Origin of the sequence: Sphingomonas flavescens (genome assembly GCF_030866745.1) — a bacterium.
Taxonomy (GTDB): domain Bacteria; phylum Pseudomonadota; class Alphaproteobacteria; order Sphingomonadales; family Sphingomonadaceae; genus Sphingomicrobium; species Sphingomicrobium flavescens.
Window position 1 is genome coordinate 2,551,785 of record NZ_CP133016.1, and the last position, 54,876, is coordinate 2,606,660.

At 64.0% G+C, this 54,876-nt stretch carries 58 protein-coding genes and 1 other RNA gene (2 of these 59 running past the window's edge); 31 read left to right on the top strand and 28 right to left on the bottom strand.

What is annotated here, in order from left to right; genetic code table 11:
• Both QU596_RS13110 and QU596_RS13115 read right to left on the bottom strand, forming a co-directional pair.
• Positions 1 to 556: the 5' portion of an NUDIX hydrolase gene (locus QU596_RS13110; protein ID WP_308516053.1), read on the bottom strand. It extends 185 nt beyond the left edge of the window; the window shows 556 of its 741 coding nt (coding positions 1–556); the start codon lies at positions 554 to 556; its stop codon lies beyond the left edge, outside the window.
• Positions 557 to 568: 12 nt separating this feature from the next.
• Complete coding sequence (locus QU596_RS13115) at positions 569 to 931, bottom strand: hypothetical protein (RefSeq protein ID WP_308516055.1); 363 nt, start codon at positions 929 to 931, stop codon at positions 569 to 571.
• Between QU596_RS13115 and ssrA the strand changes: the two genes are divergently transcribed.
• Positions 892 to 1,239: a transfer-messenger RNA gene (ssrA, locus tag QU596_RS13120) on the top strand. The two genes, QU596_RS13115 and ssrA, sit on opposite strands and share 40 nt — an antisense overlap.
• A gap of 119 nt (positions 1,240 to 1,358) precedes the next feature.
• Positions 1,359 to 3,398, top strand: a complete 2,040-nt coding sequence (locus QU596_RS13125; protein WP_308516056.1) for an amidohydrolase family protein — start codon at positions 1,359 to 1,361, stop codon at positions 3,396 to 3,398.
• 3 nt (positions 3,399 to 3,401) lie between these two features.
• Here QU596_RS13125 and mscL read toward each other — a convergent pair whose 3' ends face one another.
• Positions 3,402 to 3,824, bottom strand: a complete 423-nt coding sequence (gene mscL / locus QU596_RS13130) for a large conductance mechanosensitive channel protein MscL (protein ID WP_308516057.1) — start codon at positions 3,822 to 3,824, stop codon at positions 3,402 to 3,404.
• A 156-nt stretch (positions 3,825 to 3,980) separates the two neighbouring features.
• Between mscL and QU596_RS13135 the strand changes: the two genes are divergently transcribed.
• The 11 genes from QU596_RS13135 to QU596_RS13185 all read left to right on the top strand — a co-directional run bounded on the left by QU596_RS13135 (position 3,981) and on the right by QU596_RS13185 (position 12,089).
• A complete protein-coding gene (locus QU596_RS13135; RefSeq protein WP_308516058.1) occupies positions 3,981 to 4,568 on the top strand; it encodes a LemA family protein in 588 nt (195 codons plus the stop codon).
• Position 4,569: 1 nt separating this feature from the next.
• On the top strand, positions 4,570 to 5,406 hold the full coding sequence (locus QU596_RS13140; protein ID WP_308516059.1) for a TPM domain-containing protein: 837 nt from the start codon (positions 4,570 to 4,572) through the stop codon (positions 5,404 to 5,406).
• Complete coding sequence (locus QU596_RS13145) at positions 5,400 to 6,077, top strand: TPM domain-containing protein (RefSeq protein ID WP_308516061.1); 678 nt, start codon at positions 5,400 to 5,402, stop codon at positions 6,075 to 6,077. The genes QU596_RS13140 and QU596_RS13145 overlap by 7 nt, the downstream gene beginning before the upstream one ends.
• A gap of 29 nt (positions 6,078 to 6,106) precedes the next feature.
• On the top strand, positions 6,107 to 6,589 hold the full coding sequence (locus QU596_RS13150; protein WP_308518002.1) for an NUDIX hydrolase: 483 nt from the start codon (positions 6,107 to 6,109) through the stop codon (positions 6,587 to 6,589).
• Between the two features lie 31 nt (positions 6,590 to 6,620).
• Positions 6,621 to 7,454: a metallophosphoesterase family protein gene (locus QU596_RS13155; protein WP_308516063.1), complete on the top strand. Its 834-nt coding sequence runs from the start codon at positions 6,621 to 6,623 to the stop codon at positions 7,452 to 7,454.
• A gap of 37 nt (positions 7,455 to 7,491) precedes the next feature.
• Entirely contained in the window at positions 7,492 to 8,346 is an 855-nt protein-coding gene (gene nadC, locus QU596_RS13160) for a carboxylating nicotinate-nucleotide diphosphorylase (protein WP_308516064.1), read from the top strand.
• A 119-nt stretch (positions 8,347 to 8,465) separates the two neighbouring features.
• Positions 8,466 to 8,825: a hypothetical protein gene (locus QU596_RS13165; protein WP_308516065.1), complete on the top strand. Its 360-nt coding sequence runs from the start codon at positions 8,466 to 8,468 to the stop codon at positions 8,823 to 8,825.
• 103 nt (positions 8,826 to 8,928) lie between these two features.
• Complete coding sequence (locus QU596_RS13170) at positions 8,929 to 10,335, top strand: NAD(P)H-dependent flavin oxidoreductase (protein WP_308516066.1); 1,407 nt, start codon at positions 8,929 to 8,931, stop codon at positions 10,333 to 10,335.
• Entirely contained in the window at positions 10,335 to 10,814 is a 480-nt protein-coding gene (locus tag QU596_RS13175; protein ID WP_308516067.1) for an SH3 domain-containing protein, read from the top strand. Before QU596_RS13170 ends, QU596_RS13175 begins: the two co-directional genes overlap by 1 nt.
• Before the next feature lie 19 nt (positions 10,815 to 10,833).
• Positions 10,834 to 11,289: a RidA family protein gene (locus QU596_RS13180; protein ID WP_308516068.1), complete on the top strand. Its 456-nt coding sequence runs from the start codon at positions 10,834 to 10,836 to the stop codon at positions 11,287 to 11,289.
• A 563-nt stretch (positions 11,290 to 11,852) separates the two neighbouring features.
• Positions 11,853 to 12,089 (top strand): hypothetical protein, encoded by a 237-nt coding sequence (locus QU596_RS13185; protein ID WP_308516069.1) that lies wholly within the window; start codon positions 11,853 to 11,855, stop codon positions 12,087 to 12,089.
• A 198-nt stretch (positions 12,090 to 12,287) separates the two neighbouring features.
• On the opposite strand, the gene QU596_RS13190 is transcribed toward QU596_RS13185, so the two are convergent.
• Positions 12,288 to 12,914 (bottom strand): hypothetical protein, encoded by a 627-nt coding sequence (locus QU596_RS13190; protein ID WP_308516070.1) that lies wholly within the window; start codon positions 12,912 to 12,914, stop codon positions 12,288 to 12,290.
• Between the two features lie 257 nt (positions 12,915 to 13,171).
• Between QU596_RS13190 and QU596_RS13195 the strand changes: the two genes are divergently transcribed.
• Positions 13,172 to 13,345, top strand: coding sequence for a DUF3606 domain-containing protein (locus tag QU596_RS13195; protein ID WP_308516071.1), 174 nt, complete (start codon positions 13,172 to 13,174; stop codon positions 13,343 to 13,345).
• Positions 13,346 to 13,489: 144 nt separating this feature from the next.
• On the opposite strand, the gene QU596_RS13200 is transcribed toward QU596_RS13195, so the two are convergent.
• The 8 genes from QU596_RS13200 to QU596_RS13235 form a co-directional block, all read right to left on the bottom strand.
• Complete coding sequence (locus QU596_RS13200) at positions 13,490 to 13,693, bottom strand: hypothetical protein (RefSeq protein ID WP_308516072.1); 204 nt, start codon at positions 13,691 to 13,693, stop codon at positions 13,490 to 13,492.
• Between the two features lie 103 nt (positions 13,694 to 13,796).
• Complete coding sequence (locus QU596_RS13205; protein WP_308516074.1) at positions 13,797 to 14,555, bottom strand: hypothetical protein; 759 nt, start codon at positions 14,553 to 14,555, stop codon at positions 13,797 to 13,799.
• Positions 14,552 to 15,106 carry a hypothetical protein gene (locus tag QU596_RS13210; protein WP_308516075.1) on the bottom strand — a complete coding sequence of 185 codons (555 nt, stop codon included), beginning with the start codon at positions 15,104 to 15,106 and terminating at the stop codon, positions 14,552 to 14,554. The genes QU596_RS13205 and QU596_RS13210 overlap by 4 nt, the downstream gene beginning before the upstream one ends.
• 20 nt (positions 15,107 to 15,126) lie before the next feature.
• A complete protein-coding gene (locus QU596_RS13215) occupies positions 15,127 to 15,585 on the bottom strand; it encodes a hypothetical protein (RefSeq protein WP_308516076.1) in 459 nt (152 codons plus the stop codon).
• A gap of 605 nt (positions 15,586 to 16,190) precedes the next feature.
• The gene (locus QU596_RS13220; RefSeq protein ID WP_308516077.1) at positions 16,191 to 16,343 is read right to left on the bottom strand and encodes a hypothetical protein; all 153 of its coding nucleotides are present in this window, start codon (positions 16,341 to 16,343) and stop codon (positions 16,191 to 16,193) included.
• 18 nt (positions 16,344 to 16,361) lie between these two features.
• Positions 16,362 to 16,670: a hypothetical protein gene (locus tag QU596_RS13225; RefSeq protein ID WP_308516078.1), complete on the bottom strand. Its 309-nt coding sequence runs from the start codon at positions 16,668 to 16,670 to the stop codon at positions 16,362 to 16,364.
• A 46-nt stretch (positions 16,671 to 16,716) separates the two neighbouring features.
• Entirely contained in the window at positions 16,717 to 19,698 is a 2,982-nt protein-coding gene (uvrA, locus tag QU596_RS13230; protein WP_308516079.1) for an excinuclease ABC subunit UvrA, read from the bottom strand.
• A 144-nt stretch (positions 19,699 to 19,842) separates the two neighbouring features.
• Entirely contained in the window at positions 19,843 to 20,901 is a 1,059-nt protein-coding gene (locus QU596_RS13235) for a TIGR03032 family protein (RefSeq protein WP_308516080.1), read from the bottom strand.
• Between the two features lie 274 nt (positions 20,902 to 21,175).
• Here QU596_RS13235 and QU596_RS13240 point away from each other — a divergent pair, with 274 nt between their 5' ends.
• Positions 21,176 to 23,512 (top strand): FG-GAP-like repeat-containing protein, encoded by a 2,337-nt coding sequence (locus QU596_RS13240; protein WP_308516082.1) that lies wholly within the window; start codon positions 21,176 to 21,178, stop codon positions 23,510 to 23,512.
• Positions 23,513 to 23,586: 74 nt separating this feature from the next.
• On the opposite strand, the gene QU596_RS13245 is transcribed toward QU596_RS13240, so the two are convergent.
• Complete coding sequence (locus QU596_RS13245; protein WP_420030927.1) at positions 23,587 to 25,752, bottom strand: RNA degradosome polyphosphate kinase; 2,166 nt, start codon at positions 25,750 to 25,752, stop codon at positions 23,587 to 23,589.
• Positions 25,753 to 25,824: 72 nt separating this feature from the next.
• Here QU596_RS13245 and QU596_RS13250 point away from each other — a divergent pair, with 72 nt between their 5' ends.
• The 4 genes from QU596_RS13250 to QU596_RS13265 all read left to right on the top strand — a co-directional run bounded on the left by QU596_RS13250 (position 25,825) and on the right by QU596_RS13265 (position 29,377).
• On the top strand, positions 25,825 to 26,214 hold the full coding sequence (locus tag QU596_RS13250; protein ID WP_308516085.1) for a hypothetical protein: 390 nt from the start codon (positions 25,825 to 25,827) through the stop codon (positions 26,212 to 26,214).
• Between the two features lie 39 nt (positions 26,215 to 26,253).
• Positions 26,254 to 26,805, top strand: coding sequence for an inorganic diphosphatase (locus QU596_RS13255; RefSeq protein WP_308516086.1), 552 nt, complete (start codon positions 26,254 to 26,256; stop codon positions 26,803 to 26,805).
• Positions 26,806 to 26,991: 186 nt separating this feature from the next.
• Positions 26,992 to 27,471, top strand: coding sequence for a hypothetical protein (locus QU596_RS13260; RefSeq protein ID WP_308516088.1), 480 nt, complete (start codon positions 26,992 to 26,994; stop codon positions 27,469 to 27,471).
• Positions 27,472 to 27,550: 79 nt separating this feature from the next.
• Positions 27,551 to 29,377, top strand: coding sequence for a DUF885 domain-containing protein (locus QU596_RS13265; RefSeq protein ID WP_308516089.1), 1,827 nt, complete (start codon positions 27,551 to 27,553; stop codon positions 29,375 to 29,377).
• 51 nt (positions 29,378 to 29,428) lie between these two features.
• Here QU596_RS13265 and QU596_RS13270 read toward each other — a convergent pair whose 3' ends face one another.
• The 3 genes from QU596_RS13270 to QU596_RS13280 form a co-directional block, all read right to left on the bottom strand.
• Entirely contained in the window at positions 29,429 to 30,058 is a 630-nt protein-coding gene (locus QU596_RS13270) for a PEPxxWA-CTERM sorting domain-containing protein (RefSeq protein ID WP_308516091.1), read from the bottom strand.
• A gap of 173 nt (positions 30,059 to 30,231) precedes the next feature.
• The gene (locus QU596_RS13275; RefSeq protein WP_308518003.1) at positions 30,232 to 31,203 is read right to left on the bottom strand and encodes a L,D-transpeptidase family protein; all 972 of its coding nucleotides are present in this window, start codon (positions 31,201 to 31,203) and stop codon (positions 30,232 to 30,234) included.
• Between the two features lie 18 nt (positions 31,204 to 31,221).
• Positions 31,222 to 32,100, bottom strand: a complete 879-nt coding sequence (locus tag QU596_RS13280) for a universal stress protein (RefSeq protein WP_308516092.1) — start codon at positions 32,098 to 32,100, stop codon at positions 31,222 to 31,224.
• A 124-nt stretch (positions 32,101 to 32,224) separates the two neighbouring features.
• On the opposite strand from QU596_RS13280, the gene QU596_RS13285 reads away from it, so the two are divergent.
• Positions 32,225 to 32,737, top strand: a complete 513-nt coding sequence (locus QU596_RS13285) for a pyridoxamine 5'-phosphate oxidase family protein (protein ID WP_308516093.1) — start codon at positions 32,225 to 32,227, stop codon at positions 32,735 to 32,737.
• 179 nt (positions 32,738 to 32,916) lie between these two features.
• On the top strand, positions 32,917 to 34,464 hold the full coding sequence (locus tag QU596_RS13290; protein WP_308518004.1) for an FMN-binding glutamate synthase family protein: 1,548 nt from the start codon (positions 32,917 to 32,919) through the stop codon (positions 34,462 to 34,464).
• A gap of 47 nt (positions 34,465 to 34,511) precedes the next feature.
• Here the strand turns inward: QU596_RS13290 and QU596_RS13295 are convergent, their stop codons facing one another.
• From QU596_RS13295 to QU596_RS13305, 3 genes are all read right to left on the bottom strand, one after another.
• Positions 34,512 to 34,829, bottom strand: a complete 318-nt coding sequence (locus QU596_RS13295; protein ID WP_308516095.1) for a hypothetical protein — start codon at positions 34,827 to 34,829, stop codon at positions 34,512 to 34,514.
• Positions 34,830 to 34,842: 13 nt separating this feature from the next.
• Positions 34,843 to 35,019, bottom strand: a complete 177-nt coding sequence (locus tag QU596_RS13300; RefSeq protein WP_308516096.1) for a hypothetical protein — start codon at positions 35,017 to 35,019, stop codon at positions 34,843 to 34,845.
• A gap of 66 nt (positions 35,020 to 35,085) precedes the next feature.
• On the bottom strand, positions 35,086 to 35,436 hold the full coding sequence (locus QU596_RS13305) for a hypothetical protein (protein ID WP_308516097.1): 351 nt from the start codon (positions 35,434 to 35,436) through the stop codon (positions 35,086 to 35,088).
• Positions 35,437 to 35,601: 165 nt separating this feature from the next.
• Here QU596_RS13305 and QU596_RS13310 point away from each other — a divergent pair, with 165 nt between their 5' ends.
• Together QU596_RS13310 and QU596_RS13315 are read left to right on the top strand one after the other, a co-directional pair.
• On the top strand, positions 35,602 to 37,635 hold the full coding sequence (locus tag QU596_RS13310; RefSeq protein ID WP_308516098.1) for a M13 family metallopeptidase: 2,034 nt from the start codon (positions 35,602 to 35,604) through the stop codon (positions 37,633 to 37,635).
• 108 nt (positions 37,636 to 37,743) lie between these two features.
• Complete coding sequence (locus tag QU596_RS13315; RefSeq protein WP_308516099.1) at positions 37,744 to 38,385, top strand: energy transducer TonB; 642 nt, start codon at positions 37,744 to 37,746, stop codon at positions 38,383 to 38,385.
• A gap of 49 nt (positions 38,386 to 38,434) precedes the next feature.
• Here the strand turns inward: QU596_RS13315 and QU596_RS13320 are convergent, their stop codons facing one another.
• From QU596_RS13320 to QU596_RS13330, 3 genes are read right to left on the bottom strand one after another with little or no spacing between them, the layout of a single operon-like run.
• A complete protein-coding gene (locus tag QU596_RS13320) occupies positions 38,435 to 39,208 on the bottom strand; it encodes a hypothetical protein (RefSeq protein ID WP_308516100.1) in 774 nt (257 codons plus the stop codon).
• Positions 39,209 to 39,239: 31 nt separating this feature from the next.
• A complete protein-coding gene (thpR, locus tag QU596_RS13325; RefSeq protein WP_308516101.1) occupies positions 39,240 to 39,791 on the bottom strand; it encodes an RNA 2',3'-cyclic phosphodiesterase in 552 nt (183 codons plus the stop codon).
• 2 nt (positions 39,792 to 39,793) lie between these two features.
• Positions 39,794 to 40,255, bottom strand: coding sequence for an NUDIX domain-containing protein (locus QU596_RS13330; RefSeq protein ID WP_308516102.1), 462 nt, complete (start codon positions 40,253 to 40,255; stop codon positions 39,794 to 39,796).
• A gap of 86 nt (positions 40,256 to 40,341) precedes the next feature.
• Between QU596_RS13330 and ppk2 the strand changes: the two genes are divergently transcribed.
• Together ppk2 and QU596_RS13340 are read left to right on the top strand one after the other, a co-directional pair.
• A complete protein-coding gene (gene ppk2 / locus QU596_RS13335) occupies positions 40,342 to 41,196 on the top strand; it encodes a polyphosphate kinase 2 (protein ID WP_308516103.1) in 855 nt (284 codons plus the stop codon).
• A 49-nt stretch (positions 41,197 to 41,245) separates the two neighbouring features.
• Positions 41,246 to 41,926, top strand: a complete 681-nt coding sequence (locus QU596_RS13340; protein ID WP_308516105.1) for a hypothetical protein — start codon at positions 41,246 to 41,248, stop codon at positions 41,924 to 41,926.
• On the opposite strand, the gene QU596_RS13345 is transcribed toward QU596_RS13340, so the two are convergent.
• The gene (locus QU596_RS13345) at positions 41,923 to 42,921 is read right to left on the bottom strand and encodes a hypothetical protein (RefSeq protein ID WP_308516107.1); all 999 of its coding nucleotides are present in this window, start codon (positions 42,919 to 42,921) and stop codon (positions 41,923 to 41,925) included. The two genes, QU596_RS13340 and QU596_RS13345, sit on opposite strands and share 4 nt — an antisense overlap.
• A 15-nt stretch (positions 42,922 to 42,936) precedes the next feature.
• Positions 42,937 to 43,989, bottom strand: a complete 1,053-nt coding sequence (locus QU596_RS13350; RefSeq protein ID WP_308516109.1) for a metallophosphoesterase — start codon at positions 43,987 to 43,989, stop codon at positions 42,937 to 42,939.
• A 169-nt stretch (positions 43,990 to 44,158) separates the two neighbouring features.
• Here QU596_RS13350 and QU596_RS13355 point away from each other — a divergent pair, with 169 nt between their 5' ends.
• On the top strand, positions 44,159 to 44,896 hold the full coding sequence (locus QU596_RS13355) for a Bax inhibitor-1/YccA family protein (RefSeq protein ID WP_308516111.1): 738 nt from the start codon (positions 44,159 to 44,161) through the stop codon (positions 44,894 to 44,896).
• A 219-nt stretch (positions 44,897 to 45,115) separates the two neighbouring features.
• Here QU596_RS13355 and QU596_RS13360 read toward each other — a convergent pair whose 3' ends face one another.
• The 3 genes from QU596_RS13360 to QU596_RS13370 all read right to left on the bottom strand — a co-directional run bounded on the left by QU596_RS13360 (position 45,116) and on the right by QU596_RS13370 (position 49,625).
• A complete protein-coding gene (locus QU596_RS13360; RefSeq protein WP_308516113.1) occupies positions 45,116 to 45,745 on the bottom strand; it encodes a glutathione S-transferase family protein in 630 nt (209 codons plus the stop codon).
• 11 nt (positions 45,746 to 45,756) lie between these two features.
• The gene (locus QU596_RS13365; protein ID WP_308516114.1) at positions 45,757 to 47,472 is read right to left on the bottom strand and encodes a M28 family metallopeptidase; all 1,716 of its coding nucleotides are present in this window, start codon (positions 47,470 to 47,472) and stop codon (positions 45,757 to 45,759) included.
• Positions 47,473 to 47,534: 62 nt separating this feature from the next.
• Entirely contained in the window at positions 47,535 to 49,625 is a 2,091-nt protein-coding gene (locus tag QU596_RS13370) for a S9 family peptidase (protein WP_308516115.1), read from the bottom strand.
• A gap of 121 nt (positions 49,626 to 49,746) precedes the next feature.
• Here QU596_RS13370 and QU596_RS13375 point away from each other — a divergent pair, with 121 nt between their 5' ends.
• From QU596_RS13375 to QU596_RS13395, 5 genes are all read left to right on the top strand, one after another.
• Complete coding sequence (locus QU596_RS13375) at positions 49,747 to 50,076, top strand: ArsR/SmtB family transcription factor (protein ID WP_308516116.1); 330 nt, start codon at positions 49,747 to 49,749, stop codon at positions 50,074 to 50,076.
• Positions 50,077 to 50,109: 33 nt separating this feature from the next.
• On the top strand, positions 50,110 to 50,646 hold the full coding sequence (locus QU596_RS13380; protein ID WP_308516117.1) for an SRPBCC family protein: 537 nt from the start codon (positions 50,110 to 50,112) through the stop codon (positions 50,644 to 50,646).
• 131 nt (positions 50,647 to 50,777) lie between these two features.
• Positions 50,778 to 51,560 carry a DUF899 domain-containing protein gene (locus QU596_RS13385; protein ID WP_308516118.1) on the top strand — a complete coding sequence of 261 codons (783 nt, stop codon included), beginning with the start codon at positions 50,778 to 50,780 and terminating at the stop codon, positions 51,558 to 51,560.
• A gap of 86 nt (positions 51,561 to 51,646) precedes the next feature.
• Complete coding sequence (locus QU596_RS13390) at positions 51,647 to 51,937, top strand: hypothetical protein (RefSeq protein WP_308516119.1); 291 nt, start codon at positions 51,647 to 51,649, stop codon at positions 51,935 to 51,937.
• Between the two features lie 99 nt (positions 51,938 to 52,036).
• The gene (locus QU596_RS13395; protein WP_308516121.1) at positions 52,037 to 52,915 is read left to right on the top strand and encodes an aldo/keto reductase family oxidoreductase; all 879 of its coding nucleotides are present in this window, start codon (positions 52,037 to 52,039) and stop codon (positions 52,913 to 52,915) included.
• A gap of 45 nt (positions 52,916 to 52,960) precedes the next feature.
• On the opposite strand, the gene clpA is transcribed toward QU596_RS13395, so the two are convergent.
• Positions 52,961 to 54,876, bottom strand: partial view of an ATP-dependent Clp protease ATP-binding subunit ClpA gene (gene clpA, locus QU596_RS13400; protein WP_308516122.1) — the 3' portion only. Its footprint extends 430 nt past the window's final position; only the last 1,916 of its 2,346 coding nucleotides appear in the window; its start codon lies beyond the right edge, outside the window — the gene reads right to left on this strand; its stop codon occupies positions 52,961 to 52,963.

Consider the following 54,876-nt stretch of genomic DNA (forward strand, 5'->3'; position numbering starts at 1 on the left):
GCCGGGTCGGGAAGATCAGGCGCGCTTCCTCGCGCCGGTCGCGCTCCAAGACCTCATCGGCGGTCAGCCAGGCGGCACTGCGGCTTTCATGCTCTATCACGCGCGGCTCCCAGTCGCCTGCTGGCGCCCGCGCAACGAAGAAGCTGGTGTCGAATCGGCGGACGGCGTGAAACTTCGGCACCCAGCGCGCGAATAGCGTCAGCGCATCCGCGTCCAGCGCAAGACCGGCGTCGCGCAGGAGGTCCGCGAATGGCTGCTCGGCAACGAGCGCCTCCTGCAGCGCAAGAGTCGTGGCCGCGTCAGGAACCGGCGATAGGCCGACGGGGACAGCGGCTTCTTCAATGGTTTCGCGAATTGCGGCGACGGCGTCGGGCAGGAGGTCGTGAGCGATGGCGAGGGCCCGGTCGGCGTCATCGATACGCCCGCCCGGAAAGACTAGCGCACCGGCCGCGAACGCCATTCCGCCGGCGCGCTCGACCATCAGCAATTCGGGCGGCCCTGAAGGTCGCTCGCGCACTAGAATCAGGGTCGCGGCCGGAATGGCGTCGTCGCTCACCGGCCGCAATCCTTACATACCGGCGACGTTTTGCTGCTCTTCGTCGGTCGGATTGGTGACGTTCTCTACCGTCACATTCTTTTCCTTGACGTCGTTGGCCGTGGCGTTCAGCGCGGCGGCCTGTTCGTTGGCGGCGTCCATCGCCGCCTGGTTGGCAAGGTCGTTGAGTTGGTCCGGCGCCGGCTGGTTAAGCTCCGCATTCTGGACGGTATCCTCGCTGCCCTTGTTGCACGCGCCAAGCGCCACAACAGCGGCAGAAATCATTACAAAAGCCAGTCTTTTCATTGCCTTGCGTTCCCCACTGAGGCTGTGAATGCGTGCCCCATAACAAGGCTCCGCTTGAGATTCACGCGCAAAATCCTTATCTCCGTCCATGCCGGGCAACCGGCTATGTCGGTAGACTGTCAGGTGGAATAGGCATTTCGGACCCGGGGGGCAGTACCCCGGCGCCTCCACCATCAACCGCGCTGACCCGTGCGCGGATGTTGATGGGGGCGAAATAGGATCGACGAATGCAATAAAGGCCCGATTGCCGATCGGTTTGAGCCACCGCGACGGTTCATTCACACAAGTGCCAACGATAACGAGGCTCTTGCTATTGCTGCGTAACTGACGGCCTAACGGTCTAAGTTACAAAGACAAAAGCGCGGTCGGACCCCACCGGGCAACAGAAGGGGAATCCAGCGGCACGGGAGGCGCCGGGCAACAGAAGCCTCCCACTTTCCCTCTTCCCTCGATGCAGCGTTGCGCGATGCCGCGCGGCTTGCCACCATCTCCTCGATATTCGCTCGAGGGGGTTCTCATGCGCCGACTGATTCTTGCTGCCCTGCTGTCTGCCAGCGTGCCCGCGCTTGCTGCGCCGACTCCCAAGGAGCAACTGATGCAGCCGCCGGCCGGCGCGCGGCATTATGTGCTGGCGTCCGATGCGGCGAAGCACGGCGACATCTGGTCGTGGAAGGTGCCCGACGGCTCGATCGCCTACCGCATGTCGATGTCGCTGCGCGGCTGGATCACCGAGGAAGATGCGACGGTGAAGCTGGGCGCCGACGGGCGGCCGGTCGCGATCAAGATCCGCGGCTACAATGACGAGGGCGATGCCACCGAGGATTTCGCGGTCGACGCGAGCGGCAAGGCGACATGGAAGACGACCAGCGGGGAGGCGTCCGCGCCGTTCGGCAACAAGATCTACGACACCAAGGGCGGACCGCGGCTGATCAACGAGAATCTGATCAACGTGCTGGTCGCGGCGGGTGAGAAGGGCGTCGACATCCTGCCGAGCGGACGAGGGTCGGTAACGCGCGGCGAGAAAACGACCATCACGGGTCCTGGCGGTCCGAAGACGATCCAGCTGGCGTTCGTCAAAGGACTGGATTTCAACCCATTCCCCGTCTGGCTCGATGAGCGCGGCAAGTTCTTCGGCACGGCCGGAATCATTTCGATGGTGCCCGAGGGGTACGAGAAGAACGCGCCCAAGCTCCGGGACCTGCAGGATGCGGCGACCGCGAAGATGGTCCGCGACCTGGCGCACCAGGTGCTGACGCCCGCCGCGCGGGCGCCGACGCTGATCGATCATGTGCTGCTATTCGACGCCGATGCCGGGCAGTTCCTGCCCGACCGCGCGGTGCTGGTGCAGAACGGCAAGATCGCGGCCGTCGGCGCGGGCGGATCGCTGAAGGCGCCGGCGGGCGCGACGCGGATCGACGGGACCGGCAAGTCGCTCGTTCCCGGCCTGTGGGATTCGCACCAGCACATCGGCGACGACTGGAACATGGTGCAGAACGTCGCGACCGGCATCGTCAATGTCCGCAGCCCGGGCACGGTGCTCGAAAAGGCGCTGGACATCATCAAGCGCCGCAAGGCGGGCGACCTGATCGCACCCGACGGCAAGATTTCGGTCATCGTCGACCGCAAGGACCCGCTGGCCGCGCAGGGCGCGCTGACGGTGAGCAGCGAGGCGGAGACGGTCGCGGCCGTCGACAAGATAGCCAAGGCGGGCCTGTGGGGCGTGAAGTTCTACACGTCGATGACGCCGTCGTGGATCGCGCCGGGCGCGGCAGAGGCCCACAAGCTTGGTCTTCACGTCCATGGCCACGTGCCGGCGGGGATGCGGCCGCTGGATGCCGTGCGCGCGGGCTATGACGAGGTCACACACATCAACTTCATCATGATGCAGGCGATGCCGCAGTCGGTGGTCGACAAGGCCAACACCTCGGCGCGGCTCGACGGGCCGGCCAGGTACGGCAAGGACGTCGATCTCGACTCCCCGGCGATGAAGGCGTTCTATGCCGAGCTTGCGCAGCGCAAGACGATCGTCGACCCGACGCTGACGGTGTGGGAACCGCTGATGACGTCGGACGGCACCAAGGCGCCGCCGGAATATGCGCCCTATATGGACGTCGTGCCTGCGTCGGTCGCGCGCGGCTTCATGATCGCCGGCTACCCCTTGGGCGAGGGCCTGACCCGGGACGACTATCGCAAGAGCTTCGACAAGATGGTCGGTCTGGTCGAGCGGCTGCATAAGGCCGGTGTGCGGGTGGTTGCGGGCACCGACGGCTACGGGTTGGAACTGGTCCGCGAGCTGGAGCTGTACAATCAGCAGGCCGGGTTCACGCCCGCCGAGGCGATCCAGAGCGCGACGATCGTGCCGGCGCGGATGGTGGGCATGGACAAGACCACCGGCTCGATCGCGCCGGGCAAGGACGCGGACATGATCCTGGTCGAGGGCGACGTGTCGAAGAACCTCGGCGCGCTGCGGCACATCACCACGGTGTTCAACGACGGCTACCGGATCGATGCCGACGCCTTGCGCAAGGCGACCGGCATCACCGGCATGCCGAAGTAGCGCCTAGCGCCGCTTCAGTTCGTCGCGGATCTCGGTGAGCAGCTCGACCTCGGTCGGGCCCGCGGGCGCGTCCGGGCCTTTGCGCATCGCCTTGTTCGCGGCCTTGATCATCAGGAAGATGATGAAGGCGAGGATCAGGAAGCTGACGCACTGGGTCACGAACTCGCCCCAGCCGAGCACCGGCGCGCCCGCCTGCTTGAGCGCCGCATAGTCGGTCAGCGAGCCCTGGTAACCGGCAGGCACCGGACCCATGAGCAAGAAGTGGCTGGAGAAATCGATCCCGCCGAAAATCTTGCCGATGATCGGCATGATGATGTCGTCGGTCAGACTGGTCACGATCTTCGCGAAGGCGGCGCCGATGATCACGGCGACGGCGAGGTCGAGGACGTTACCCTTGGCGATGAATTCCCGGAATTCCTTCAGCATCGAAGCGCTCCTGCTGCTGGGTCGGCGGAACGACAGTAGCGCGACTGGCCGCGAAGGGAACCCCGCCAAGCCTCGTGTATTAATTCGTTAAGACAGCATCTTGAACGGCTGATAGCCCGCATCTACTTATGCGCGACTGATTAGAGGGGACCACCAATGACTGCACTTCGTCGTTTCGGTTTGCTCACGCCGCTGGCCGCCATCACCCTGGCCGGCTGCGGGTTGAACAGCGTCCCCACGGCCGAGGAAAACGTCAACGCCAAGTGGGGCGACCTCCAGGCCGACTACCAGCGCCGTTCCGACCTGATCCCGAACCTGGTGGCGACGGTGAAGGGCTATGCGCAGCAGGAAAAGTCGGTGCTCACCGAAGTCACGCAGGCCCGCGCCAGCGCCACCCAAATCAAGCTGTCGCCGGGCGACCTGAGCGATCCGCAGAAGGTCAGCGCGTTCAACGATGCCCAGAACCGCGTGACGCTCAGCCTGCAGCGACTCCAGGAGGCCTATCCGGACCTCAAGTCCAACGCGAATTTCCTCGCGCTGCAGGACCAGCTGGAAGGCACCGAAAATCGCATCAACGCGTCGCGGCGCGATTATAACGAGGCGGTGCAGGCCTATAACACGCGCATCCGGACCTTCCCGGACGCGGTCGGCGCGAAGATCTTCTACGGCGCCAAGCCGAAGGTGCCGTTCGAAGCGGCGTCCGGCGCCCAGAATGCGCCGAGCGTGAACTTCAACGCGAGCTGACATGAAACAGGCAATCGTCGCTTTGCTGCTGGCGCTGTTCGCGCTGGCAGCACCCGCGACGGCGCAGACGTTTCCGGCGAACAACGGGTCGCCGGTCGTCGACCAGGCGGGCATTCTGACGCCGGCACAGGTCGCGGACCTGCAGGCGAAGGCGCAGACCCTCTACACGCAAACCGGGCGCGCCTTCGCCGTGGCGACGGTGAAGAGCCTCGAGAATTACGACGTCAACGATTACGCGTACCGGCTCGGCAGGGCGTGGAAGCTGGGCAGCGCCAAGGAAGACGACGGCGTTCTGCTGCTGGTTGCGCCGAACGACCGCAAGGTGGCGATCGCGACGGGTTATGGCGCGGGATCGTACATGACCGATGCCCTGTCCGGCATCATCATCCGCGAAAACATCTTGCCCTACTTCAAGCAGAACCCGCCGGATTACGGCGCCGGCATCGAAGCGGGCAGCGACGCCATCATCAAGCAGATGACCGCGACCGCCGACGTCCAGCAGGCCAATGTCGCAAAGGCCGAGCAGGCGAAGAAGCAGCGCCAGCAGTCGGGCGGCAGTTTCCTGCCGGTGATCTTCTGGTTCTTCGTCATCGGATTCATCATCCTGTCGCACTTCCGGCGCGCGTCAGGCCGCCGTTATCGTGGACGCGGCGGGAGCGGGATCAATCCGTGGGTCGTCCTCTGGGGCCTGAATGAACTGAGCCGCGGGTCGCGCAGCAGTGGCTGGAGCGGCGGTGATTGGGGTGGCGGTTCCGGCTGGGGCGGCGGCGGTGGCGGCGGCTTCGGCGGGTTCGGCGGCGGGTCGTTCGGCGGCGGCGGGGCGTCCGGCTCATGGTGACGCGGCTGACCGATGAGGACCACGACAAGGTCAGCGCTGCGATTGCCGCCGCGGAAGCCCGGACAAATGGCGAGATTGTCGCTGTCGCGACGCCGATCAGCGACCCTTATCACGACGTGGCGCTGCACTGGGCAATGGTGCCGCTGTTTGCAGTCCTCGCCTGGGCGGCATGGCGTCCAACCGCGCTGGCCTGGTGGTACGATTTTCTTTTCGGGGGCTGGCAGGCCGATCCGACGCTAAGCCAGTTGCTGACGCTGCTGATGGTGTTCGCGGCGCTCAAGTTCACGGTGGCACTGCTGATCCTGAAGTGGATGCCACTGCGGCTCGCGCTCACACCCGGGGCAACCAAACATCGCCGCGTACGGCGCCGCGCGGTCGCCATGTTCAAGGCCGCTGCGGAGCGCCGCACGGTGGGCCGGACCGGTGTCATGATCTATCTGTCAATGGCGGAGCATCGCGCAGAGATCATCGGTGACGAGGCAATTACGAAAGTCACGACGCCGGAGACGTGGGGCGAGGCGATGAGCGCGTTGCTGGTCCACGTCAAAGAAGGCCGCGTTGGCGACGGAATTGTCGCGGCGATCGAGCAAGTTGGCGTGGTGCTGGCCGAGCACTTCCCGCGCACCGAGGGCGACGTGAACGAAATCCCCGACAAGCTGATCGAGCTGTGAACCTCGACGACCTGCCGCCGGCCGAAGTGATGTGGGAAGGTAAGTTCGTCCGCGCGATGAAGCGCGAGCGGTGGGAATATGCCAGCCGGACACGTGGCATCCGCGCCGTCGTCATCCTTGCCGAGCATGAGGGCAAGGTGATTCTCGTCGAGCAGCCGCGCGTACCGACCGACTGCCGTTGCATTGAGCTCCCCGCCGGATTGGTCGGCGACCATGATCCTGACGCCACGGTCGAGGAAACCGCCGTCAAGGAGCTGGAAGAGGAAACCGGCTTCACGGCCGAGCGGATCGAGCGGCTGGGCGACTTCTTTGCCTCGCCCGGCATGCTGGCGGAGGGCTTCACCCTCGTCCGCGCGCATGGCGTGTGCAAGATCGGCGAGGGTGGCGGTGACGAGCATGAAGATATCATCGTTCATCTCGTGCCGCGCGCGGAGGTTCCGAACTTCCTCGAACAGAGGCGGGCCGAGGGGCTGGGGATGGACGCGAAGCTGTTGCTGCTGCTGAATTACTGAACCCCCGCGATGGCGGCGCGTTGGTGCGCGCATGACGCGTATCGTTCATTTGTCCGATCTTCATTTCGGTGCCCATGACGAGCGGCTGGTGGAGGCCGTCGACTGGGAAATCGATCAGCTCAAGCCTGACCTTGTCGTGGTCAGCGGCGACTTCACGCAGCGCGCGCGGACCGAGCAATTTCGCCAGGCGTGCGAATTTCTCGATGGCCTTCGCGAACGCGGACATGAAGTGCTGGGGGTGCCCGGCAATCACGACGTTCCGCTGTACGACGTCCTGCGGCGCTTCCTCTCGCCGCTGGCGCGTTACCGGCGCTTCATCGACGAGACGCTTTGTCCGTTCGTCGAGCTCAAGAATGTCGCCGTGCTCGGCGTAAACACCGCCCGGTCGCTGACGTTCAAGGATGGCCGCATCAACAATGAGCAGGTTGCCTTCATTCGCGAGACCTTCGCGCGCACCCCGAGCGAGTCGTTCCGCATCCTTGTCACGCATCACCCGCTGTTCGCGATGCGCGTGGGCGAGGAAGTCGAGCGGGCGATCGGGCGGCAGGAACTGGCGCTCGATGCCGTCGAGGAATCCGGCGTCGACATGGTGCTCGCGGGGCATGCGCATCACGCGTCCAGCGGCGACGCCGGCGACATGGCGACACGCGCCGGCGGGGTGCTGGTGGTGCAGGCCGGCACGGCGACATCGACGCGCGTGCGCGAGCAGGAACAGAGCTTCAATACCATCGACATCGCGGACGATTTCGTAACGCTGACCATCAACGGCTGGACGGGCGACGACTTCAAGCCGAAGGATGCGCAGCGATACGAATGGGTCGAAGGCCGCTGGAAGCTGAAAGCAGCGGCCGAAGCGGCGCACTGACTTGTCTGGCGGCGCGCGCAGCGCCAAGACCGCAAGCATGAGCATTCCCGATAATTTCGAATTGGCCGAATTCGTTCAGCGCGTACTGGGCGAGGATCTCGGGACCGGCGGCGATGTCACGTCGAACGCGACGATCGAGCCGGACGCTAGCTTTACCGCCGAAATGAATGCGCGGCAGGCGATGGTCGTCGCTGGCCTCGACGTCGCGGCGGCGGTCTTTCGGGCCCTGGATGTGCAAGTGGCAATCGAGACGCCAGTTGTGGATGGTGAGCGCGTCGAAGCCGGAACGACGCTGATGCGCTTGGCCGGTAATGCACGCGCAATGCTCGCGGCGGAGCGTTCCGCGCTGAATACGCTGCAGCACCTATCGGGTATCGCCACCCTCACACGCCGGTACGTCGACGCGATCGAGGGAACTGGTGCAATCCTGATCGACACGCGCAAAACGCTTCCGGGCCTGCGCGCGCTGGACAAATATGCGACACGGATGGGCGGCGCGCAAAATCATCGCATGCGGCTGGATGACGGCGTGCTGATCAAGGACAATCACGTTGCCGTATGCGGCGGCGTCGAGGAGGCGGTGCGCAAGGCCAAGGCGGCGAAGACCGGCCTTCAGGTGCAGGTGGAGGTCGATCGGATCGATCAGATCGAGCCTGCGCTGGAAGCTGGCGCGGACCGGCTGCTCCTCGATAACATGGACCCGGCGATGCTTCGGGAAGCGGTGAAGCTGGTACACGGGCGTGTGCCGCTGGAAGCGTCGGGCGGCGTGACGCTGGAAACCATCCGTTTTCTTGCCGAGACCGGGGTAAACTTCATTTCGGTGGGCCGGATCACGCAGTCCGCGCCGGCGGTCGACATTGGTTTGGACTATTCGCTCGCTTCGACGAATTAGTAGGCAAGCTTATCGATTCCTGACTGTAATGTTCAGAACCGCGACAGCCACCCAGGCGTATCTCCTCCAACATATGGTCGCGCGTCCCCCAGCGGCCGTCACATTCGAGGAGTGTTTCGATGCTGAAGAAAATCGCACTTGTCGCATCGGCAGCCGCACTGGTTGCCGTCCCGGCGACTGCCCAGGCCCAGCGCTATTATGGCGGTTATGCGCCGTCCTACAGCTACGGCTACAGCTATCCATCCTACGGTTATGGCTACAACAGCTATCCCAGCTACGGCTATTCGTATCCGGCCTATGGCTACAACGGATATAACCGCGGCTACGGCTATAACGGCTACGGTTACAGCAACTATGGCTACAGCAACGGCAGCAATGTCGGCGCGGCTTTGGTTGGCGGCGTGATCGGTCTGGCGATCGGTTCGGCAATTGCCGGCGATAATCATCACCATAAGCGCTACTATCGCCGCTATCGCTAAGCGTTAGGCAAGCGACAAAGTTGGCGGGCCGGGGAGCAATCCCTGGCCCGCTTTCGTTTGCCCAGCGTGCGCACTATAGCGGCGCAAAACCGGGAGACGGAATTTGTTCAAGGGCCTTCAGCCCATCATGTACGGCGGGCGCGAAGTGTGGCCGCTTGTCGAAGGCGGCAAGGGCGTCAGCGCGACCAACCACGCCAGCAGCGGCGCCTGGGCGGCCGCCGGCGGAATCGGCACTGTTTCGGCCGTGAATGCTGACAGTTACGATCCTGAAGGACGGATCATCCCGCAAATCTACGCCGGCATGACGCGCCGCGACCGGCATGAAGAACTGATCAAATACGCCATCGATGGCGCGGTCGCGCAGGTTCAGAAGGCCTATGACATGGCGTCCGGCAAGGGTGCCATCAACATCAACGTGCTATGGGAAATGGGCGGCGCGCAGCGCGTGCTGCAGGGCGTTCTCGAACGCACCAAGGGGCTCGTCAGCGGCGTCACCTGCGGCGCGGGCATGCCCTATAAGCTGAGCGAAATCGCGGCGTCGCACGGCGTCAGCTATCTGCCCATCATCAGCTCGGCCCGCGCGTTCAGCGCGTTGTGGAAGCGGGCTTACCACAAGGCCGCGGAATGGCTGTCCGCGGTGGTCTACGAGGATCCGTGGCTGGCCGGCGGTCACAACGGCCTCAGCAATGCGGAAGACCCGCGTCAACCGCAGGATCCCTATCCGCGCGTTGCGGCGCTGCGCCAGACGATGCGCGACAATGGCATTGCCGACAGCGTTCCGATCGTCATGGCCGGTGGTGTATGGCGGCTCGACGAGTGGGAGGACTGGATCGGCAATCCCGAGCTTGGGCAGATCGTCTTCCAGTTCGGCACCCGACCGCTGTTGACGCAGGAAAGCCCGATCCCTGCCGAGTGGAAGGCGCGGTTGATGACGCTGGAGGAGGGCGACGTGCTGCTGCACCGCTTCTCGCCGACCGGCTTCTATTCCTCCGCGGTGCGCAACCCCTTCCTGCGCAACCTCGAAGCGCGCAGCGAGCGCCAGATCGCCTTCACCAAGGAATCGATCGGCGATCACCATTTCCAGCTCGACGTTGGCATCGGCACCAAGAAGAATTTCTGGGTGACCAAGGGCGACCTGATCCACGCGCGCGAATGGTATGCCCGCGGCTATACCAACGCGATGAAGACGCCGGACGACACGCTGATCTTCGTCACGCCCGAGGAAGAAAAGCAGATCCGCGTCGACCAGGCCGAGTGCATGGGCTGCCTCAGCCAGTGCTCGTTCTCAAGCTGGGCCGATAATGAGAAGAACTCGACCGGACGCCTGGCCGACCCGCGCAGCTTCTGCATCCAGAAGACGCTGCAGGACATTGCCCACGGGGGACCGGTGGAGAACAACCTTATGTTCGCCGGCCATGCGGCGTTCCGCTTCAAGAGCGATCCCTTCTACTCGAACGGCTTCATCCCGACAGTGAAGCAGCTCGTAGACCGGATCCGAACCGGCGCCTGATGCGGGGCAGGGGGGCGCTCACTGCACTGCTGATCGTCGCCGCCGCGGCTCCCGCCGCGGCGCAGGATAAGCAGCCGCCTTATTGGGCGTCGATCGCCAGCGGACAGGCACAGACGCGCACCGGGCCGGGCAAGAATTACCCCGCCGTCTGGCTATACCAGCGCCGCGACCTGCCGGTTCGGGTGGTCAAAAAATATGAGAACTGGCGGCTGATCCAGGACCCCGACGGGGCGCAAGGCTGGATGCTCGTGACCCTGCTCAGCGACCGGCGGACGGCGATCGTCAAGCCGGGCCAGCCGCGCGACATCCGCGTCGGCGCCTATGACACCGCCAAGGTTCAGTACCGCGCGCAGCCCGGCGTCGTTGGCCGCATCAGCAAGTGCAGCGACGGCTGGTGCCGGATCGAGGTCGGCAAGCGGGAGGGCTACATCCGCGTGTCCGACGTCTGGGGCGTCGGCGAAAATGAGGCGGTCGACTAACCAGCAAGCAGGGGGACGCATGAAGATCATTGCCGCAATCGCCACCGGAGCCCTGACCATGGCCAGTCCCGCCAACGCCGCCCCCCGACCCGCCGTCCAGCATTACGGCAACCCGACGCTCAACGGGCAGGCGCTGCCCTTTTCCGAAGCGGTTCGCGTCGGCGACGTCCTCTATCTGTCGGGTCAGCTCGGCCGCGGCCCGGACGGCAAGCTGCCCGAAGGGATCGAGGCGCAGACGCGGCAGACGCTCGACAATATCGGCGCGACGCTGAAGCTCGCCGGCCTGACGCACGCGGATATCTTCCACTGCACCGCGATGCTCGCCGACATGAAGCTGTGGCCGGACTTCAACAAGGCGTACGTGACCTACTTCCCCGAGGGGAAGCGGCCGGCGCGGAGCGCGTTCGGCACCAGCGGCCTTGCCCTTGGCGCGCTGATCGAGCTCGAGTGCCAGGCCTACGCCGGCAAGAAGTAATCCCGGATCGGGACAGTCCCGCCTAAGCAGTTGGAACGACCGCGGCGCCGACCCATTGAGTCGGTGGCGATTGCCGGGGTTCGCCCGGTTGCCGCTCAAAACCGGAAAGAGGCAGCGTCGGAGCGCGTAGTGGTCGCGGGGCTGCCTCTTTTCGCGACAAACCGCGCTTAGTGTCGCTTATTTGCGGCTCAACCCCGCGTTTTCCCGGTCCAAAACGCCTTTAATCGCGCTAATCTTCCGTGAAACATCGCCGGAAGTCCCCTCTGAACGGCGGCGTGGAACGGGCTTAAGGTCACTAAGTTCACGCCGTGCGGCGCTTTTCCCGTGAACTTACGTCCGCAGCTGCGCGATGCCGCGACCGCTCCGGAGATCAAGCATGGCCCGCTCCGTGTAGGACAGCGGTTTTTCGCCGACCCGGATCGCCTGAGCCTGGCCTTGCCGGGAACATCGGAGGGGCGCTTCGGCGTCCCCCTTTTTTGTCTGTGACAGCGGCGGTTGAGCCCCGAGCGGATTGATGCAGGTTGATTTCGGGAACGCTCGCCGCGCGCGGGCGCTGCGGGGGCGTGGAGAGCTTTCGCGTCACCGTGGTGGACGAGCATTTCGTTGCCGAGGACGACTTCGAGGCCGCGGACGAGCAGGCCGCGCTGGCGAAGGCTCTCCGCAGCGCGCTCGACATCGCGGCCGAGCAGGTGTCGGCGGGCAAGCCCTTCTTCGGCGCCGAGGTCACGCTCAGCCGCGGCGAGGCGGTGCTGTCGCGGATGGTGGTGTCGGTCGGCGTCTCGCCGCTCAAGAACGGCTGAGCGCGCCTAGCGCCGGTTGACGCCGAGGCGGCGGCCCGCGTCCGGTACCGGCTCGAACGGTCTCCGCATCTCCACCGGCGCGCTACCGCCGGTCGCGGCGCGGGGTTTGAGGAGGAGAAACAAGACCCGGCGGGAAGGGGTGCCAACCCGCCGGGCCGAGGCGCGCCGCGAACGGGCGCCTAACCGATCGACGCCCTGTTAGCGGTTCCAGCCGTTGTTGCGGCCGATGCGGACGTTGGTCACCGCGCCGCGATAATCGACGTTGCAGCGGAAGCTGACGTCGCCCTGGGCATAGGCCTGGTTCCGGTACTGATTGCCGTACTGCCCGCCATAGCCGCCGCCCGAGCTCATCATGCCCGATACGCGCAGGCCATTGCCGCGGCGCTCGACATTGGTGATCGAGGTGACGCGCATCGCGCCCATCCGATTGTAGCCCTGCTGGCGACCGTAGCGCGGGTCGTACTGCTGCTGACCGTAGCCCCCGCCATATTGGGTCATCGCCTGGCTCATCGCCGCGGTGGAGCACTGGCGCACGGCCTGGCGGTCGGTGACGCTGTAGCGGCTGCCGAGCAGCTGATCGATGACGTCGGTGATCGGGTTGCCGGTGCTGTAGCCCGGCTGGCCATAGGTCTGTTGCCCGTAGCCCTGTTGATAGCCCGGCTGGCCATAGCCCGCTTGCGGATTGTAGCCCGGCTGGCCCGGATAGGGCTGCGGCACCGATTGCGGGTAGGCGGGCTGGGCATAGCCGTAGCCCTGCGCCGCGAGCGGAGCGGACAAGCCGCCGATCGCCGCCGCGGCGGCGAGGTAGGGGGTGAAACGGGTCATGGGGAAATTCCTCGGTCCCACGCGGAAAGTGCCGCTGAGTTCAGGGGTAGAACGCGCCCTCAGCCAATAAGACCCATGAATATGAGATAACGAGCCACAGGATCGCCGGGCGCAGGGGATCGATTGCAAGGCAGTCGATGGCGGCGCGTTTGGTGCTGCGGCCGTAGGGCAGGGCGAAGACAGCAGCGCTCCAGGATTGGAGAGCACGAGCGGCGGGTGTATGATCCGTGCCCGTGCCGCATCGAAGGAGTGACACCATGGGAAACACCGCCAGTGACCGCCGCACCGTCGCCGCCAGCGACCCCAGCGAAGTGCGCTATTTCGGCAAGAAGCACGGCCTCACCGACGACGAGGTCAAGGCGCTGATCAAGCAGCACGGCAACGACCGCAAGACGCTCGAGGCCGCCGTCGCGGCGAGCAGGCCCGCCTAGCGACGGACACGCCGGCCGGCTTTTAGCCGGTCGCTACCGCATTACCTGCGGTTGACGCCGAGGCGGCCTTCGCCGTCGGTGATGGCGGCGCGCCGCGTGCGGCGGTCGTAGGCGCAGAGCTTCACGTCGATGACGTTGCCGCGGTCAGACGATGCGCAGCTCGACCGGGACGGTGTCCGGGAAGCTCGCCGTGTCGCCGACGATCTTCTTCTGCTTGAGGTCGACCATCGACAGGCAGGCGCGGTTCACGGCGCGGTTCATCGACGCCCAGGCCTGCGGCGTGCTGGCGCCGGCGGCTGAGCCGGCGAGCATTGCGGCGGCGGCGAGAAGCAGGCGGGTGGAGGGCATGCGGCATCTCCCGCCAAAAGGGCAACGCTCTGAGAGATGCAGGGAGTACGTCTGTAGGGGTCCACAGAGTTCGGTGGGTCCGACGTTTGGAAACCTGGAGGGCTTATAGATTGATCTTGGGCAGTACATCTTCTTCGACCCGCGTCGACCCAAGGGGCGAAAGCGAGACTAGTTTGTTCGAGGGGTCGTATTCAAGCAGCCTAACCCGGTGAGCTTTTCGCAGAATATCGCGTCGATAAACCGTCGCATTGGAGTGCTCTAGATCTGCGACGAGATCGGCTTCCGCAACGGGATCTGCAGACGAATAAAGAAGAACGAGCGTCTTCTCCAGCATGGTCAGGCTTGTTGCCAAGACTCGGCGCCGGACGCCTGTCTCCCAAACCAACGGCATCTGTCTTTCGGATATCGCCTCGACCAGATTCTGCGCCTCGTCGATCGACACTCCGTAGAACAGCCTAATCAGTTCCGACACAACCCACTTGCTCATGTGCAGGACGCACACTGAGTCCATGTGATTTGGGTCGACATCACCCCCGATGTGGCCGACGCTTCTGCTGTTCCGAATGTCATAAAGCGGAATCAAAATGCTTGGGATCAGCAGACGGACCGATCGGCCGAAGGATGAATTTGCCTTTTCGAGGTCAAGGCATGCTTGCCTGAAATTGGACGGCTTACCTGGCTTTGGCGAAAAGCAGCCGTCTACATGGCCCTTCAAAATTGAGTAAGCGACCTCGCATAGCTTTCCGCCATTAAGTTCGGCTGGTTCCCACCTTCGTTCCCTGAAGTTTCGCTCAATCTCGCGGTACTTCGCAAACAGCTCGTCTTCGAAGTTATTAGGAATTCCATTCAGATAATACGTCATCTTGCTGCCTTCGCCGGCAGTCCGTGTTCAATTAGATTCTCCCCCATCGAAGTAACCTTGATTTCTTCGGCATCGGCAGTGTCCAGCCAACCCTTTGAACCAGCCTGTTGCAGAGTGTTTTTAAGGTCTGATGGAATGGGCCATCCTAAAGTCTTGAAGAATGTATACACCGCCGAGACTGTTATTTTATCAAGCTCCAACACATCACGCAGGTAGTAAACAGCGACGACACACTTCTGCATTACGTTTGAAGGAGTTTTCTCTGATGCAAACTGCGCTGCTGACTTCTTGCCCGATGGAGAAAGGTTGAGACTTTTATCCATCGAGATGATCGACTTAATCTTCGGCCTTTTCCCTGACTTTTGAATAGATTTAGACTTTGGAGCCGATGTTGGACTGCTCGTTGGGTTGCTAGACATGCTTGGGTGCACGGCAGTGCCCGCGCCAGATCCAAACTTAGCATTCAGCCAAGCAAGAACCCGGTCTCTTTCGTCAGTCGAGAGTTTCTCTAACTTCTCAGAAATCGCTTTGAGTGCGTCTAACTCGTCCACGCGCCCACCCCTCCAGACGTCTATTCTGAATGTCCGAGTGCCTTCAGCCCTTCGGGTGTGATGAAGAAACCATCCGCGGCTTTCTCACAAAAGCCCTTCGACACATTTAGATTCAGCGAGTCGGCCGGATTGCTCAGCTTCTTCTGATGGTTTTCCTGCAAGGCCTTACTCACAAGAGCAGTTTTGAGGTTCTTTTCACCTTTGAGACGCAGCCAATCTGCAGTTGCTAAGAAGCGCTGAACTTGATTGGTTTCCCCGCCTTTCTCTTTTATGTAGGAAGCAAGAGATCCGACGATCTTCGCAGAGTTCTTACTTGGTTGTCCCGCTTCGTCGATTGCTGCTGCAGGTACGGAAGCGACCTTACCCAGTTCGGGAAGCTTCGACACTACGAACTCAAGTTGCTTCGCAATCCAGACTTCGCTTCCTTGTGCTGAGAACTTGAGACTGCCAAGCTCGAACTGCACGCTAGAGTCGGTCATTTATCCCCCTTTATTCGGCGGGGATAATGTGCCGCGTAACCTTTAGCTAATCAACAATACCTACTTCGCCCCAATCTAATCCGGCTCTTCGACCACCACCTTGCGCGCCCGCGCCGGACGCTTGGGCTTCGTCTCTACGATCTCCGGCTTGAGGCTCGCGCATTTTAGCAGCGGCTTCAGGTATATCCCCGTCGCGCTCGGGGTCCCTTAAGGGCCTAATCGAGGTCGTCGTTGAGTTCCCTTCCTGACCGTTCGGCTCGGTCAGGTCAGGAGATACGGAAACGTCAGTAACAACTTCCTTTGGGATGGGCAGGATCGCTGCAGTCGCCCGAGCAATTCTTTCCATCAGAGCAGGTCCAACTATAGCTGACTGGCTGACCACTTCCATAACAAGTCACAGTGCAGGTTTTCGTCAATGCGCGTTCGCCGTTCGTGATGAGTTGATGCCCAACGGTGACGCAGCCCGAATCTTTCCGGTCCACCGTAATTTCAACTTCGGTGCCGTCATCGAGACTTAGCATGGTGGTTCTCATAGCCGTGCTCCTAAATGACCGAGCACCGCCTTCTTAACACAAATTAAATTTCACTTAAATTCTCGACCCTTGCTACTTCGCCCCAATCAAATCCGGTTCTTCCACCGACACCCGACGCGCCCGCGCCGGACGCTTCGGCTTCACGTCAACAATCTCCGGCTTAACGCTCGCCCGCTCCAGCAGCGGCTTCAGATACATGCTCGTCGCGCTTTCCGGGGCCTCCACGATGCGCTCCGGCGGCCCTCAGCTTTGGATGCGCTCGTCGAAGCATTGGCCGATTATCGGCCGCAGCGCGTCCTCGTCATAAGCGCCATGTGGTTGCGCAATTCCGGCGCTGGCTGCCCTGCGAACGACGCATCCGCATATGGCCTCGGCATCACTGCGTGACTTCGTGATCGGCTCCGCCTTCGCGACGCATTGCGCAGTGCGCGCTTCGGTGGTGTCCATGGCCGCCAGTTCGCGGTTGGTGCCTGTCGCCCTCCATATGATCAGCGGAATGCCGATCACCACGAAAGCGAGTCCGAAGCCCTTGGGTGCCTGTGTTCCTGCCATGGCTGCGGGTCGTAGCGCGCAGCCGTAAGCAAGGGATTAAGTCGGGCTACTTCGCCCCAATCAAATCCGGCTCTTCGACCGCAACCTTGCGCGCCCGCGCCGGACGCTTCGGCTTCGTCTCCACGATTTCCGGCTTGACGCTGGCTCGCTCCAGCAGCGGCTTCAAATACATCCCCGTCGCACTCTCCGGGGCCTCCACGATGCGCTCCGGCGGGCCTTCGGCGATGATGCGGCCGCCGTTGACGCCGCCGCCGGGGCCGAGGTCGATGACCCAGTCGGCGGTCTTGATGACGTCCAAATTGTGCTCGATCACCACCACGGTGTTGCCCTGGTCGGCGAGGCGGTGGAGGACTTCGAGGAGCTTGCGAACGTCCTCGAAATGGAGGCCGGTGGTGGGCTCGTCGAGGATGTAGAGCGTGTTGCCGGTGGCGCGGCGCGACAGCTCCTTCGACAGCTTGACGCGCTGCGCCTCACCGCCGCTGAGCGTGGTCGCGGGCTGGCCGACCTTGACGTAGCCGAGGCCGACTTCCTTCAGCATCTCCATCTTGTCGCGGATGCCGGGGACCGCCTTGAAGAAGTCGGCCGCGTCCTCGACCGTCATGTCGAGCACGTCGGCGATCGACTTGCCCTTGAACTTCACCTCCAGCGTCTCGCGGTTGTAGCGGGCGCCGTGGCAGACGTCGCAGGTGACGTAGACGTCGGGCAGGAAGTGCATCTCGATCTTCAGGAGGCCGTCGCCCTGGCACGCCTCGCAGCGGCCGCCCTTGACGTTGAAGGAGAAGCGGCCGGGCTTGTAGCCGCGCGCCTTGGCCTCCGGCAGGCCGGCGAACCAGTCGCGGATCTGGGTGAAGGCGCCGGTGTAGGTGGCGGGGTTGGAGCGCGGGGTGCGGCCGATCGGCGACTGGTCGATGTCGATGACCTTGTCGAGCTGCTCGAGCCCGGTGATCTTGCTGTGCGGGCCGCAGGGGATGCGGGCGCCGTTGAGGGTGCGCGCGGCGGCGGCGTAGAGCGTGTCGATGGTCAGCGAGGACTTGCCGCTGCCGCTGACGCCGGTGACGCAGGTGAAGGTGCCGAGCGGGAACTTGACCGTGACGTCGGCGAGGTTGTTGGCGGTGGCGTTGTGGACGGTGACATACTTGCCGCTGCCCTTGCGCCGGGTCTTGCCGAGCGGGATCTCGCGGCGGCCGCTGAGGTAGTCGGCAGTGATGCTCGACTTGCACTTGAGCAGGCCCTTGAGGTCGCCCGAATAGATGACCTCGCCGCCGTGGACGCCGGCGCCGGGGCCCATGTCGATGACCTGGTCGGCGGCGCGGATCGCGTCCTCGTCATGCTCGACCACCAGCACGGTATTGCCGAGGCCGCGCAGGCGCTTCAGCGTTTCGAGCAGGCGGTCGTTGTCCTTCTGGTGGAGCCCGATCGAGGGCTCGTCGAGGACGTAGAGGACGCCGGAGAGGCCGGAGCCGATCTGGCTGGCGAGGCGGATGCGCTGGCTCTCGCCGCCTGACAGCGTGCCGCTGGTGCGGTCGAGGTGGAGGTAGTCGAGCCCGACGTTGTGGAGGAAGCCGAGCCGCTCGTTGATTTCCTTGAGGATGGCGCGGGCGATCTCGCGCTGCTGCGGGCCGAGCTTTTCCTCGAGCGCGCCGAACCAGGCGTGGGCATCGGCGACGCTGCGGCGGGAGGACATGGAGATGTCCTCGCCGGCGATCTTGACGCTGAGCGCCTCGGGCTTGAGGCGGGCGCCGTGGCACACCTCGCACGGGCGTGACGACTGGTAGCGGGAAAGCTCCTCGCGCATCCAGGCGGACTCGGTCTGGAGCATGCGGCGGTTGAGGTTGCCGATGACGCCCTCGAAGGGCTTCTTCACTTCATAGCTGCGCTTGCCGTCGATGAAGCGGAGGGTGACGGGCTTGCCGCCGGTGCCGTGGAGGATGACGCGCTGCGCCTCTTCCGGCAGGCGCTCCCAGGCGGTGTCGAGGTCGAAGCCGTAGGCGCGGGCGAGGCTGGACAGCACCTGCATGTAATAGGGGCTGGGCGGGTTGGACTTGGCCCAGGGGACGACCGCGCCCTTCTTGAGCGAGAGCGCGTGGTTGGGGACGACGAGGTCTTCGTCGAACACGAGCTTCTCGCCGAGCCCGTCGCAGGCGGGGCAGGCGCCCTGCGGCGCGTTGAAGGAGAACAGACGCGGCTCGATCTCGGCGATGGTGAAGCCGCTGACTGGGCAGGCGAACTTTTCGGAGAAGACGATCCGGCCGGGGGGCGCGTAGTCGAGCTTCATGCCTTTCGGCGCGGCGGCCTCGTCCTCGGGCGACGGGTCGGCGGGGTCGAGGAAGGCGAGGCCCTCGGCGAGCTTGAGCGCGGTCTCGAAGCTGTCGGCGAGGCGGCTCTCGATGCCCTCGCGGACGACGATGCGGTCGACGACGACCTCGATGTCGTGCTTGTACTTCTTGTCGAGGGCCGGCGCGTCCTCGATGGCGTGGAACTCGCCGTCGATGCGGACGCGCTGGAAGCCCGCCTTCTGCCATTCGGCGAGCTCCTTGCGGTACTCGCCCTTGCGGCCGCGGACGACGGGCGCGAGCAGGTAATGGCGGCTGCCCTCGGGCAGGGCCATGACACGGTCGACCATCTGGCTGACCTGCTGCGCCTCGATCGGGAGGCCGGTCGCAGGGGAGTAGGGGACGCCGACGCGCGCCCACAGCAGGCGCATGTAGTCGTAGATTTCGGTGACCGTCGCGACCGTCGAGCGCGGGTTGCGCGAGGTCGTCTTCTGCTCGATCGAGATGGCCGGCGAGAGGCCGTCGATATGCTCGACGTCGGGCTTCTGCATCATCTCGAGGAACTGGCGCGCGTAGGCGGACAGGGACTCCACGTAGCGGCGCTGACCCTCCGCATAGATGGTGTCGAAGGCGAGGCTCGACTTCCCCGATCCGGACAGGCCGGTGATGACCGTCAGGCTCTCCCGCGCGATGTCGACGTCCACGGCCTTGAGATTGTGTTCGCGCGCGCCGCGGACGGAAATGTGAGTCAGCATAGGATCGGCTTCGTTCCGTTTATGTTCTGATCTAGCGTGAGGTGCCGCACCCGGTCAACGCGGCTGTTGGAATATGGGTGCGGGCGCGCGAATTGCGAGTCAGATCATCGGGCAGCCGGCGATGTCTGCTAGAAACGAGCGCGCTTACTCCGCGATCGATATCACGCGGTGTACATCCTCGCCCTTGAAGCCGATCAACATCGGCCGGATCACGCCGGGGAGAATGGCGACATCGTACAGTTCACGGACGACGCCGCTGATGCGCAGCCACGCGGCCATGGTGCCGGTGTTCAAGTCAAAGACGGCAAGGCCGCAGCGAGCCTCGGTGTCCCGTGCGCCGAGCGCGGCGTCGAGCGGGAGCCCCGCGAAGGTGCGGTCGTCGCGCGCCAGTGACAGGCCGACAACGGCATAGTCACCGATAAAGGCGAGCCCGCGCGCATAGCCCGGGCAGAACCCGATCGGCTCGAACTTTCCCGACGCGACGTCGACGGTTCCAAATTCACCTGCGCCCGAATTGAGTACCCATAACCTGTTCCGATAAAGCCGCGGCGAGTGGGGCATCGACAGGCCGTCCGCGACGATGTTGCCGCTCGCGATGTCGATGATCACGCCGCCGTCGGCACGACGATCACGCCAGCCATCCGCGACATCGGATCGCGAAACCGCGGTCGCGTAGCGCGGAACCCCGCCTTCCACCGCGAAGCCATTGAGATGACAACGGTCCTCCGGCGCCAGCGCCGATATGAAGTCCGGTTTCCAGATCGGCCTGAAGCTGTGGCCATCGGCGACCGCAGCAATGCAGGAGAACAAGGTATTCACGAAGATGGGCCGATGATCGGCGTCCAGCGCAACGTCGTGGGCGTCGACATCCGCGGTCACCCATGCCGCATGCGGGGCGTAGACCGCATCATAGGTGTCCGGCGCAGCCCCACCTGGCGGCACCACGTTGTCGAAGCGATGGACCTGATATTCGGTGGCGAGCGCGAATGTCCTGCCGTCCGCACTCACGCCAAGCCCCATGCTGCGCGGGAATGTCCGTTCAAAGATCGACAGGCGGCCATCGCGCTGGAGCCCAAGCAGGAACAACTTTCCCGCCTGATAGGTCGTGAAGGCAATCGAGCAGCGCGCAGAGTGCAGCAGTTCGGGGAACCGTCCGGAAGTCTCCAGGACAAAGGTTTCATCCGGTTGAGCGTCGCCGGGCATCCGCATCCCCCTCGAGCAAAGCGCGACGATGATGCGCGCGTTTCAAGATGATTGCCAACAACCAGGGGCAACACCTGCAGCAGCTTTCAGTGGAAGGGGGGTGTGTCAATGGATTGGAAGAGAGGTCAGGCAATGATCGTTTTTCGATCACATGTTCATCATGGCCATTGGTGCGCACGAGGAGCAATGCCGACTCGCCGTCGTTCAGGTGGCGCCGCGACCGACCGCCGTGTGCCGCCGATGACGTGCAAGGACTCCAGCGGGGAGCAAGGGCATGGGCACCATCGTCGATCTTGGAAATTTGGGTTCGCGAGGCGTCACCGTTCCGGGTGAAGGCGTTTATGACCAGGCGGGGGCCAGCGTGTCGGGTGCCGGCGATTTCAATGGCGACGGCTTCGACGACTATATCATCGCCGCCACCACTGCCGATGGCTATTCGGGCGTTTCCTACGTCGTCTATGGCGGTGCCCAGCGGACCGCGTCCGTCGATCTGTCCAAGCTGACGAGCAATGTCGGCTTCGCGATCAAGGGGACGGGGTACGCCATACTTCACGTTGCCAGTGCCGGCGATGTGAATGGCGACGGCTTCGACGACCTGCTGATTGGCGCTGCGGGCGGCGGGTTCTACTACGGCGGATCGACTAAAGCTTATCTTGTGTTCGGTCGGCCGGGGGGTGTCGGCACCATCAACGTGGGCCAGCTGGCAGCTTCCGACGGGTTCGCCGTATCCGGGCTATACGGCTACGGAGGCAACCGGCTGAGCGTTTCCTCGGCGGGCGACATCAATGGTGACGGGTTCGATGACATCGTCGTCGGCATGACGAACATGTCGCCCGGTGGGTCGGCGTTCGTCATTTACGGCAAGGCGGGCGGCTTCGCGAATATCGACCTCACCGATGCTGCCGCAACCAGCGCCGTCGTCAGGGGCGCGGCCAACGGCGACGCGCTCGGCGCGAGCGTGTCGTCTGCCGGTGACATCAACGGCGATGGCTTTGATGACCTGATTATCGGTGCGCCCTACGCCAATACCGGCGGCGCCGGTGCGGGGCAGGCCTATGTCATCTTCGGCAAGGCGGCAGCGCTGGGCACCGTCGACGTCGCCAATATGGCAGCCGGCGCCGGCTTCACGATTCAGGGCGATTCAGCGGGCGACGCGGCCGGCTGGGTGGTGCATTCGGCCGGCGACATCAACGGCGATGGATACGACGACCTCATCATCGGCGCACCGTTCGGAGACGACGGCGGCGACGGGGCAGGCGAAGCTTATGTTTTGTTCGGCCACGCGGGCACGTACGCAAACATCGACCTGACCAATATTCCTGCCGGCGCCGGATTTACGATTATTGGCGACCGGGCCGGCGACGATACGGGATTCAGCGTCGCGGGTGCGGGGGACGTCAACGGCGACGGATATGACGACATCGTCATCGGCGCGCCGTTTGCGGACGATGGCGGCAATTCTTCGGGCAACGCGTATCTGATTTATGGCCATGGTGGCGCCTTCGCGAACCTCGACCTGTCCAACCTCCCAGCAAGCGCCGGAACTGCGTTTCGCGGCCACACCCTAAATGACAACGCCGGTATGAGCGTGTCGGGCGCGGGAGATGTCGATCGCGACGGCTTCGACGACCTCATCATCGGATCCCCCTATTCCGACCAGCGCGCGGACGCATCCGGCGCGGCCTACGTCGTTTACGGGCGGAACAGCTTCGCCCCCGATACCGCCAATGATTTCAACGGCGACGGACGCAGCGACCTGCTGCTGCGCAGCGACAGCGGCGCGATCGCGACCTGGCTGTCATCTACGAGCGCGTTCGCGCCGGGTTGGGGCACCATGCTGTCGACCGACTGGAAGGTCGTGGAAACGGGAGACTTCAATGGCGATGGCCGCGACGACATCCTGTGGCGCAACGACAGTGGCGCAGTGTCGACATGGCTGGGCGGGACGAGCGGCGGTTTCAGTGTCGGCTGGGGAACCGGCCTTGCGCTTGAGCAGAAGGTCGCCGGCGCGGGCGATTTCAACGGCGACGGGTTCGACGATATTCTGCTCCGTACGGACGCCGGCGGCATCTCCATGTGGCTCGGCGGTTCCAGCGGCGGGTTCGTGGGGGGGCCGTCGACGACGATCGCGGCGAGTTGGAAAATCGACGGGACAGGCGACGTTAACGGCGATGGCCGCGACGACATCATCTGGCGCAACGACAGTGGCGCCGTGGCGACATGGCTTGGCGCCGCGAACGGAACCTTCGCCCCCGGTTGGGGCACGTCCGTCGGCACCGATTGGAAGATTGCCGCGACCGGCGATTTCAACGGCGATGGCCGGACCGACATCCTGTGGCGCAGCGATGCTGGCCAGGTGTCCGACTGGGCGGGGCAGAGCAATGGCGGCTTCACGCCGACATGGGGAACCGCGGCGCCCACGGGATGGAGCGTTGCGAGTGTCGGCGACCTCAACGGCGACGGGTTCGACGACATCGTCTGGCAGCAGGATTCGACCGGGCAGTTGAGTGCGTGGCTCGGCAGTTTCTCGGGTGGTTTCTCAACGGTGAATGCTGCGGGCTATTCGAATCCCTTGGCGTCCAACTGGCACGTGCAGGATCCGTTCTTCTAAGCACCACCGCCGAACGCCCGCCAGTGGTCAATCGCGGGTAATCGTGGGCGCCGCGGACAAGTCCGGGCGCGCGGTCAGCTTCCCTTGTCGAAGCGCAGCTTGGGGACACGCCGCCCGCGCTTGAGGGCCTGCCCACGTCCCGAAAGCGACGGATTGGCCATGAAATAATCGTGCAGGTTGAACCGCCGGTCACCCTTGGGCTGCAGGCGGGCATAGCTGCCGTCGGAGCGCAGCTGCCAGCTCTGTTCGTTGTCGATGAGGTTGGCGAGCATCACCTGATCGAGCAGCTGGGCATGGACAGTCGGGTTGGTGATCGGGAGCATGTATTCGATGCGGCGATCGAAGTTGCGCTGCATCCAGTCCGCCGAACTCATGTAGACCTTGGCGTGCCCGCTCGGCAGGTCGTGGCCGTTGGCAAAACACCACAGCCGCGCATGTTCGAGAAAACGGCCGACGATGGACTTCACCTGGATGTTTTCGGACAGGCCCTTCACGCCGGGGCGCAGACAGCAGATGCCGCGGACGACGAGGTTGATGGGGACGCCGGCGGCGCTTGCTTCATAGAGCTTGTCGATCATGACCTTGTCGACGAGCGCATTCATCTTGGCCCACAGGCCGGCGGGTTTGCCGGCCTTGGCCGCGTCGATCTCAACATCGAGGAGACGGATCAGCTCATCCCGCATGTTCTGCGGAGAGATGACGAGCTGGCGAAGATTGCGCGGTTCGAGATAGCCGGTGATGTAGTTGAACAGCTTGGCCGCTTCGCGCCCCAGCCTCGGATCGGCCGTGAAATAGCTAAGGTCGGTGTAAATGCGCGCGGTCACGGGGTGATAATTGCCCGTGCCGAAATGGCAGTAGATGCGGTTGCGCTTCTCCTCGCGGCGGACCACCATCGCCACCTTGGCGTGCGTCTTCCAGTCAATGAACCCATAGACCACCTGCACACCCGCGCGTTCGAGGGCGTCGGCCCACATCAGATTCTGTTCTTCATCGAACCGCGCCTTGAGCTCGATGACCGCAGTGACGGACTTGCCCGCTTCCGCGGCGTCGATGAGCGCCTTGATGACGGCCGACTGCTTGCCGGCACGGTAGAGCGCCTGTTTGATGGCGATGACGTCGGGATCGGCAGCGGCCTGCTTGATGAACTCCACCACGACCTCGAAGCTTTCGTAGGGATGGTGGACGAGGATGTCCTTTTCCTTGATCGCCGCGAAGCAATCGCCGCCATGTTCACGGATACGTTCGGGGAAGCGTGGGGCGAAGGGCGGGAACTTGAGGTCGGCGCGGTCCTCCTCAACCAGTTGCGCGAGGTCGGCCATGCCGAGAAAGCCGCGGGTCGCCGACGTCACGGCATTGCCGGCGTTAAGGCCCTCGTGGATTACCTGCACGAGGCTGTCGGACATGTCCTCCTCAAGCTCAAGCCGGACCACGCGTCCACGCCGCCGACGCTTAATCGCGGTGCGGAAGAAGCGGACCAGATCCTCCGCTTCCTCCTCGACCTCGATGTCACTGTCGCGGATGATGCGGAAGGCGCCGCCGCGCAGCACCTCGTATTTCGGAAACAGATATTCGGTCTTGCGGCGGATCAGCACTTCGAGCGGAATGAAGCGCGCGCGGTCGCCGGGAATGCGGATGAAGCGCGGCAAGGCGGCAGGCGCCATGATCAACTCGCGCACCGTGGCTTTGCCCTTCTTCAGCTCGAAGATCAGGCTAAGCCCCTGGTTCGGAATGAACGGAAAGGGGTGTGCGGGATCGATCGCCTGCGGCGTGATGACCGGGAAAATCTGCTCGCGGAAATGCTGGTCGAGCCAGGCCTCTGCGGCATCATCCAGCGGCTTTTCGCCGACGACATCCATCCCGGCCTCCTGGAGGCTCGCGCGGAGTACTGCCCAGCTGTCGTGCTGGTTGGCCACCAGGGCATCAGCGGCCGTCGCAATCTCGCTCAGTTGCTGGGTCGGCGTGCGGCCATCCATCGAGAGATCTTCGACGCCGAGCGCCTGGTGCGCCTTCAGACCGGCAACGCGGACCATGTAGAATTCGTCGAGGTTGCTCGCGGAGATGGACAGGAAGCGAACGCGTTCCAGCAGGGGATGCTGCGGGTTGCTGGCTTCCTCCAGCACGCGGCGGTTGAACGCCAGCCAACTCAGTTCGCGGTTGAAGTAGCGCGGCTCCGCGGACGGCAGAGGTTCCGGCGCTTTGCTCACCGACGTTCGCGGACCAGATTGTTGCGCATCGCTCATGTCGCTAAACTGAAACCGAGTTTGATTACAGTCTTGTGACCAAATGACGCGCGCGTGGGCGGGAGAGGCCGAATGTCCAAGGACAAGAAGAAAAAGGGCAAGAAGGACGGTAAGTCCAAGGACAAGCTGAAGGCGCTGGCGCAGAATCCGCTGGTGGCGGACGTCGTTGCCGCGGCGCTGGTTGCAACCGCTGCGGCGCTGAAGGACAGCAAGCGGGCGCGCGCCCTCGCCTCAGCTGCCGCCGACGAACTCACTGCCTTGTCAAAATCGACCTCGAATACAGGCTCCGCGATGTGGGAGCTGGCGCTCCAGGTCGGGCGCCAAAGCTTGCAATCCTTGTTTACCGAAAGTGCGAGCGAGGACGAACCTGCGGGCTCGAAGAAGGCGAAGCTCAAGGTCAAAGCGGGTAAATCGAAGAGCGAGGGCGAAAAGCGACCGCGCAAAACGAAGACTTCCGATTAAGCCGACGCAACTTCCGTTGCGCTCAGGCATTCGCGAACGATGATTCCTCCGCCGCTAGAGACGCTTCCACACGAGCTCAATCGCGCCAAGCTTACCTGCCAGGCGATCGTCGAGGCGCCCGCGGGCTCACGCGTGAAAGTCTATTACGATCCGGAGAGCCACCGCTTCCGCATCGGCAAATTTCTTCCGATCGGAATGGTCTTCCCGCTCGACTTCGCCTTCATTCCCTCAACGCTGGCGGGAGACGGGGATCCCGTCGATCTTCTCATCTTGCCGGAGGCGGCGCTGCCGGTTGGGTCGCTGGTCACCGTGCGGATCCTCGGCATTCTGGAGGCCGAGCAGTTCAAGCCGAACAAGAAGCCACGCCGTAACGACCGGGTTATCGCACGGCTGAACGAGAGCAAGCTGTTCGCCGAGGTGCGCCATCTCGATGAGCTCGGCGGGAAGTTCGTCGAGGAATTGAGCAGCTTCTTCAGCACCTACAAGCGCTTGCGCAACCAGACCTATAACGTGCTGTCCGTCGGCGGACCCGAGCGTGCTGCGGACCTCATCCTGGAGGGTGCGGCGGAATATTCAAAGCGCACCGCGTAATGATTCCGCAGGGCGCAAGCGATGGGCGTCGCGGGGCACTCGATTGAGCTCGTTCCCACAAGCTGGACTGTCCCACTAGCGGAAGCTAGCTCTGAAGGCCGTATGTTTCTGGTCACGCGCAGAAGCCTTTTGCTCCTTGCTGCAGTGGTTGCGGCCCCCGCATTGGCGCAGACCGTTCCCATTTCAATGAGCCCATTCGCGGGCAGCAATTCCGAAGATTCGACGGCCAACACCGGCTATCCGTTCGGCGAGTCCGAAGCGATGGCGCGACAGATGGCCAATGGGGTGCGGCTGACGCGGCTGAACCATGACCTTTGCTGGCAATATGGCTGCCTGGTGATCGCCAACCAGTCCAAGAACTATCGGATCACCGAATTCCGGGTGCAGGAAGCGGCGCGCAACGGGACGATGCAGTGGAGCGCCAACCAGTTCCGCCAATTCGGTTCGGGTGTCGAGCCGCGCAAGGCGGTGTTCCTGTTCAAGACAGGCAAGCCGGAGACGTGCGACTGGCCGGTGCTGTTCACGCTGAGCGACCCGAAGCGGCGCGAGACGATGACGGTGCAGATGCGCGCCAGCCTGTGCGTCTCGCCGCACCGGGACTCGCTAGTGCGGGTCAACGTCGTGCATCCGGAAGTGACGGTCGGCGAGCCGCAGCCGGGCAGCTAGCGCCGGGCATATCACACGCGATTGACAAGTAAGGTGGCGCCGCCAGTCTCAGGCGCCTTCTTTCCGGAGTCTCCCGCCAATGCTCGATCGCCGCCAGTTCCTGCTCACCACCACCAGCGCCGCGGCTGCGGTGGCCGTTCCCGTCAAGCTTGGCGCGCAGCCGGTTGCCGCCGGCTCCTCGCCGCAGCTGGCGGCGTTGTTCGACACGCTGTTCAACGAGCAATTGCGGCAGAGCCCGGAGAATGCGACGCAGCTTGGGCTCGATAAGGGCGCGAATGCCGATCTCCGGTCGAAGCTTTCCGGCGCAGACGATGCGGCGCGCTCCGCTTCGCGGGCGCTCACCGCAAGCCAGCTGGCCCGGCTTGAGGCATTCCCGCGTGCAGGGCTGAACGAGCTCGACCGGCTCAACCTCGATGTCGTGACCTATACGCGGCGGTCGACGGCGAGCATCCAGAAGTTCAACTTCGGCGGCAATGCTTTCGGGCCGTCCCCCTACGTCGTGTCCCAACTGACGGGCGCCTACCAGTCGGTGCCGGACTTCATGGATACCAAGCATCCGATCGACACTAAGGAAGACGCCGATGCCTACCTTGCGCGGATGAGCGCCTTTGCGCGGCGGCTGGACGATGAGACGGCGCGGATGAAGCACGACGCGGCGCTTGGCGTAGTGCCGCCCGACTTCATTCTCGACCTGACGATCGCGCAGATGAAGGCGCTGCAGGTGCCGGCCGGCGAGACCGTGATGGTCAAGTCGATCGCGCGGCGCGCGGCAGCCAAGGGCCTAGGCGACGGCTATGCGCGTGATGCGGCGCGGATTCAGGAACAATCAGTCGCGCCGGCACTCGAACGGCAGTTAGCGGAGGTGCAGGCGCTGCGCGCAAAGGCGGTGCATGATGCGGGCATCTGGCGCTTCAAGGACGGGCCGGAATTCTACGTGCAGGCGCTGCACAATACGACGACGACGCGGCTGAACCCGGCAGAAGTGCACAAGTTCGGGTTGGACCAAGCGCGGATGATCTCCTCGCGGCTGGATGCGTTGCTGAAGGCGCAGGGCATGACGAAGGGCAGCGTCGGCGAGCGGATGGCCGCGCTCTACAAGGACCCGAAGCAGCTTTACCCGAACACGGACGAGGGCAAGGCGCAGGCGATCGCTTATTGCAACGAGCGTCTTGCAGCGATCCGTGGGCGGCTGCCTCAGGCGTTCAATCGGATGCCGCCATATCGCTTTGAAGTGCGCCGGGTGCCGCCGCAGACCGAGGCGGGCGCGGCGTCCGCTTTCTCGCAGGCGGCATCGATCGACGGCAAGCGGCCGGGCCTGGTATTTTTCAATCTGCACGACAGCGCGGAATGGCCGAAATTTTGCCTAGCAACGACCGTCTATCACGAGGGGCTGCCGGGGCATCAGTTCGAAGGCGGCCTGGCGCTGTCGAACCAGAACCTGCCGCTGATCCGGAAGACCGGAGGCTTCTCCGGCTATGGCGAGGGGTGGGCGCTCTATGCTGAGCAGCTGGCCGACGAGCTCGGCATGTATGACGACGACCCGCTTGGGCGGCTTGGCTACCTCAAATTCCAGCTGTTCCGTGCCAACCGCTGCGTCGTCGACACGGGTATTCATACGCTGCGGTGGAGCCGCGAGCAGGCGATCCGCCACTTCGTCGAACAGGAGGGCGAGGCTCCGGGCTTCGCCGCGCGCGAGGTCGAGCGCTATTGCGTGTCGGTCGGGCAGGCCTGCAGCTACAAGCTCGGCCACTCGGTGTTCACGGGCTTGCGCGAAAAAGCGAAGGCGAAGCTTGGGCCGCGGTTCGACATCAAGGCGTTCCACGACGCCGTGCTGAGCACGGGGCGCGTGCCACTCGACATCCTTCAGCAGGTCGGTGATCGCTGGCTGGCAGGGCAGGTCGCGTGAAATAGGCGGCCCGGTTTGCGGGCCGCCCCTTCATCGGCGACATCACGAACTTTAGGCTGCCTGTGCCATTTGCGCCGGCTTGCGGCGGCGGAGCGTTAGCCCCACGGCACCGAAGCCGAGCAGCATCATCGCCCACGTGCCGGGCTCGGGAACGGCAGCCGTGACCGCATTGATGCGGGCGTTGCCGACGACCGTGCCGGCCGCGAGGCTGGTGCCGAAGACGGTGTTGATCGCTCCCGCTGCCTGCGAGGTCAGCGCAAGGTCGTTGTTCACGAGGATATTGAAGAGGGGGGTTAGGCCCGGGATGGCGGCCCCGTTGGCTGTCGCGTTGCCGCTGACGGTTAGCATCGCTGTGTCGACGACGAAGTTGCTGAGAGCCAGGCTGCGGTTACCGGAAGCGGTGAACAGCAGGCCCGAACCGTCATGGTTCAGCAGAAGCGCGCCAGTGCTGTCGTTTTGCGTTCCACCGGTGATCGGGAAAGTTACGGTGGGAATGCCGTTGCTGAACGTTGCGGTAGCGGTTCCCGTCGGCGCGACGGTGATCCCTGCTGCGGTCAACGTCGGCGCGGCCGTCAGGGTGACTGCCGTCGTTCCACCAACGATAGGAACGGCGTTGGCGGGGGACGCGGACATGGCGGCGGTTAGGGCGAGAGTTCCCGCCAAGAGCTTCAATGATGTCATGGTCGATCATCCTTCGAGCTAAACGGCCGTCGGGGGTTCGGTCGGCCGTGCCGGGATAATCTGCGCCGCATCCGGCGGTTCCTGAGCGCCGCAGGAGCGATGGCGGTCAAGCCACTGATAATTAGCGGAAATAAGTTATGGTTAATGATTAATCCCGTAGCAGGCGCGGCGGCTTACGGGTGTGCGCGGTCTAGTGGCTCCGCATCGATGATCGTCAGTGGCGAAGCGGTGGAACGGAGGCTGTCGGGCGTTACCACGATGGTCGTGCCAGGGGTCACGATGCCCGCCACCGCCTGTCGAAATGCAGGATCGACCTCGAATTGCCGCCATTCGGCAGCGCTAACCGGGTTGCTGGGCGCATCCTTGCCGAGTGACAGGCGCAGCCACTGCCGCGGCTGGGCGTCGGTCGATTGGAGCGAGTAGGCCCAGGTACCGGCGACAGGCCCCGCAATCTTGATCGGCGCCGAGCCAATTTCGGTACCGTTGCGCAGCACGACGACGCGCTTGTCGGCGGCGCTGATGATGATCGAAACCGGGCCGGCCGGTGCCCGGTCGGGAGTCCAGACAATCGCGCCAGCCGGCTGAGGTGCGCCCACGTCTGGCGCCGCAAGAAGGTCGGGCGACGGAGCAACGCGCGGCTGGCTTTCGCGATCGGAAATCACGACGGTCATGCCAAGCGCCGTCACCTCGTAGAGCAGCTTGGCGAATTCGGCCGGCAGCCGGATGCAGCCATGCGACGCGGGGTAACCCGGCAGTTTGCCGGCGTGCAGCGCAACGCCCTGCCACGTTAGCCGCTGCATGAAAGGCATGGGTGCGTTGTCGTACTTGGAGGAATAATGTTCGACCTGCTTTTGCAGGATGGTGAAGACCCCGGTCGGGGTCTCGCGACCCGGGCTTCCGGTCGACACGGTCGTGGCCGCAATCGGCACGCCGTTGCGAAAGAGAAGGGCGCGTTGCTTCTTCAGATTAACGAGCAGCAGCATCGGGCCTTGCGGTGCGATCTGCGGGGCCCAGACAAATTCGCCGGGGCGGAGACCGGCGACGGATTGCGCGACCGAGCCTGAGGTCACGTCGACCTGCTGCGCGGCCGCGGCAGCGCTGGACAGAGCCGCCGCGATCGACAGCATCAGGACTGGCAGACGCATACGCAAACTTAGCTCATTTCAGCGATTGACGAACAGCCCGACTTCGCAACTTTTCAGCAGTGAGCGGGTAAGGCCACCGAAGAAGAATTCGCCCGCGCGCGAATGGCTGTAGCCGCCCATGACAATGTAGGCTGCGCCGCTGATCACCGCTTCGTCCAAAAGCTCTTCAAGCACGTTTCCATCGACCGCGGGACGGACGACCAGGTCGGCGTGAATACCGTGGCGGGAGAGATATTCTGGGGCGTCGGTCGGCGGGAACCGCCGATCCACCGACTCTTCGATGCTGATGACGTTCACCTGGGACGCTAGCTTCAATAGCGGTACGGCGCTGCGAAGTGCGTTGGCCGCTTCGGTGCTGCCGTTCCACGCCACGATGGCTGGGCCGAACAGGTCGACCTGGCTCTGGCCTTCGCCGGGAATGAAGATCGGTGTGCGCATCTCATGCAGCATGTCGCCGAGCGAGCCCACCGGGGATCGGCCGCTTAGCCATTCATGCGGTTCGCGCCCCACGATCAGCAGGTCCGCAAGCGATGCGCGCTGGAGCAGGTGGGTCATCAGCGTGCCGGTGACTTCTTCATAGTCCCAGCTGACGTCCTCCACCTCCAGCTTCTTCTCGACCCTCGCGCGAAGCTTCCCCGCTTCATCTTCCAGCACCGCGATAATGTCGGCGTTGACGAAGGTTGCGAACGCGTCGGTGACCGTGAATGCTTCGATCGGCGTCACGTGCAGCAAATGCAGGTGCGCACCGAACGTCCGCGCAATCGACAAGGCGCAATCGAGGCGCTCGGTCAGCGACGCATCATTCTGAACGTGGAACAGGATCGTCTTGATCCCGGCGGCGGAAATCGCCGGTTCGACAATCGTTGAAGAGGACTGGTTCATGACCATCGTCTGCATTGCCCTTCTCCTGCTCTCGCTGGATCCGTTCCAGCTTCAGTCGGATAGTCGACAATCGTGACGCGGACGGGAATCAGGACTAATACTTAAGGCATTCGCGGCGAGCGGATGACAGGACGACGTCATGATGGAGCAGAAGGCCATCGATATTCTCGATCGTCACAGGCTGATGGGCCTGTCGACGAACCGGCCCGACGGCTGGCCGCAGGCGACGCTGGTGGGTTACGCCAACGACGGCCTGCTGATCTATTTCATCATCTCACGCGCAAGCCAGAAGTTCGCGAATATCGAACGCGACGACCGGGTGTCGATCGTCGTGGGGAGAGACTTCGAAGATCCCGCCGAGATCAAGGCGCTGTCGATGGCGGCGCGGGCGTCGGAAGTGCGGGATCCCGAGCAGCGGAAGCGGGCGATCGAGATGCTCTTGGAAAGGCATCCGGGGCTTCGGCAACTGGAGCGACCGGCGACCGGCCATTCAGCCGTGATGCGCGCCTATCCGGAAATCGTCACCGTCCTCGATTACGGCAAGGGCTTCGGCCATGCCGATGTCCTGACCGTGTCGCCCGGCGGCGTGGAGATGACGCCCGCGCGGGATGATGACTGGGGTTTTGGCCTCGTCTTGAAAGAAGCGCCTTAGCCCGAGGCAAAGTCATTGGCCGGACAGTGCACGTCCGGTTACATAAGCAGATGCCCAGTTTCTTCCGTCAGCACCGGCGCGAGCATGAACGGCACTTGTCTCCCGGTCGCTACATTCCGCTGGCGATCTGCCTGATCATTGCAATCGTCGCCGTGCCGCGTGCGACGCAGTCAACCCCAATGCTGGTTCTGGCGATCATCGCCGCGGCATTCAGCCTGCTCGGCATCTACGACCTGCTGCAGACGGAACATGCGGTGCGGCGCAACTACCCGATCATCGGCAATTTGCGCTGGTTGTTCGAAGCGATCCGGCCCGAGATCCGGCAATATTTGATCGAGGGCGACAATGAGGAAGCGCCCTTTTCACGCGCGCAGCGCTCGCTGGTGTACGCGCGGGCAAAGAACGAGGGCAGCGAACTGGCCTTCGGCACGCTGCTCGACGTCTATGGCGAAGGCTATGAGTTCATGGCGCACTCGACCCGGCCAGCGCCGCTCGCCGATCCGGCGACGTTCCGCATTGCCGTTGGAGGCGCGGCCTGCACGAAGCCTTATTCCGCATCGATCTTCAACATTTCGGCGATGAGCTTCGGCTCGCTCAGCGCCAATGCGATCCTGGCGCTAAATAAGGGCGCGAAGCTTGGCGGGTTCGCGCACGACACCGGCGAGGGGAGCATCAGCCGGTACCACCGCGAGCATGGCGGAGACCTGACCTGGGAGCTGGGCAGCGGTTACTTCGGATGCCGCACTGCCGACGGCAATTTCGACCCCGTAGCCTTCCGCGAGAAGGCGTCGGCCGAGCAGGTGAAGATGGTCGAGATCAAGCTGAGCCAGGGCGCCAAGCCGGGGCATGGCGGAATCCTGCCGGGTGCGAAAGTGACGGAGGAAATCGCAGCTGCCCGCGGCGTGCCGGTGGGCGAGGACTGCATTTCGCCGGCGCGGCATCGCGCATTCTCGACACCGCTCGAGATGATGGAGTTCATCACCCAGCTACGCACGCTGTCCGGCGGCAAGCCTGTGGGGTTCAAGCTGTGCCTGGGGCACCCGTGGGAGTTCATGGGAATCGTCAAGGCCATGCGCGAGACGAGCGTCCGGCCGGACTTCATCGTGGTCGACGGTGCCGAGGGCGGAACGGGCGCCTCGCCGCTCGAATTTTCCAATCACATCGGGGTGCCGCTGCGCGAAGGGCTGCTGTTCGTTCACAATACGCTGGTGGGCGCGGGCCTTCGCGACGAAATCCGCATCGGCGCCGCGGGCAAGGTCGTCAGCGCATTCGACATCGCGGCGCTGTTGGCGCTGGGCGCCGACTGGACCAACGCGGGTCGCGGCTTCATGTTTGCCCTCGGCTGCATCCAGTCGCTGACCTGCAACACGAATACGTGTCCGACGGGTGTCGCAACGCAGGACCCGACGAGACAGCGCGCATTGATGGTCGAGGACAAGGCGGAGCGGGTCGCGAGCTTCCACCGCAACACGCTTCGCGCGCTGGCCGAGATGATCGCCGCGGCCGGGCTGGAGCATCCCTCGCAGATCCGCCCGCACCATCTGGTCCGGCGGGTCGGGGATTCGGAAGTGCGGCTGTTTTCGCAACTCCACACGTTCCTCGAGCCGGGCGAGCTTCTCGACGGCAAGAGCGGCCGCGATTTCTACAGCCACGCCTGGGAGTTGGCGCGGCCGGACAGCTTCGCGCTGCCCACCGCGCAATCCTATCGGAAATTCGCGGCGTCCTGACGCGAAGCTCGGGAGCGCCCACCGAGGCCGGCGCTCCCTCCTTCGCATCAGCGTCCGGCGGTTGCGTGCCAGAGCGCGACGCCAGCCAGCAGCAGCGTCAGCGCGGCAAGCGCCATCGCCGCATACTCGCGCGGTGTCGTCGCGAACTTGTGCGGATAATCGCGGCGGAAGGCGTCGGCTTGCGCCCACGCCTCACGGTTCGCCGACAACAGTCCGATGTCGAGCACCGGCCCCTTACGCAGGAACCGCGCAATGCTGTCGGCTTCATCCGGTCTCACGCGCGGATATTTCAGCAGCAATTGCTCGATAGCGGTCAGCCGCTCGGCATCGGTGGCCAGCCGGTCGCGGGATCTGGTCTGAGACATGATGCCGCTCCCGCTACGCCGCCGCGAGCGACGCGGCCACTGGCCGGGTCAGGCGGTTCATGATGGACAGCTTCAAGCCCCGCAGACGAAGCAGGCGAAGGGCGCTCGGGGTCTTCCGCGCGAGTTCGAGCGAGATGGCGCGCTGCACGCGCTCGTGCAGCATCGTCAGCCGGTAAAGGCGATAGGTCATGGATATGTCTCCAGCATCGGCCCGCGGCGTTCGCGAGGCCGTCAGATTGAACAGTGAGGTTGCTGTTCAGGCCGCTGGAGGTGCGCGGGGCTGGTACGGCTCGTGCGCGTCATCGGCACGAACCAATGCCGCCTTTTGAGCGGCGTTTACGATGCTTGGCGGATGATCGGGCGCGGCGAGGCGGAACTCGCCGGGAATGACCGCTGCGAACGGCGTCGGCTGCGGCGCGCGAAACGCCTGCAGCGTATGCGCCCGCTTGATGAAGATCGCTTGGGAGGAGGGCGTTTGTTCGATCGCGGGTGCGCTGCCCGACGGTTGGGACAGCGCAGCGGCGGGCGCGCCGGCCAGAAGCGACAGGAAGAGCGCGACAAGCATGGCCGGGCCATGTCCGCTCGCTATCAACTTCCTGATCAGCACGAAGTCCCTCCTGAGCTTCCTACTTAAGAACGGTTGTTCCGATTATAAGTGTCTACCTTCCACTTCGCTTCGTCGACGTGGCGAGGGTGCTCGTCGATGCGGACTCGCTGGCGTTCCGCCGCGCGCCGAACTAGCGTCGGTATTTCAGCAACTTGGGGGCAAGTCATGAAGAGTCGATCGTATCGCGTTGCAGCAATTCTGTTGGCGGGCAGTGCGCTGTGGGGAGCGCCGGTCGGGGCGCAGCAGGCGGAGCTGGTTGCGAAAGCGCAGACCCCTGTCCGTTACGGCGCCTGGGGCGTGGACATTTCGACCCGCGACCTGTCGGTAAAACCCGGCGACGATTTCCAGAAATATGCGTCCGGCAAGTGGCTGGCGACCAATCCGATCCCAGCGGACAAATCATCCAACGGCATCGGATCGGACGTCAACGACCGCAATCAGGAGCGGCTGCGGTCGATCGTAATGGGTGCCCCTGCCGACAGTCAGCTTGGCGCTTTCTACAAAAGCTACATGGACGAAGCGCGGCTGGAGCAGCTCGACGCCGCGCCGCTGATGGCGGATCTCGCTGCGGTCGACGCGATCAAGACCAAGGCGCAGTTCACCAGCTTCATGGCGAAGTCGAACGGCGACTTCGGCCAGACACTCTTTGGTGTGGGAGTGCTTCCGGACTTTGCCAATCCGACGATGAACATCGGCGGCGTGTTCACGTCCGGGCTCGGCATGCCCGATCGCGATTATTACCTGGACGACAAGTACAAGGCGCAGCGCGATGCCTATCGCGCCTATGTGCAGCGCACATTCGCGCTGATCGGAAACCCGAACCCTGCCGCTGCGACCGACAGCGTAATGGCGTTCGAGACCGAGATCGCCAAGCTGTCGTGGCCGCGAGCCGACCAGCGGGACATCAACAAGCTGAACAATCCGATGACGCTGGCGCAGCTCAAGACCTATGCGCCGGGCGTCGATTGGTCGGCTTACTTGCGCGAGTCCAGGGTCATGTCGCCGCACATGATCGTCGGCGACAATACGGCGGTGAAGGCGCTTGCGGCGCTGTATGCCAAGATGCCGCTTGAGACACTAAAGACCTGGCAGAAATTCAAGGTTGCCGATCAGGCGTCCAATTACCTTTCGAAGCGCTTCGTCGACAGCAAGTTCGAGTACACCAAGACGCTCAGCGGTGCGAAGGAGCAGCGGCCGCGCTGGCGCCGCGGCATCGCCGAGGTCGACGGACGGCTCGGCGAACTGCTCGGCAAAACCTACGTCGACCGCTATTTCCCGGCGCAGTCCAAGACGATGATGGAAGAGCTGGTCGTCAACCTGAAGAAGGCGGCGGCCAAGCGCATCCAGGGTAATAGCTGGATGGGCGACGCAACCAAGAATGCCGCCCTCACCAAGCTCGCCAAGATGGACGTGATGGTCGGCTATCCCGACAAGTTCCGCGACTATTCGAAGCTGACGATGAAGGCCGACGATCTGTACGACAACATCAAGCGCAGCGCGGCCTTCGAGTGGCAGTACCAGCTCGACGATCTCAACAAGCCGGTCGACCGCAAGAAGTGGGCGATGAGCCCCGCGACGGTGGATGCCTATAACGGCGGGCTGGAGAACAAGATCGTGTTTCCCGCCGGCATCCTGCAGGCGCCATTCTTCGATCCGACGGCGGATCCGGCGGTGAACTATGGCGCGGCGGGCGCGATCATCGGCCACGAGATCATGCACGGCTTTGACGACCAGGGCCGCAAAATCGACGAGAATGGAGCGGTGCGCGACTGGTGGACCAAGGACGACGCGGCGCGGTTCAACGCGCTGACCGATGCGCTGGGCAAGCAGTATTCATCGTACGAGGCGGCGCCGGGCGTGTTCATCAACGGCGCGCTGACGATGGGCGAAAACATCGGCGACATGTCGGGGCTGGAGGTCGCCTACGAAGCCTACAAGATGTCGCTGAATGGGAAGCCGGCGCCGGTGCTGGACGGACTAACCGGGGACCAGCGTTTCTTCCTGTCGTTCGCTCAGGCATGGCGCGGCGCGCAACGAGACGACGCGATCAAGACGCAGGTCGCGTCCGACCCGCACAGCCCGCGGCGGTTCCGGATCATCGGGCCGCTGCGCAACCTCGACGCCTGGTACGATGCTTTCAACATTACCCCGGACTCGAAGTTCTACATTCCGCCGGAAAAACGCGTCCGCATCTGGTGAGCTGCCAGAAACGGAAGGGGAGTAATCCGGAAAAACGGCTCCCCTTTTTTGCGACCGAGTTGGACGGTCGTCGCTCGACAAAGCCGTTCGCCGTTGTAGCCTTTTAAGATGTTGTGGATTCTCCTCGCCGCTCAACTTAGCGGTCTATCCAGCAGTCATCCGACCGACATCCGCGGGCTGTTCTCGTACAACGACTTTCCCGCTTATCTATCGCATACCGGCGAGATGTCCCGCACGGTCTACACGCGAACGACTATTCGCGATGACGGGACGCTTCAGGATTGCGCCGTTGAGATATCGAGCGGGGATCCGAAGCTCGACGCGTATACCTGCGCCCTGATCGTCAAACGTGGCAAGTTCGTTGCCGGAAGAGCAGGGGATGGGACTGCGCTCTACACTGTGCTTCGTTTCCCGGTGAACTGGACAATCACGAGTAGCATTTCGTCACGCGAAGAGATGTTGCGACCGATTATCCCAGACCTCGAGCTTTCCGTTGATCGTCTGCCGAAAGGAGCCAAGAAACTCGTAGATCTCACGCTGGAGAACGAGGTCGACGACAAGGGGCGCATCGTGGCGTGCGGGGAGCTTCCGCCCTTTAGAGCCGACCAGCGTCAGCGATTCCCCGAGCTTGTGCCTTTAGCCTGTCAGAATGCGGTCAAGACCCTGTCACTTCGCCCGCCGCGCGACCGCAACGGGGCACCGACACGTTCAATCCAGACGACCACCGTTCGTTTTGCAATTAAACGATGAGCGTGCCGCGGTAACGCGCGACAGCGTCTCTGAACGGCTTCCCTTTTGACTACATCGGTGGCGGGGGCGGGAAGCTGAGGCCGTGGATCGCGGCGCCCGGCGTGCCTGCGGTGACGGCATTGTAATAGGCCGAGCCGAGCGGGCTGTAGGTGATGGCTTCGATCAGCAGCACCGAGGCGAACATCGTCGCGACGCCCCATTTCCAGGCGGGGTGGACGCGGCCGCTGCGGCGAAGGTCGGCAACCATGCCGGCGACCGGAAATAGCAGAGCAACGGCAAAGATCGCTTCGAAGACCCAAGGCATCAGCAGCGGCCCGGGAAGCAGACGACCGAGGCCGGGACCGAGGAGCATGCTCATGCCGCAGAAGTGGAGGCGGCGGTGCCATTTGGTACGCTTGCGATTGACGATAGCCGCCGTGGTGAGGCCAGCGAAAGTTAGCACGGTCAGCGGGTTAAAGACCATGAATTGCTGCGGGCGGAAGAAGAAGGGCGCATGGCCCTCGCGGACCATCCGTGCGGTGAGGTAGCAGCCCAGCACGATCATCGGGATCATCCAGAAAGCGGCGATCCAGCCGAGCGTGCGATGCAGGTGCATCCGGCCGGTCGCGACGAAGATGTTCTGCAGCAAATAGATCGCGACCCAGCCCATGAACACGAAGGCGTGCAGATGGACCGGCAGCGGCGAATGGAAGCTGGAGCGCCCGGTCGCGAGCTGAAGTGAGAAGCCGGCGATGATGACCAGGGTCATCACGAACGCGCCGCGCAAGAAAAAGCGTTCGTCGCCCACGTCGGGCGTGAGACTCGTTCCAGCCAATGTTGCCATGTCAAAAACCCCCGCAATTGACGGGGCGTTTCTAGCCGCTCGCGGCTCCTCGCAAAAGTGAATAGCGCGCCGCGACTTCATAATGTGCGCCGTGGCGCGACAGCCGGCTTTCGAACAGCAGGAATTCGGTCACGAGGAAGGGTGGCGATCGCAACATTTTAGATTGCGCGACGAAGTTCATGGCCTCCCGGCTTCGACGACCGCTCCAGCGTGCAAGAGTGATATGCGGATGGTATGCGCGACGTTCGGGCGGAAGGCCGATGATCGTGGTCGTGCGCTCGATCTTGGCGGCCAGCGCGGCAAGCGGTTCCCTCGGTTCGACGCCGGCCCAAAGCACGCCGGAGCTGCGGTGATCGAAGCGGCCGACGCCGACCATCCGTAACTCGAAAGCGGAAGATCGCAACTTCGAGAGTTCAGCCGCGAGATCCTCGGCCACGGGACGCTCGACCTCGCCAACGAAACGCAGCGTGATGTGCAGCTGGTCGTCCGATTGCCAGCGAAAGTCGGCATTGTCGTCCATCGCGTCGAGCAGCAGGTCGCGGATTGCCTCGGGCGGGCGGATAGCGACGAACAAGCGGTGCATCGTCAGAGATGCTCGCGAAGCGCCGCGATCCATTCGCGGGCGACGGGCGCGAGGTCGGAGGGCAGCTTGTCGACCGAGAACTCGGCAACCTGCTCGACCTCCCACGACCAGCGGGGAGAGTAGTGGACGTCCTCGACAACCATCAGCGATACCAGATCGCGGCGGCGGTCGGGCCGCTGTTCGAGTTCCGCCGCTTGTTGCACTTTGCCGTAGGCCGTCATGCCGATTTCCTCACGCAGTTCACGGAGGCCCGCTTCCACCGCGTCTTCGTTTCTGTCGCGGCCGCCGCCCGGGAGTCGCCAACCGGGCGCGTAGCGGAGCTTGACGAGGATCAGCTTCCGGTCCGGCGTCAGGGCCAGCGCATGCGCCCCAAATGTGCGCGGCCGGCTGACGAACCAGCCAGCCCGAAGCAGCTGGTAGGCGCCGGTGACGATCGTGCGCAGGATGCGGTCGGCGAGATTCATGACAAAGGGTTATCCCGCCATTCAATGCTGTTCCAATCGAGGTGCATGCGTGTAACAACGCACGGCTCGGCAAAGGGGCATGCTGAATGAGCGACGCGGACGATCTCAGCGAGCATCAATATAATGAACTGCTGAAGCCGCTCGCGGCCGAGTTGAGCGGGATGGCGCGCTGGGTGTGGGAGACCGGCCAGCGGATGGTGGTCGTCTTCGAGGGACGTGACACGGCTGGCAAGGGCGGGTCGATCGACATGTTCGCGCGCCTGCTGAACCCGCGCCAGTGCCGCGTGGTCGCGCTGCCCAGCCCCAGCGAGCGCGAGAAAACCCAATGGTATTTCCAGCGCTACATCCAACATTTGCCGGCGCGCGGCGAGATCGTGCTGTTCGACCGCAGCTGGTACAATCGCGCGGGCGTCGAAAAGGTGATGGGCTTCTGCACGCCCGACCAGACCCAGGACTTTTTGAACGCGGCACCTGAGTTCGAACGCCATCTCGTGGACGACGGCATCCTGCTGTTCAAATATTGGCTGTGCTGCGACCAGAAGGTGCAGGAGGAACGCTTCGAAAACCGGCTCAACAGCCCCGTAAAACGGTGGAAGCTGTCGCCGATCGATATCCAATCGCGCGAGCATTATGACGACTACACCGAGGCGCGGGAGCTGATGCTGGCGGCGACGCATACCGATTTCGCGCCCTGGACTCTGGTCGATTTCAATTCGCAGCCATTGGGCCGCCTGACGCTGCTGCGCGACCTGCTCGACCGCGTTCCGGATACCGAGTTGCCGTTAGCGGAAATCCCGTGGCCGCCGCTCAGTCACAAGCCAAGCAAGGAACGGTTCGGCGTGCTGCAACCGATCCCGGCCTACCCTGTAGATGCGGCTGAGGCGGCCGACGATCACGACGGCGAGAACCACGAAAAGAAGAAGCATCGTCACGACGATTAACGCTGGAATTTGAAGCGCGCCGGGGGCGGCGCCCGAATGGGGGTGGAACATGCGTGCAGGAAAGCTGCTGATTCAGATCACCGTTTATTATTTGGCCATCGCGCTGGTCGTATTCGTCGCACTCAAAATCTGGCCGGACCTGCGGGGCTATCTGCCGGTCGGCGGCGTCGAACAGCTGATCACGCAGCCGGCGAAGAACCCACTGCAAGCCACCGAAGCGATGCGCGCGGCGCATGTCGAAAACTTCGGACAAAGCGTGTTCTGGCTGGTCGTCGCGATCATTGCCGCGATCCTCGTCTCGCTGCCGATCAGCTGGGTCTACATGGCCGTCCGCGGCGGCGAGGAATATGACCAGAGCCTGGTCAACACGATCATCGTGTTGCCGATGGTCGTGACCGGCATCGTCATCATCGTCCAGAACTCACTGTCGCTGGCGTTTGCGCTGGCAGGCATTGCGGGCGCCGTCCGCTTCCGCAATTCGCTCAAAAGCTCGGGCGATGCGCTGTTCATCCTAATGGCCGTAGGCACCGGGCTGTCCGCGGGCATCGGAGCGATCGAGTTGGCGGCGGTGATCAGCATCGCGTTCAACTATTGCTTCGTGATCCTGTGGATCACCGAATATGGCGAACGCGCGGGCATGAAGCGGTTCCTGACCGACTATGACGGAAACGACTCCGCCGCCGTCGTCGTGGTCGAAGAGAAGACGACGGTGATCGAGACCAAGGCCTAATTGACGCAGGTCTTGAAGATTTTTCCGCTGTCGACGTCGGCGAAGAACGCCTGAATATAGGAAGCGGCGCGCGCCTGGTTCTTGGCGTCGAGACCGGGGATGGTCGCGAACAGGCCGGTGAATTCGGCGCGGCGCGGGGAAAGCTGAGCGGCGAAGGCACGGGCTTGCGCCTGGTGGGCGCAATAGCCGCGATAGGCGCGCTGGCGGACGTTGTTGATCGGAAAACCTTCGGGCGGGACGGCGTACGAGGCGTCGACGAGGCCCGAGTAATCGAAGTCGTAGGGCACGGGCTGATAAAGGCCGGCCCCGGCGAGCAGGCGTCCGTTATGGCAGCAATTTTCGCCCTTTGGCGCGGCGCGCATCGACCAGTCGTAGTTGCTGATCATATACTCGAAGACGCCGAAGCGGGCACTTGCCGCGGGATCGATTTGGGCCAGCGGGACGAGCTCCGGCGCCTTGGCGTCGCGCAACCCGTTGCGCTTTGCGACGTCGTCGAAATCCTCGATGAAGAAGCCGACGCGGCTGACGTACGGCTTACCGCTGTCGTCGACATAGTCGATGTTCGCGAGCCGCGCGCGGAAGCTCAGCGGCGTCATAAGATTGTAGAGGCGGTAGGCCGAATATTCGAGCAGCACCTTTTGCTGGAAGCCGGCGTCGCGCTTGCAATGGGTGACCAGCTTGAGGCGCTTCTGGTGGTCAAATAGCGATCCGTCCGGCGCCTTTTGCGTCAGCTGCACGCGCAGCGGTGGGAAGTCGCAAATATCGTTCGTGCGGCGGGTAATGCCACGTGGCGACAGCGTGATGGGATAGGTGACGCCGTCGACGGTCATGCTGGCGGGGCGTGGCGTTTCCGCCCGGTTCGAGACGAGTTGCGCGATTGGGCCCTTGAGCACGACGCGGATCGGGGCGTCGCTGGAGAACAGTGGCGTCGCCGGGTTCGCGGCATCAACCGCACTGGCAGCTACCAGCGCCGCCGTTCCCAACCATGCTTTCATTGCCCCCTCCTGCGATCAAGGTGTCCGTGACGTCGTATGCGGGATCATCCGGTCGCCGACGATTTCGAGCCAGCTCGGCAAGCCGCCATAATAGCGCGAGTTCCCGGTATCGATCCGCGCGAGCCTGTTGTCCGGGCTAATGACGATCCCTTTAAGGTTGGGCGTATGGCCGATCACCATGCGCTTCGCGCCATAGGCCGAAAGGGCCTCGGTCAGTTCCTGTTCCGGCGTCACCGGTGGCGCAGGCGGCACGACCTTGGCGCGTGCCGCGGCGGCTTCGCTGTCGGCCATGATGAGGCCGCGATACCAGAGCGGACCGCGAGGATCGGTAAGGATCGAGTTGGGCGTGTCATCGGCCGCCGCCATGGCTGCGGCGACACGCTGATTTACCGTGGTCAGCGGTTCGCGCGCAGTTTCGGCGCTGATGCCGCCGTGCACGAAAATTGTGTCGCCAAGCTTGAGGATCGCCGGGTTCTGCGTCGCCCATTTGCCGAGGTCGCCGGTCGGACCCCAGGCGAGCCGATGCTCGACCCAGCCGGGCGGGTGTTCAGCCATCCATTTCGCGCGCACCTGTTCGGGCGTAATCTTAGGGTCCTGCGCGCGATAGGCGGCCTCGAGCGCCGAGCGGTTGGCTTCGTAGACCTTGTCGCGCCGTGCCGGTGACTGGCTATCCGCGAAGGCGGCATATTCGCCGGGCGTCACGTAGCGGTCGTCGCCAATGAGGTTCATCGCCTCATGGTTGCCGAGTACGACGTAGACCTTGCCGCCCTTGCGGGGCGCCTCCCGCTGGAGCTGCTGCAGGTTGCGGACGATCTTTAGCGAGTCCGCGCCGCGATCGACGATGTCCCCAAGTTGGACAAGAGTGGCCTTGCCGCCCGCCCAATGACCCCTGGCATCGATGATGCCTGCCGCGCGGGCAATGTCCTGCCAGGCCTTGAAGTCGCCGTGCAGGTCGCCGACGGCAACGATCCGGATCGGCGTCTGCGCGCTCGCGAGGCCCGCTGCGAACAGCAGGAACAAGAAGCCGGCGAACCGCCGCGTCAGGGCTGCGATGAGACCCCCAGGCATGGCCGCACTGTCGCACCGGCGAGCGTCTCCGGCAATGCTGTTAACTAACCGCTATCTGAACAGCCGTTCAGCAAGAGGGGTTTATGTCGTGTTTTGCTTGAAGTCGGGGGTCGCTTCCACGATATTTGCGTTTAGCGAACGGGCCTTTTGCCCGCGCAGAGGAGAAACGATGGCCAACTGGCAAGACCCGCAGATGACCGGCGCTAGCGCCGCGCAGGTAAGTGTACCGCGCGCCGCCCGCGATGTGGGCCTCCGGTCGTATATGCTTTCGGTTTACAACTACATGGCTTCGGGCGTGCTGCTGACCGGCATCGTCGCCCTGCTGTTCGCGCCCTACGCCGGCCAGGTTCTGGTCGGCGCCAATGGCGGAATGAGCGCTCTGGGCTGGATCGTGACGCTGTCGCCGCTGGCGATCGTGTTCGCGATGAGCTTTGGCGCCAACCGCATGTCGACGGGGACACTGCAGCTCCTGTTCTGGGCGTTCGCGGGCCTGATGGGCCTGTCCATGTCGACCCTGTTCCTGGCGTACACCGGCGCCTCAATCGCGCAGACGTTCTTCGCGACCTCGGCCGCCTATCTTGGTCTCAGCCTCTACGGCTACACGACCAAGCGTGACCTCAGCGGTCTCGGCACGTTCCTGATCATGGGCGTCGTCGGCATCCTGGTCGCGATGCTGGTCAACATGTTCCTGCAGTCGAGTGCGATGGCCCTGGCCATCAGCGCCATCGGCGTGCTGCTGTTCGCGGGCCTCACCGCCTACGACACTCAGCGGATCAAGAGCATGTACTTCTACGTGCAGGGCACGGAGATGGCCGGCAAGACGGTGGTCCTGGGCGCGCTGACGCTCTACCTGGACTTCATCAACATGTTCCAGTTCCTGCTGAGCTTCATGGGCGACCGCCGCTAAGCCTGGCAGCAATACCAAAAGAGAAGGGCCGCTGGAGCGATCCAGCGGCCCTTCTTGTATCTCTGGTCGGGCAAATCCCGGTCCTGCCCGGTGGGTTAGCGGAAGAGGCAGGACCGGTCTTGTGCAAACACCCGGGGGGTAAGTTGGGTGCGAAGTCCGGTTTAACGGCCGCTTGTTAATTGCATTCCAAAAGAATTGGTTAGCGAAACGGCAAGGAATTCAGGCGGTGTGCGCCTGGCTTTCCGCGAGTGCTTTCGCGTCAATTTCGGTGGCGCGGCGATAGGCGTCGCGATCGGTCATTCGGCGCGCGTAGTCGACGAAGACCGGCTTGGGCTCGAGCAGATTGAACGCCAGCATGAAATTGACGTTGGCACCGACGAACAGGTCGGCGGCGGTGAATTGATCCGCGGCAATGTATTCGCGGTCGGTCAGCGCCTTCTCGAGATTGCCGATGGCAAGATCGTAATTGCCATAGCCGAACATCCGCTGCCGCTCGGGCGTCGGCTCCCAGCCCACGGCCTTGTTGCTGAACGCGGCCTCGATCGGGCCGGACGTGAAGAAGATCCAGCGGTAGTAATCGGCGCGGTCATCGGTCGGCGGCGCGAGGTTCGCTTCGGGGAAAGCGTCGGCGAGATAGCAGCAGATCGCCGCGACCTCGGTGACGACTTTGCCCTTGTGCTCGATCGCCGGGACTTTCCCCATCGGATTGATCGACAGATAAGGCTCGGCCTTCATCGTCGTCGCATAGTCGAGCAGCACCGTGTCGTAAGGCGCGCCGACTTCCTCCAGCATCCAGCGAATGGTCTGCCCGCGCGATTGCGGGTTGGTGTAGAATTTGAGGTCGGCCATCTGCTGCTCCTTTAGCCGCGTTCGCCCTTTTTCGGCGCTGGTGCCGCCGGCGCCGTGTTCGGCTGCGCGTTGGCGCGGTCGGTGGCGGACCGGTCGCGGGCGGCGCGGAATTCGCTGTCGGCGCTCCAGTTCGGCCAAGCGCGCGAATTGGCGAGCTGTTCTCCCACGATGTGGAGGAGATTGGCGTCCTGCGCCATGCCGCTGAAGTTCCACTGCGGGTTAAACTCGTCGTCCGGCTGGTGATAGCGCTTGGCGGTGTAATCAACGGCTAGGGCCTCGCCGCGCGCGGTGCCGCCGGTGACGAGATCGTTGCCCGAGCGGAAGCTGAGCGCCGGAACCCCCGCCTTGGCGAAGGAGAAGTGGTCCGAGCGATAGAAGCCGCCGCTTTCCGGATGCGGGTCCGGCGTGAAGTAACGGCCCTCCGCCTTGCCGGCGGCAATCAGCGCATCGAGCAGTTCGAGCTTGGCGGTCCCGGAGATCGAGAAGTTCTTCGCGGGTCCCCACACGCCCATGGAATCGGTGTTCAGAACGCCGACGGTCTTGGACAGCGGGTAGAGTGGGTGGGTGGCGTAATATTCGCTGCCGAGCAGGCCTTTTTCCTCGGCGGTGACGGCGAGGAAGACGACCGAGCGCTCGGGCCGCGGCTCCAGCGAGAAGCGGCGCGCCTGCTCGATCAGCTGGGCGATGCCGGTCGCGTTGTCGACGGCGCCATTATAGATGTTGTCGCCGTTCGCATCGGGCTTGCCGATGCCGAGGTGGTCCCAGTGGCCGGAGTAGATGACGGTTTCGTCGGCGTATTTCTTGCCGGGCAGGATGCCGACGACGTTATGGGAAGTAATGACCGCGGTCTTGGCGGTGCCCTGCGCATTCAGCGTGGCCTTGAGCGGCATCGGCTTGAAGTCGCGGCGCTTTGCGGCGGCCTTGGCGGCCTCGAAGTCCATGCCGGAGGCGGCGAAGATCTTCTGCGTCAGGTCGCGCTGGATCCAGGCTTCGAGCAGAGGATGTTCGGCCGCCGGGTTGTCGCGGACGATGTCGAACATTGTGTTGGTGTTGGAGTTCTTGACGGTGTTCCAGCCGTAGGAGGCGGGCGCGGTCTCGTGGATCACGAGCACGCCTAGCGCGCCCTGCCGCGCGCCTTCTTCGTACTTGTAGGTCCAGCGGCCATAATAGGTCATCGCCTTTCCGCCGAAGTCGCCTTCACCACCCTCGAAGTCGGGGTCGTTGACCAGCATGACCGCGATCTTGCCCTTGAGATCGACCCCTTTGTAGTCGTCCCAATTCCGTTCCGGCGCCTTCACGCCATAGCCGACGAAGACGAGCGGCGCGTTGGCGAGGTTGACGGCCTTGGCGCCGTTGGTCGGGGCGCGGGCGGCGATCTCTTCGCCCTGCGTCAGCGGGACCTGCTGGCCGTCGAGGTTGAGCGACATCGTCGGCGCGGCCTGCCAGTCCGATTGCAGCAGCGGCACGTCCTGCGTCCACTTGCGGCGGCCGTTGGCGGCCGGGTCACCGCCCGGCTGCAGCCCTGCGGAGCGGAACTGGTCGATGATGTAGTTGACGGTCTTCGTCTCGGCTGGCGTGTTGACGCCGCGGCCCTCGAACGCGTCGGACGAAAGTGTCTTGTCGATCTCCGACAGGCGATAGGGACTGAAGCCGCCCATCGACGCCGCCGAGACCGACGCGGCCGCCAACACCATCGCGCTGCCCGCGATCCACCGAAGCTTGTTCATGCCCTGTCTCCCCAAGTGCCGGGACTCGGCGAGGCCGAGCCGAAAATGCACTTGGGCCGTAGTTAGCGCGCGGTCGGCTGGGAAGCCCCCGAGGCGGACGCGACCGGCGGCGTGTTCGAGCGATAGCGATCGAACCAGGCGATGATGGCGGAGGCCTTTGCCGCGGCCTGGCTGGGCCGCGCGGCTATGCCGCCGTGGCTGGCGCCCGGCACCTTCACGAACATGCTCGGCACGCCCTTGAGCTTGAGCGCGGTGTAGAATTGCTCGGCTTCGCTGACGGGGGTGCGGTAGTCCTCGGCACCGACCACGACGAGCGTCGGCGTGGTGACGTTGCCGATCAGGCTGAGCGGCGAGCGGGCCCAGGACTTGTCCGCATTCTCCCAGGGTTGGTAGCCGAGCCAGTAGGGGCCGAAGAAGTTGGGGCCATCGCTGGTCAGCGCCATGCTGGTCCAGTTAATGACCGGCTTCTGCGCTGCCGCGGCCTTGAAGCGGTGGGTCTTGCCGACGATCCAGGCGGTCAGGATGCCGCCGCCCGAGCCGCCGGTGACGAACAAGTTGTTCGGATCGGCGATGCCTGCAGCAACGGCGCCGTCGACCGCGGCCATCAGGTCGTCGAAGTCGGTGCCCGGATAGGTCTTTTCGATGCCGTCGGCGAACGCCTGGCCGTAACCCGTCGAGCCGCGCGGGTTGGTGAAGATCACCGCGTAACCGGCCGCCGCGTAGAGCTGATAATCGGTCGAGAAGTGCGGGCCGTAGGAGGCATAGGGGCCGCCGTGGATCTCCAGGATTGCGGGCACGCGCTTCCCTTGCGTGTAGCCGGGCGGAAGCATCACCCAGGTCGGCACGCTGCCGCCGTCCGGCGCGCGGACGTTAAGCGTCGTAATGCCGGCCAGCGACTTCGCCGACAGCGAAGTGCCGTTGAGGTCGGTCAGGCGGCGCAGGTTACTGGGGTTTGAGGCAACCGCGATGTCCGCCGGGCGGCCGGGGCTGTCGGTGGTGAAAGCAATGGCGCCGCTGCGCGCGACGCTGAACTGGCCCCCGGCGTAGGGACGGTCGAGGCCGCCACCGCCGACGCTGTGCGTGAGCGGCGCAACTGCGCCATTCAGGCTGATGCGAGAGACGGTAACTCCGCCATCCTGCTCGTAAGACGCGTAGATCGATCCGGAATCGCCGCCCCAGGCAATTTGCTGGATGCCGCGGTCGAGGCCCGGTGCGACGGCGCGGGGCGCGCCGCCCGATGCGGGCATCACATAGATCGAGTCCTGCTCGAAACCCTTCTTGTGATCGTCATGCCCGAGGAACGCGACCCAGCGGCCGTCGGGCGAGACCTTCGGGGAGAAATCGGGTCCGTTGCGCGAGGTGAGCGCGGTGATCGCGCCGCTGTCGAGGTCGAGGCGATAGATCTCGCTGTCCTGGGCGATCAATTCCCAATTCGGCTTGCGCAAGCCGCCGAAATAGATCGAGCGGCCGTCGCGACTCCATTCGGGATCGCCGTCATTGTACGCGCCGAACGTCAGCTGGCGGGGCGCCCCGCCGAGCGCATCGACGAAGAAAATGTGGTCGAAGCCCGGCTTCAAATAGCCGGCGCCGTCGGCACGGTAGGTAACCTTGTCGATGACTTGGAGCGGGTCCGCCCATTTCGCGCCCTCTGGCTTCTCGGGCGCCTTGCCGAGGCGGGCGCCGTCGTCGGGAACGGTCATCAGATAGGCGATCTGGCGGCCGGTCGGCGACCAGCTGATCGCGCTGGGACTATCGGGCAGGCCGGTGATCTTGGCGCTGGCGCCGGTGTCCATCCAGCGGACGTAAAGTTGCGGCGCGCCGCCATCGGCTTTGACGTAGGCGAGGCGCCGGCCATCGGGCGACCAGCGCGGGCTCGACGCGCTGCCTTCGGTGACCAGAGGCCGCTGCGCGCCGGTGGCGACGTCGATCAGCCAGATCGAGGATGACGCGCGATCGGTCATGATGTCGTTGGCGCGGCGGACGTAGGCGATCTGCCGGCCGTCGGGGCTGATCTGCGGATCGGATGCCGCGGTCAGATCGAACAGGTCGCGGCCGGTGAAGATCGGGTTGGGGGCATCCGCGGGCGCCGCAACCGTCGGCGCGGCTAGGCAAGTGGCGGCAAGCAGGACGAGCGAAAGCTTGGCATGGCGCACGATGATTCCCCCTCGGTGATGTGGCGCGCACGATTCAACTTTCGTGAACCGTCCGCAAGACACTTCGCCAACGCTAAACCAATCGGTTGACAGTTAAGGATTAGCAAGCTTATTAAACCTTATGGTTGAACAACGACTCGACGCGACCTTTCACGCGCTGGCCGATCCGACGCGCCGCGGCATGCTCGCCAGCCTGGCGCTGGGCGATCGGTCCATCGGCCAACTTGGCGAACCCTATCGCATGACGTTCGCCGGAGCCTCCAAGCACGTGAGGGTGCTGGAAGGGGCCGGCCTCATCGAGCGGCGCAAGTCCGGCCGGCGGCAGATCTGCTCGCTCAAGGCGGCGCCGCTCGCCGAGGCGGAGCAGTGGCTCAGGCAGTGGGAACAGTTCTGGACCGTCCGGCTCGACCGTTTGCAGGCGCTCGTCGAGCGCGATTCCGAAGAACAGTGAGGGGCGACGCGGCCCCGAGAATGGAGATCGAACATGGCTGAACTGATGACCAAGCCCGTCGAACGGATCGCTCCCGATGCCATCCGCCTCGAGCGGCTGCTCGACGCGCCCGTGGACAAGGTCTGGCGTTACCTGACCGAGGCGGACCTCCGGCAGCAGTGGTTCATGGGCGGCACCGACGCCCGCGCGGATGCGGACTTCGAGTTGCTCAACGATCACGACAATCTGTCGGACGAAGAGGTGCCATATCCGGAGAGCTACGCGCCCTACAAAGGCAAGACCTGGAGCGAGCATGTGCTGCGCTTCGATCCGCCGCGGCTGCTCGAGACGACGTTCCAGGGCGGCAAGAACGGGACAGTCACCTACGAGCTTCAGCCCGATGGCGAGCGGACGCGCCTGGTGCTGACCCATCGCGGGATCGACAGCGGCACCGGAGCGCAGGACTTCGGCAGCGGCTGGAATTCGCACCTGACGGTGCTGCAGGAGCGCTTGGCGGGCCGCGGCGTGCCCGATTTCTGGGCGCTTCATGCGCGGTCGCGAGAGGCGGTGTCGAAGGCGCTGCGGGACTAAGCCGGGAGCAAGACTATGTGTCCGATCTGTCTGTCGACGCTCGGCTGGCTGACTGCCGGCGGAGCGGGTGGAAGCGGCGTGCTCGCCATGCTGGCGGTCAGCCTGAGGAAGCGCGGAAGGAAAGAGAAACGATGACCGATCTGCTGAACGGAGAAGCATTGCCGGCCAGCCATCCGGCGGCGGTTTCGCCCACCGAATGGGAGGCAGCCTGGCGCGACATGCTGGCCGCCGAAAAGGCGTTCACGCGGGAACGCGACGCAATGGCCGCGCGGCGCCGGCGGATGCCGTGGCTGGCGGTCGACAAGGACTATGCGTTCGAGGGGCCGGATGGGCGGATCAGCCTGCTCGACATGTTCGAAGGGCGGACACAGCTGATCGTCTACCGAGCCTTTTTCGAGCCCGGCGTATTCGGCTGGCCCGATCACGCCTGCCGCGGCTGTTCGCTTGGCGCCGACCAGGTGGGGCATCTGGCGCATCTCAACGCGCGGGACACGACGCTGGCTTATGTGTCGCGAGCCCCGCAACCGGACATCGCACGGCTCAAGGCGCGGATGGGCTGGGCAATGCCGTGGTACACGATCACCGATAGCTTCGACGCCGACTTCGGCGTCGACGAGTGGCACGGGCACAATGTCTTCGTCCGCGACGGCGAGCGCATCTTTCGAACCTATTTCGTCAATAACCGCGGCGACGAAGCGATGGGGACGGTGTGGAGCTATCTCGACCTGACCCCGCTCGGCCGGCAGGAGCTGTGGGAGGATTCGCCGCCTGGCTACCCGCAAACAGCGACGTACAAATGGTGGAACTGGCACGACAATTACGCGGCGGAGACCGAGCCTGACCGGAAATGGGTCGAAGTGTCGGACGCGGGTGAGGCGGCGTTTCGCGACAAGGGCGCCGACGCCGAGGCGTAAAGATCAGGAAATCATCAGCTGTTGATCATTGCCTTCCGCCGGCCCTGAGCGGATTCTTGGGGCCTGAACGGCGCAGGAGCAAGGCAATGATCAGGATCCTTTTGGCTGTCGGGCTGGCGGCGGGGCTGATGCAGGTTGCGGGCGCGCAGCCAGCGACAGCGCCCGCGCCATCGGCGGAGCCGCAGAACAAGATCGTGGTGACCGGCAAGTCGAAGCGGGTGTGCCAGCGGAGCGTCGAGACGGGGTCGCTGATGCCGTCCCGCGTTTGCCGCACGCAGGAAGAATGGGACGAATTCGAGCGAGGGGCGCAGGCGACGCTCGAGCGTATCCGCAGCAACCGGACATTTGCCTCAAAAGACGAGAACGACCGCAACTAGGGCCGCTGCCGGTCGCGCGGCTGCGGCGGCCTGCCGCCTGTGCGCTAACAACCGTTCGTACCGGTCACCATGTGCGCACCCAGCAAAAAGGGAGCGAACATGGTCGACATCAGCAGCGCCGGAACCTTCAAACTTGGCGACCGCACGGTCAATCGCATGGGCTATGGCGCCATGCAGCTGGCGGGGAAGGGCGTGTTCGGCCCGCCGCGCGACCGCGACGAGGCAATCGCCGTGCTGCGCGAGGCGGTCGAAAGCGGTGTCAATCACATCGACACCAGCGACTATTATGGGCCCCACGTAACCAACGAGATTATCCGCGAGGCGCTGTCGCCTTATCCGGACGAGTTGGTGCTGGTAACCAAGCTCGGGGCGCGGCGCGACGACAAGGGCGCATGGCTGCCGTGGAACCGGCCGGAGGATTTGGCGCAGGGATTGCGGGACAACCTGCAGCGGCTTGGCCTCGAAGCGATGGAAATCGTGAACCTGCGCATCATGGGCGACGGGCATGGGCCGAGCGAAGGATCGATTGCTGACCAGGTGGAGGCGATGGCCGATCTGCAGCGACAAGGACTGGTGCGGCACATCGGCGTCAGCAACGTGACGCATCGGCAGGTCGAGGAAGCGCGGAGCATCGTCGACATCGTCTGCGTGCAGAACCAGTACAATCTGGTCAGCCGCGACGATGAGCGATTGATCGACAATCTGGCGCGCGATGGCATCGCTTACGTGCCCTTCTTCCCGCTGGGCGGATTCACGCCGCTGCAGTCGGATGAGCTGTCGAACATTGCCCGTGAGCTGGGCGCGACGCCGATGCAGGTGGCGCTGGCCTGGCTGCTGCAGCGGTCGCCTAACATCCTGCTGATCCCGGGAACGTCGTCGCGCGCGCACCTGCGCGAGAATCTGGCGGCGGCGGAGCTGGACTTGTCCGAAGAGGTCATTGGCCGGCTCGAACATATCGGGCGAGCGGTCCCTGCATAAGAAAAGGGCCGGGAAAATCCCGGCCCTTCCTTTTTCGAGCGACCATTATTCGGCGGCCGGGGCTTCCTCGCCGTCGGCCTTCTTCTTGGCACCCTTCGGCTTGGGCTTGGCCTTCGCCTTCGACGGCTTGGGCGCCGCGGGCACGATCTCGAACGCCGGGGCGTTGTCCTTGATGCGGACCTTGACCTCGCCGCCGTTGACCAGCTTGCCGAAGAGCAGCTCTTCCGCGAGCGGTTGCTTGATCTTCTCCTGCACGAGGCGACCCATCGGGCGCGCGCCGTAAAGCTTGTCGTAGCCGCGGTCGGTCAGCCACTGCCGCGCCTCGTCGTCGAGCTCGATATGCACCCCGCGATCCGCCAGCTGCAGCTCGAGCTGAAGGATGAACTTGTCGACCACGCGCGCCACGACCGCTGGCGGCAGGTAGGCAAATGGCACGACAGCATCTAGCCGGTTGCGGAATTCTGGCGTGAACATCTTCCGGATTGCGTCCTCCTGGACGTCCTCGCGGCTAGATGCGCCAAATCCGATCCCTTCACGCGCCATGTCTGACGCGCCGGCGTTGGTCGTCATGATCAGGATCGTATTGCGGAAATCGACCGTCTTGCCGTGGTGATCGGTCAGCTTGCCGTTGTCCATCACCTGCAACAGGATGTTGAACAGGTCGGGGTGCGCCTTTTCGATCTCGTCGAGCAGGAGCACGCTGTGCGGCTGCTGGTCGACAGCATCGGTCAGGAGGCCGCCCTGGTCGTAGCCGACGTAACCCGGAGGCGCACCGATCAGGCGGCTGACCGAGTGACGCTCCATATACTCCGACATGTCGAAGCGCTGGAGCGGGATGCCCATGACCGAGGCGAGCTGACGCGCGACTTCGGTCTTGCCGACGCCGGTGGGCCCCGAGAATAGATAATTGCCGATCGGCTTGTCAGGATCGCGCAGGCCCGCGCGGCTGAGCTTGATTGCCGAGGCGAGCTTCTCGATCGCGAGGTCCTGGCCAAACACGACGCGCTTGAGGTCGGCCTCGAGATGTTCGAGCGTCGCCTTGTCGTCGGCGCTGACGGACTTCGGCGGGATGCGCGCCATGGTCGCGACCACGGCCTCGATTTCCTTGGGCGTGATGACCTTCTTGCGCCGTGACGGCGGCACCAGCATCTGCATCGCGCCGACCTCGTCGATCACGTCGATCGCCTTGTCCGGCAGCTTGCGGTCGTGGATGTAGCGCGCCGACAGCTCCACCGCCGACTTGATCGCGTCCGCCGTATATTTGACGTTATGATGGCCCTCGAACGAGGAGCGCAAGCCGGCGATGATCTTGATCGTGTCCTCGATCGTCGGCTCGTTGACGTCGATCTTCTGGAACCGGCGCAGCAGCGCGCGATCCTTTTCGAAATGGTTGCGGAATTCCTTGTAGGTGGTCGACCCGATGCAGCGGATCGCGCCCGAGGACAGCGCCGGCTTGAGCAGGTTCGACGCGTCCATCGCGCCGCCGGAGGTGGCGCCGGCGCCGATGACCGTATGGATTTCGTCGATAAAGAGGATCGCGTGCGGCAGCTTCTCCAGCTCCGACACGACCGACTTCAGCCGCTCCTCGAAGTCGCCGCGGTAGCGGGTGCCGGCTAGCAGCGCGCCCATGTCGAGCGAGTAGATGGTCGCCGGCTTGAGAACGTCGGGCACGTCGCCTTCAATGATCTTGCGTGCGAGACCCTCGGCGATGGCGGTTTTGCCGACGCCGGGCTCACCCACGTACAGCGGGTTGTTCTTCGAACGGCGGCAGAGGATCTGCACGGTCCGCTCGACCTCCGGCATGCGGCCGATCAGCGGGTCGACCTTGCCGGTCCGCGCTTTCTCGTTGAGGTCGATGGTGAATTGCTTGAGCGCGGACTCCTTCTTGGCCGCGGTTTCCTTTTCGGCCTTTTCCTCGGTGCCGCTGACTTCGCGCGGCTCGGCTGGGGTGTCGCCCTTGC

What these genes read in the sequence shown, in the direction of transcription:
- QU596_RS13115 (WP_308516055.1), bottom strand. Translation starts at nt 931, where the DNA reads ATGGACGGAGATAAGGATTTTGCGCGTGAATCTCAAGCGGAGCCTTGT.
- QU596_RS13125 (WP_308516056.1), top strand. Translation starts at nt 1,359, where the DNA reads ATGCGCCGACTGATTCTTGCTGCCCTGCTGTCTGCCAGCGTGCCCGCG.
- mscL (WP_308516057.1), bottom strand. Translation starts at nt 3,824, where the DNA reads ATGCTGAAGGAATTCCGGGAATTCATCGCCAAGGGTAACGTCCTCGAC.
- QU596_RS13135 (WP_308516058.1), top strand. Translation starts at nt 3,981, where the DNA reads ATGACTGCACTTCGTCGTTTCGGTTTGCTCACGCCGCTGGCCGCCATC.
- QU596_RS13140 (WP_308516059.1), top strand. Translation starts at nt 4,570, where the DNA reads ATGAAACAGGCAATCGTCGCTTTGCTGCTGGCGCTGTTCGCGCTGGCA.
- QU596_RS13145 (WP_308516061.1), top strand. Translation starts at nt 5,400, where the DNA reads ATGGTGACGCGGCTGACCGATGAGGACCACGACAAGGTCAGCGCTGCG.
- QU596_RS13150 (WP_308518002.1), top strand. Translation starts at nt 6,107, where the DNA reads ATGTGGGAAGGTAAGTTCGTCCGCGCGATGAAGCGCGAGCGGTGGGAA.
- QU596_RS13155 (WP_308516063.1), top strand. Translation starts at nt 6,621, where the DNA reads ATGACGCGTATCGTTCATTTGTCCGATCTTCATTTCGGTGCCCATGAC.
- nadC (WP_308516064.1), top strand. Translation starts at nt 7,492, where the DNA reads ATGAGCATTCCCGATAATTTCGAATTGGCCGAATTCGTTCAGCGCGTA.
- QU596_RS13165 (WP_308516065.1), top strand. Translation starts at nt 8,466, where the DNA reads ATGCTGAAGAAAATCGCACTTGTCGCATCGGCAGCCGCACTGGTTGCC.
- QU596_RS13175 (WP_308516067.1), top strand. Translation starts at nt 10,335, where the DNA reads ATGCGGGGCAGGGGGGCGCTCACTGCACTGCTGATCGTCGCCGCCGCG.
- QU596_RS13180 (WP_308516068.1), top strand. Translation starts at nt 10,834, where the DNA reads ATGAAGATCATTGCCGCAATCGCCACCGGAGCCCTGACCATGGCCAGT.
- QU596_RS13190 (WP_308516070.1), bottom strand. Translation starts at nt 12,914, where the DNA reads ATGACCCGTTTCACCCCCTACCTCGCCGCCGCGGCGGCGATCGGCGGC.
- QU596_RS13195 (WP_308516071.1), top strand. Translation starts at nt 13,172, where the DNA reads ATGGGAAACACCGCCAGTGACCGCCGCACCGTCGCCGCCAGCGACCCC.
- QU596_RS13200 (WP_308516072.1), bottom strand. Translation starts at nt 13,693, where the DNA reads ATGCCCTCCACCCGCCTGCTTCTCGCCGCCGCCGCAATGCTCGCCGGC.
- QU596_RS13205 (WP_308516074.1), bottom strand. Translation starts at nt 14,555, where the DNA reads ATGACGTATTATCTGAATGGAATTCCTAATAACTTCGAAGACGAGCTG.
- QU596_RS13215 (WP_308516076.1), bottom strand. Translation starts at nt 15,585, where the DNA reads ATGACCGACTCTAGCGTGCAGTTCGAGCTTGGCAGTCTCAAGTTCTCA.
- QU596_RS13225 (WP_308516078.1), bottom strand. Translation starts at nt 16,670, where the DNA reads ATGGCAGGAACACAGGCACCCAAGGGCTTCGGACTCGCTTTCGTGGTG.
- uvrA (WP_308516079.1), bottom strand. Translation starts at nt 19,698, where the DNA reads ATGCTGACTCACATTTCCGTCCGCGGCGCGCGCGAACACAATCTCAAG.
- QU596_RS13235 (WP_308516080.1), bottom strand. Translation starts at nt 20,901, where the DNA reads ATGCCCGGCGACGCTCAACCGGATGAAACCTTTGTCCTGGAGACTTCC.
- QU596_RS13240 (WP_308516082.1), top strand. Translation starts at nt 21,176, where the DNA reads ATGGGCACCATCGTCGATCTTGGAAATTTGGGTTCGCGAGGCGTCACC.
- QU596_RS13245 (WP_420030927.1), bottom strand. Translation starts at nt 25,752, where the DNA reads ATGAGCGATGCGCAACAATCTGGTCCGCGAACGTCGGTGAGCAAAGCG.
- QU596_RS13250 (WP_308516085.1), top strand. Translation starts at nt 25,825, where the DNA reads ATGTCCAAGGACAAGAAGAAAAAGGGCAAGAAGGACGGTAAGTCCAAG.
- QU596_RS13255 (WP_308516086.1), top strand. Translation starts at nt 26,254, where the DNA reads ATGATTCCTCCGCCGCTAGAGACGCTTCCACACGAGCTCAATCGCGCC.
- QU596_RS13260 (WP_308516088.1), top strand. Translation starts at nt 26,992, where the DNA reads ATGAGCCCATTCGCGGGCAGCAATTCCGAAGATTCGACGGCCAACACC.
- QU596_RS13265 (WP_308516089.1), top strand. Translation starts at nt 27,551, where the DNA reads ATGCTCGATCGCCGCCAGTTCCTGCTCACCACCACCAGCGCCGCGGCT.
- QU596_RS13270 (WP_308516091.1), bottom strand. Translation starts at nt 30,058, where the DNA reads ATGACATCATTGAAGCTCTTGGCGGGAACTCTCGCCCTAACCGCCGCC.
- QU596_RS13275 (WP_308518003.1), bottom strand. Translation starts at nt 31,203, where the DNA reads ATGCGTCTGCCAGTCCTGATGCTGTCGATCGCGGCGGCTCTGTCCAGC.
- QU596_RS13280 (WP_308516092.1), bottom strand. Translation starts at nt 32,100, where the DNA reads ATGCAGACGATGGTCATGAACCAGTCCTCTTCAACGATTGTCGAACCG.
- QU596_RS13285 (WP_308516093.1), top strand. Translation starts at nt 32,225, where the DNA reads ATGATGGAGCAGAAGGCCATCGATATTCTCGATCGTCACAGGCTGATG.
- QU596_RS13290 (WP_308518004.1), top strand. Translation starts at nt 32,917, where the DNA reads ATGCTGGTTCTGGCGATCATCGCCGCGGCATTCAGCCTGCTCGGCATC.
- QU596_RS13295 (WP_308516095.1), bottom strand. Translation starts at nt 34,829, where the DNA reads ATGTCTCAGACCAGATCCCGCGACCGGCTGGCCACCGATGCCGAGCGG.
- QU596_RS13300 (WP_308516096.1), bottom strand. Translation starts at nt 35,019, where the DNA reads ATGACCTATCGCCTTTACCGGCTGACGATGCTGCACGAGCGCGTGCAG.
- QU596_RS13310 (WP_308516098.1), top strand. Translation starts at nt 35,602, where the DNA reads ATGAAGAGTCGATCGTATCGCGTTGCAGCAATTCTGTTGGCGGGCAGT.
- QU596_RS13315 (WP_308516099.1), top strand. Translation starts at nt 37,744, where the DNA reads ATGTTGTGGATTCTCCTCGCCGCTCAACTTAGCGGTCTATCCAGCAGT.
- QU596_RS13320 (WP_308516100.1), bottom strand. Translation starts at nt 39,208, where the DNA reads ATGGCAACATTGGCTGGAACGAGTCTCACGCCCGACGTGGGCGACGAA.
- thpR (WP_308516101.1), bottom strand. Translation starts at nt 39,791, where the DNA reads ATGCACCGCTTGTTCGTCGCTATCCGCCCGCCCGAGGCAATCCGCGAC.
- QU596_RS13330 (WP_308516102.1), bottom strand. Translation starts at nt 40,255, where the DNA reads ATGAATCTCGCCGACCGCATCCTGCGCACGATCGTCACCGGCGCCTAC.
- ppk2 (WP_308516103.1), top strand. Translation starts at nt 40,342, where the DNA reads ATGAGCGACGCGGACGATCTCAGCGAGCATCAATATAATGAACTGCTG.
- QU596_RS13340 (WP_308516105.1), top strand. Translation starts at nt 41,246, where the DNA reads ATGCGTGCAGGAAAGCTGCTGATTCAGATCACCGTTTATTATTTGGCC.
- QU596_RS13345 (WP_308516107.1), bottom strand. Translation starts at nt 42,921, where the DNA reads ATGAAAGCATGGTTGGGAACGGCGGCGCTGGTAGCTGCCAGTGCGGTT.
- QU596_RS13350 (WP_308516109.1), bottom strand. Translation starts at nt 43,989, where the DNA reads ATGCCTGGGGGTCTCATCGCAGCCCTGACGCGGCGGTTCGCCGGCTTC.
- QU596_RS13355 (WP_308516111.1), top strand. Translation starts at nt 44,159, where the DNA reads ATGGCCAACTGGCAAGACCCGCAGATGACCGGCGCTAGCGCCGCGCAG.
- QU596_RS13360 (WP_308516113.1), bottom strand. Translation starts at nt 45,745, where the DNA reads ATGGCCGACCTCAAATTCTACACCAACCCGCAATCGCGCGGGCAGACC.
- QU596_RS13365 (WP_308516114.1), bottom strand. Translation starts at nt 47,472, where the DNA reads ATGAACAAGCTTCGGTGGATCGCGGGCAGCGCGATGGTGTTGGCGGCC.
- QU596_RS13375 (WP_308516116.1), top strand. Translation starts at nt 49,747, where the DNA reads ATGGTTGAACAACGACTCGACGCGACCTTTCACGCGCTGGCCGATCCG.
- QU596_RS13380 (WP_308516117.1), top strand. Translation starts at nt 50,110, where the DNA reads ATGGCTGAACTGATGACCAAGCCCGTCGAACGGATCGCTCCCGATGCC.
- QU596_RS13385 (WP_308516118.1), top strand. Translation starts at nt 50,778, where the DNA reads ATGACCGATCTGCTGAACGGAGAAGCATTGCCGGCCAGCCATCCGGCG.
- QU596_RS13390 (WP_308516119.1), top strand. Translation starts at nt 51,647, where the DNA reads ATGATCAGGATCCTTTTGGCTGTCGGGCTGGCGGCGGGGCTGATGCAG.
- QU596_RS13395 (WP_308516121.1), top strand. Translation starts at nt 52,037, where the DNA reads ATGGTCGACATCAGCAGCGCCGGAACCTTCAAACTTGGCGACCGCACG.